38 protein-coding genes and 3 pseudogenes (1 of these 41 running past the window's edge) are annotated in these 57,671 nt (G+C 70.2%); 13 read left to right on the plus strand and 28 right to left on the minus strand.

Annotation, left to right across the window (positions count from 1 at the left end):
* The 3 genes and pseudogenes from A5787_RS27830 to A5787_RS19740 all read left to right on the plus strand — a co-directional run.
* Positions 1 to 2,863: pseudogene (locus A5787_RS27830) on the plus strand (hypothetical protein); the annotation flags it as partial.
* A gap of 339 nt (positions 2,864 to 3,202) precedes the next feature.
* Positions 3,203 to 3,997, plus strand: coding sequence for an alpha/beta hydrolase (locus tag A5787_RS19735; protein WP_066970037.1), 795 nt, complete (start codon positions 3,203 to 3,205; stop codon positions 3,995 to 3,997).
* Between the two features lie 32 nt (positions 3,998 to 4,029).
* A complete protein-coding gene (locus A5787_RS19740; RefSeq protein WP_156764041.1) occupies positions 4,030 to 5,826 on the plus strand; it encodes a DEAD/DEAH box helicase in 1,797 nt (598 codons plus the stop codon).
* On the opposite strand, the gene A5787_RS19745 is transcribed toward A5787_RS19740, so the two are convergent.
* The 7 genes from A5787_RS19745 to A5787_RS19775 form a co-directional block, all read right to left on the minus strand.
* Positions 5,823 to 8,267 (minus strand): [protein-PII] uridylyltransferase, encoded by a 2,445-nt coding sequence (locus tag A5787_RS19745; protein ID WP_082977333.1) that lies wholly within the window; start codon positions 8,265 to 8,267, stop codon positions 5,823 to 5,825. The two genes, A5787_RS19740 and A5787_RS19745, sit on opposite strands and share 4 nt — an antisense overlap.
* Positions 8,268 to 8,312: 45 nt before the next feature.
* Complete coding sequence (glnB, locus tag A5787_RS19750; RefSeq protein WP_066909426.1) at positions 8,313 to 8,651, minus strand: nitrogen regulatory protein P-II; 339 nt, start codon at positions 8,649 to 8,651, stop codon at positions 8,313 to 8,315.
* Entirely contained in the window at positions 8,648 to 10,036 is a 1,389-nt protein-coding gene (locus A5787_RS19755; protein WP_066970138.1) for an ammonium transporter, read from the minus strand. The genes glnB and A5787_RS19755 overlap by 4 nt, the downstream gene beginning before the upstream one ends.
* 187 nt (positions 10,037 to 10,223) lie before the next feature.
* Positions 10,224 to 11,522: a signal recognition particle-docking protein FtsY gene (gene ftsY, locus A5787_RS19760; protein ID WP_066970041.1), complete on the minus strand. Its 1,299-nt coding sequence runs from the start codon at positions 11,520 to 11,522 to the stop codon at positions 10,224 to 10,226.
* Positions 11,523 to 11,696: 174 nt separating this feature from the next.
* On the minus strand, positions 11,697 to 15,296 hold the full coding sequence (smc, locus tag A5787_RS19765) for a chromosome segregation protein SMC (RefSeq protein ID WP_066970052.1): 3,600 nt from the start codon (positions 15,294 to 15,296) through the stop codon (positions 11,697 to 11,699).
* Between the two features lie 121 nt (positions 15,297 to 15,417).
* On the minus strand, positions 15,418 to 15,711 hold the full coding sequence (locus A5787_RS19770) for an acylphosphatase (RefSeq protein WP_066970054.1): 294 nt from the start codon (positions 15,709 to 15,711) through the stop codon (positions 15,418 to 15,420).
* Entirely contained in the window at positions 15,698 to 16,111 is a 414-nt protein-coding gene (locus tag A5787_RS19775) for an OsmC family protein (RefSeq protein WP_066970056.1), read from the minus strand. Before A5787_RS19775 ends, A5787_RS19770 begins: the two co-directional genes overlap by 14 nt.
* 165 nt (positions 16,112 to 16,276) lie before the next feature.
* On the opposite strand from A5787_RS19775, the gene A5787_RS19780 reads away from it, so the two are divergent.
* A complete protein-coding gene (locus tag A5787_RS19780) occupies positions 16,277 to 17,053 on the plus strand; it encodes a PIG-L deacetylase family protein (protein ID WP_066970058.1) in 777 nt (258 codons plus the stop codon).
* Position 17,054: 1 nt separating this feature from the next.
* On the opposite strand, the gene mutM is transcribed toward A5787_RS19780, so the two are convergent.
* From mutM to sepIVA, 4 genes are read right to left on the minus strand one after another with little or no spacing between them, the layout of a single operon-like run.
* Positions 17,055 to 17,915 carry a DNA-formamidopyrimidine glycosylase gene (gene mutM, locus A5787_RS19785; RefSeq protein ID WP_066970059.1) on the minus strand — a complete coding sequence of 287 codons (861 nt, stop codon included), beginning with the start codon at positions 17,913 to 17,915 and terminating at the stop codon, positions 17,055 to 17,057.
* 3 nt (positions 17,916 to 17,918) lie between these two features.
* Positions 17,919 to 18,632 (minus strand): ribonuclease III, encoded by a 714-nt coding sequence (gene rnc, locus A5787_RS19790; protein ID WP_066970060.1) that lies wholly within the window; start codon positions 18,630 to 18,632, stop codon positions 17,919 to 17,921.
* Positions 18,629 to 19,216 (minus strand): DUF177 domain-containing protein, encoded by a 588-nt coding sequence (locus A5787_RS19795; RefSeq protein ID WP_156764042.1) that lies wholly within the window; start codon positions 19,214 to 19,216, stop codon positions 18,629 to 18,631. The genes rnc and A5787_RS19795 overlap by 4 nt, the downstream gene beginning before the upstream one ends.
* Positions 19,217 to 19,276: 60 nt before the next feature.
* Entirely contained in the window at positions 19,277 to 20,014 is a 738-nt protein-coding gene (sepIVA, locus tag A5787_RS19800; RefSeq protein WP_066970141.1) for a cell division protein SepIVA, read from the minus strand.
* A gap of 338 nt (positions 20,015 to 20,352) precedes the next feature.
* On the opposite strand from sepIVA, the gene A5787_RS19805 reads away from it, so the two are divergent.
* Positions 20,353 to 21,534, plus strand: a complete 1,182-nt coding sequence (locus tag A5787_RS19805) for a permease (protein ID WP_066970062.1) — start codon at positions 20,353 to 20,355, stop codon at positions 21,532 to 21,534.
* On the opposite strand, the gene A5787_RS19810 is transcribed toward A5787_RS19805, so the two are convergent.
* From A5787_RS19810 to A5787_RS19820, 3 genes are all read right to left on the minus strand, one after another.
* Complete coding sequence (locus A5787_RS19810) at positions 21,522 to 28,838, minus strand: beta-ketoacyl synthase N-terminal-like domain-containing protein (RefSeq protein WP_066970063.1); 7,317 nt, start codon at positions 28,836 to 28,838, stop codon at positions 21,522 to 21,524. The genes A5787_RS19805 and A5787_RS19810 overlap by 13 nt on opposite strands.
* Before the next feature lie 23 nt (positions 28,839 to 28,861).
* Positions 28,862 to 35,671 (minus strand): type I polyketide synthase, encoded by a 6,810-nt coding sequence (locus A5787_RS19815; RefSeq protein WP_082977334.1) that lies wholly within the window; start codon positions 35,669 to 35,671, stop codon positions 28,862 to 28,864.
* 344 nt (positions 35,672 to 36,015) lie between these two features.
* Positions 36,016 to 37,695, minus strand: coding sequence for a PfaD family polyunsaturated fatty acid/polyketide biosynthesis protein (locus A5787_RS19820; protein WP_231994079.1), 1,680 nt, complete (start codon positions 37,693 to 37,695; stop codon positions 36,016 to 36,018).
* Between the two features lie 244 nt (positions 37,696 to 37,939).
* Between A5787_RS19820 and purU the strand changes: the two are divergent.
* Positions 37,940 to 38,762 (plus strand): annotated as a pseudogene (purU, locus tag A5787_RS26940) (formyltetrahydrofolate deformylase); the annotation flags it as partial.
* Positions 38,763 to 38,793: 31 nt separating this feature from the next.
* On the opposite strand, the gene coaD reads toward purU, so the two are convergent.
* The 5 genes from coaD to A5787_RS19850 form a co-directional block, all read right to left on the minus strand.
* Entirely contained in the window at positions 38,794 to 39,276 is a 483-nt protein-coding gene (gene coaD / locus A5787_RS19830; RefSeq protein ID WP_066970067.1) for a pantetheine-phosphate adenylyltransferase, read from the minus strand.
* Between the two features lie 23 nt (positions 39,277 to 39,299).
* Positions 39,300 to 39,854, minus strand: a complete 555-nt coding sequence (rsmD, locus tag A5787_RS19835) for a 16S rRNA (guanine(966)-N(2))-methyltransferase RsmD (RefSeq protein ID WP_066970068.1) — start codon at positions 39,852 to 39,854, stop codon at positions 39,300 to 39,302.
* Between the two features lie 4 nt (positions 39,855 to 39,858).
* Entirely contained in the window at positions 39,859 to 40,497 is a 639-nt protein-coding gene (locus tag A5787_RS19840; RefSeq protein ID WP_066970069.1) for a vitamin K epoxide reductase family protein, read from the minus strand.
* Entirely contained in the window at positions 40,497 to 41,258 is a 762-nt protein-coding gene (locus A5787_RS19845; RefSeq protein WP_066970071.1) for a DsbA family protein, read from the minus strand. Before A5787_RS19845 ends, A5787_RS19840 begins: the two co-directional genes overlap by 1 nt.
* Before the next feature lie 80 nt (positions 41,259 to 41,338).
* Positions 41,339 to 42,451: an alpha/beta hydrolase gene (locus A5787_RS19850; protein ID WP_066970072.1), complete on the minus strand. Its 1,113-nt coding sequence runs from the start codon at positions 42,449 to 42,451 to the stop codon at positions 41,339 to 41,341.
* Between the two features lie 40 nt (positions 42,452 to 42,491).
* On the opposite strand from A5787_RS19850, the pseudogene A5787_RS28815 reads away from it, so the two are divergent.
* A pseudogene (locus A5787_RS28815) lies at positions 42,492 to 42,721 on the plus strand (hypothetical protein); the annotation flags it as partial.
* Between the two features lie 2 nt (positions 42,722 to 42,723).
* Positions 42,724 to 43,569: an aldo/keto reductase gene (locus A5787_RS19855; RefSeq protein WP_197507294.1), complete on the plus strand. Its 846-nt coding sequence runs from the start codon at positions 42,724 to 42,726 to the stop codon at positions 43,567 to 43,569.
* Between the two features lie 10 nt (positions 43,570 to 43,579).
* On the opposite strand, the gene A5787_RS19860 is transcribed toward A5787_RS19855, so the two are convergent.
* Genes A5787_RS19860 through A5787_RS19870 form a run of 3 tightly spaced genes read right to left on the minus strand, consistent with a single transcriptional unit; the run spans position 43,580 to position 48,179 of the window.
* Positions 43,580 to 44,290, minus strand: coding sequence for an HNH endonuclease family protein (locus tag A5787_RS19860; protein WP_066970076.1), 711 nt, complete (start codon positions 44,288 to 44,290; stop codon positions 43,580 to 43,582).
* Positions 44,287 to 46,506 (minus strand): ATP-dependent DNA helicase RecG, encoded by a 2,220-nt coding sequence (recG, locus tag A5787_RS19865; protein WP_066970083.1) that lies wholly within the window; start codon positions 46,504 to 46,506, stop codon positions 44,287 to 44,289. The genes A5787_RS19860 and recG overlap by 4 nt, the downstream gene beginning before the upstream one ends.
* A gap of 2 nt (positions 46,507 to 46,508) precedes the next feature.
* Positions 46,509 to 48,179 carry a DAK2 domain-containing protein gene (locus tag A5787_RS19870; protein ID WP_066970084.1) on the minus strand — a complete coding sequence of 557 codons (1,671 nt, stop codon included), beginning with the start codon at positions 48,177 to 48,179 and terminating at the stop codon, positions 46,509 to 46,511.
* 286 nt (positions 48,180 to 48,465) lie between these two features.
* Between A5787_RS19870 and rpmB the strand changes: the two genes are divergently transcribed.
* Positions 48,466 to 48,660 carry a 50S ribosomal protein L28 gene (gene rpmB, locus A5787_RS19875; protein WP_007171345.1) on the plus strand — a complete coding sequence of 65 codons (195 nt, stop codon included), beginning with the start codon at positions 48,466 to 48,468 and terminating at the stop codon, positions 48,658 to 48,660.
* A gap of 20 nt (positions 48,661 to 48,680) precedes the next feature.
* Here the strand turns inward: rpmB and A5787_RS19880 are convergent, their stop codons facing one another.
* The 4 genes from A5787_RS19880 to A5787_RS19895 are packed head-to-tail and all read right to left on the minus strand — an operon-like array spanning position 48,681 to position 51,549.
* Positions 48,681 to 49,598: an NADP-dependent oxidoreductase gene (locus tag A5787_RS19880; RefSeq protein ID WP_066970146.1), complete on the minus strand. Its 918-nt coding sequence runs from the start codon at positions 49,596 to 49,598 to the stop codon at positions 48,681 to 48,683.
* A 5-nt stretch (positions 49,599 to 49,603) separates the two neighbouring features.
* Positions 49,604 to 50,287: a uracil-DNA glycosylase gene (locus tag A5787_RS19885; RefSeq protein WP_066970085.1), complete on the minus strand. Its 684-nt coding sequence runs from the start codon at positions 50,285 to 50,287 to the stop codon at positions 49,604 to 49,606.
* On the minus strand, positions 50,284 to 50,574 hold the full coding sequence (locus A5787_RS19890; protein ID WP_066970086.1) for a DUF1330 domain-containing protein: 291 nt from the start codon (positions 50,572 to 50,574) through the stop codon (positions 50,284 to 50,286). The genes A5787_RS19885 and A5787_RS19890 overlap by 4 nt, the downstream gene beginning before the upstream one ends.
* Positions 50,575 to 50,583: 9 nt before the next feature.
* The gene (locus tag A5787_RS19895) at positions 50,584 to 51,549 is read right to left on the minus strand and encodes a thiamine-phosphate kinase (RefSeq protein WP_066970087.1); all 966 of its coding nucleotides are present in this window, start codon (positions 51,547 to 51,549) and stop codon (positions 50,584 to 50,586) included.
* Between the two features lie 93 nt (positions 51,550 to 51,642).
* On the opposite strand from A5787_RS19895, the gene A5787_RS19900 reads away from it, so the two are divergent.
* Positions 51,643 to 52,215, plus strand: coding sequence for a DUF3515 domain-containing protein (locus A5787_RS19900; protein WP_066970089.1), 573 nt, complete (start codon positions 51,643 to 51,645; stop codon positions 52,213 to 52,215).
* Here A5787_RS19900 and A5787_RS19905 read toward each other — a convergent pair whose 3' ends face one another.
* The gene (locus A5787_RS19905; RefSeq protein ID WP_066970090.1) at positions 52,216 to 53,325 is read right to left on the minus strand and encodes a D-alanine--D-alanine ligase family protein; all 1,110 of its coding nucleotides are present in this window, start codon (positions 53,323 to 53,325) and stop codon (positions 52,216 to 52,218) included.
* Between the two features lie 79 nt (positions 53,326 to 53,404).
* Positions 53,405 to 54,415, minus strand: coding sequence for an NAD(P)H-dependent glycerol-3-phosphate dehydrogenase (locus tag A5787_RS19910; RefSeq protein ID WP_066970091.1), 1,011 nt, complete (start codon positions 54,413 to 54,415; stop codon positions 53,405 to 53,407).
* 90 nt (positions 54,416 to 54,505) lie between these two features.
* On the opposite strand from A5787_RS19910, the gene cofC reads away from it, so the two are divergent.
* The 3 genes from cofC to A5787_RS19925 form a co-directional block, all read left to right on the plus strand.
* Positions 54,506 to 55,168 carry a 2-phospho-L-lactate guanylyltransferase gene (gene cofC, locus A5787_RS19915; RefSeq protein WP_066970096.1) on the plus strand — a complete coding sequence of 221 codons (663 nt, stop codon included), beginning with the start codon at positions 54,506 to 54,508 and terminating at the stop codon, positions 55,166 to 55,168.
* A gap of 35 nt (positions 55,169 to 55,203) precedes the next feature.
* A complete protein-coding gene (locus A5787_RS19920; protein ID WP_066970098.1) occupies positions 55,204 to 57,435 on the plus strand; it encodes an RNA degradosome polyphosphate kinase in 2,232 nt (743 codons plus the stop codon).
* A 72-nt stretch (positions 57,436 to 57,507) separates the two neighbouring features.
* A protein-coding gene (locus tag A5787_RS19925; RefSeq protein WP_066970100.1) for an NUDIX hydrolase crosses the window boundary here: on the plus strand, positions 57,508 to 57,671 show its beginning. The gene runs 778 nt beyond the window's last position; the window shows 164 of its 942 coding nt (coding positions 1–164); its start codon is at positions 57,508 to 57,510; its stop codon lies off the right edge, out of view.

A 57,671-nucleotide genomic window follows, 5' to 3' on the forward strand; every position in this document is an offset into this window, starting at 1 on the left:
CTGCGGTGCCGCCGACACCGCCGGTTCCGGCCGCACCGGCGGCGCCGCCGGCGCGGCCCACGCCACCGGCGGCGCCGGTGTCGCGGGACCGGCTGGCAGCGCCGGTGGTCAGGGCGGTCAGGGCGGGGCCGGTGCTGTCGGTGGCAATGCCGTCGCCGGCGCCGTCAACGGCGACGGCGGTAGCGGCGGCCAAGGCGGCCAAGGCGGCGGCGGCGGGACCGGTAGCACGGACACCAGCGACGGCGCTACCGGAGGTAATGGTGGCCTCGGTGGCACTGGCGGCGGCGGCGGCACGGGCGGCGCGGTCGGTAGCGGCGGGGCCGGTGGAACCGCGGGTAGCGGCGGTCAAGGCGGCCGAGGTGGCACCGGCGGTAGCGGCGGCGACGGCGGCTTGGACGGCACCGGCGGCAAGGCAGGTAACGGCGGCGACGGCGGGACCGCGGGTGACGGCGGCGCTGCCACCGGGTCCGGCGGCGTTGCCGGCACAGGAGGCCTGGGCGGCGACGGCGGCGTGGGCGGCACCGGCGGCAAGGCAAGTGGAACCGACGGCATGGCCGGCGCGGGCGGCACCGGCGGCCACGCCGGCAATGGCGGTACCGGCGGCGCCGGACCCGCCGGCGGCGTCGCCGGCAAGGGCGGCACGGGCGGCGTCGGCGGCGAAGGCGGCACGGGCGGCGACTCGCCCATCGGCTCGGACGGCTACGCCGGCTACGCGGGCAAGGGCGGCACCGGTGGTGTCGGCGGCACCGGCGGTACCGGCGGGGCCGCAGGCATCGGCGGCACGGGTGGCGCGGGCGGCGACGCGGGCGACGGTGGCGACGGCGGTGCGGCAGGCTCCGCGCCCGGTTCCAGCGCGCCCGGCATTGGCACCATCCCCGGCGGCGCCGGCGGGGCCGGCGGCACTGGGGGCAAGGGCGGTTCCGGAGGCAACGCCGCCGACCCCACCGCGACCAACGGCACCGGCGGTGCCGGCGGTAAAGGTGGCAACGGCGGCACCGGCGGCCTGGGCTCCACGGACACCGTGGACGGCGGCTTCGGTGGCTGGGGTGGTAAGGGCGGCGCCGGCGGAACCGGCGGCGCCGGCGGCGCGGCCGGTACCGGAGGTGTCACGGGTACCGCCGGCAACGGGGGCCAAGGTGGAGACGCCGGTGTTGGCGGGGCCGGCGGCGATGGCAGCTTCGATACCGCCGGCGGTCACGGCGGTAGCGGCGGCACGGGTGGCGCGGGTGGCGCGGGTGGTGCCAACCCCGCGTCCGGCGGCATCGCCGGCGCTGGCGGCAACGCTGGAGCCGGCGGCGCTGGTGGCGCCGGTGGCGCCGCCAGCGGATTCAACGGCATCGGCCTTACCGGCGGCAGCGGCGGCACGGGTGGCGTAGGCGGTGCTGGCGGGGCCGCTACCGGGACCGGCGGGGTGGCCGGCGCCGGCGGCAGCGGCGGCGTGGGCGGTTCGGGTGGCGCCGGCGGCGATTCGCCGATCGGCCCCGACGGCGACAGCGGCACCGGCGGCAACGGCGGTCCCGGAGGTACCGGAGGCGCCGGAGGCGCCGGCGGTGCGGCCGGCACCGCGGGCACCGGCGGCGTGGGCGGCGATGCCGGCGACGGTGGCGCCGGCGGCGCGAGCGGCAAGGCGCCCGGGCCCGGCGGGGTGCCCATCAGCGGCGGAGACGGCGGTAAGGGTGGCATCGGCGGTAAGGGCGGCGCCGCCGGCGCCGGCGGGACCAACGGCAACGGCGGCGCCGGAGGCGACGGCGGCATCGGCGGCCTGGGTCACGATGCCGGGCCTGGCAACAACGACTACGTCGGTGGCGGCGCCAACGGCGGCGGCGGCGGCAACGGAGGCAAAGGCGGGTCGCCCGGCACCGGCGCGGGTGCCGCGGGCATGGGCGGCGACGGTGGCGACGGCGGCGACGGCGGCCAGGCGGGCCAGGGTGCGAACAGCATCGACGGCACCGGCCTCGGCGGAGGCTACGGCGGCGTGGGCGGTGACGGCGGCACCGGGGGCAACGCCGGGAGCGCCTCCGCGACCAACGGCAGCGGCGGTGACGGCGGGCTGGGCGGCACCGGTGGCAGCGGCGGCTCGGGCGCCCCGGACACCGGTGCGGGCGGCGGTGACGGCGGCGCCGGTGGCGTGGGCCTCGACGGCGGCGCCGGCGGTGCGGCCGGAACCGGCGGTGTCGGCGGCACCGCAGGAAACGGCGGCCAGGGAGGTGACGGCGGTACCGGCGGCAACGGCGCCGACGGTGCGGCCGGCAGCGGGGACACTGCCGGCCATGGCGGTAAGGGCGGCGTGGCCGGCGTTGGCGGCAACGCCGGCGACGTCACCGGAACCAACGGCAGCGGCGGGACTGGCGGGAATGGCGGCCAGGGCGGCGTAGGCGGTTCTGGCGTCACGGGCATCAGCAGCGACGGAGGCACCGGCGGCCAGGGTGGTGACGGGGGCGGTGGCGGCACCGGCGGCGCGGCAGGCACCGTGGCCGGTGCCGCCGCGGGTACCGGTGGCTCCGGCGGCCAGGGCGGTCTCGGCGGCGGCGGCGGCACCGGCGGCGACGGCGACCCCGGTGGCGACTTCAACGGCGGCACCGGCGGCCAAGGCGGCCTCGGTGGCAACGGCGGTGGCGGCGGCGTCACCAGCGGTGCGGGCGGCAATGCCGGCGATGGCGGCAGCGGTGGCACCGGTGGCGCGGCCAGCGGCAGTGGTGACGGTGGCAACGGTGGCAATGGTGGTAACGGTGGCGGCGGCGGTGACGGCATCGGCGCGCCAGGCGGCAGCGGCGGCCGCGGCGGCACCGCCGGTGCGGGCGCGGCGCCCGGTGGTCTCAACGGCAGCGATGGCAGTCGCGGCAGCGGCGGCAGCAACACTTAACGGGGGGCCGGACCTGCGGGCCGTGCCGCCACCTTCCACCTCGGGGCAGCGCACCGCGCGTGGTGTCGAGTCGGCCACCGTCGTTGCGCGACTGGGCCTAGTGCAGCGGATCGGGCGTCGTTCGTCGTGGCGGCACCCGAGTTATCGGCGGCGGGTTCGCCTGTGCCACGACCGGCACCGCGGCCGCGGGCCAGGGCACAGGCGGCGCCGCCGGCTTGCCCGGCACGGCGGGAGCCGGCGGCAGCCCCCGCACACCCGGCACACCGTAATCAGTGGGGTAATGAGTGCACTCGGGGCTATCCTCAGGGTCGTCGCAGCCAACCCGAGGGATCAAGGCCCATGCTCGAGGTGATCGACAAGGGCTCGCGCAGCCCAACGCATCCGGTGCCGCTGCTGTTCGTCCATGGCGGTTGGCACGCCGCGTGGTGCTGGGAGAACTTCCTCGACTATTTCGCCGACGCCGGCTATCGCGCCGTCGCCCTGAGCCTGCGCGGCCATGGCACCAGCCCCACGGACGAGCCGTTGCAGAAGGTTTCCCTCGCCGACTACGTCGACGACGTCCGGTCGGTGGCCGACGACCTGGGCGGCTCGCCGGTGCTCATCGGCCACTCCCTGGGCGGCTACACGATCCAGCGCTACCTCGAAGACCGCTCCGCCCCGGCCGCCGTGCTCGTCGGCTCCCTGCCGCCGTCGGGCGTACTCGGGGCGGCGCTGCGGGTGTGGCGGCGCCGCCCGTGGATGACCGTGCATTCGTTCAACGACCCCACCCTGGTCAAGTTCCTCCGGACGTCGGCGCTGGCCCGCGAATACCTCTTCTGCGCCGACACGCCCGAGGACATCGTCCAATCGTGCTGGCACCGCGCCGGGCCCGAGAGCATCCGCGCGGCGATGACCGAACCCATGTTTCGCCGGGTCGACACCGAGCGGGTGACGACGCCGATGCTGGTGCTCGGCGCCGTGCACGACGGCTTCGTCAGCGTCCGCGCGGTGCGCGCCACGGCGCGCGCCTACCGGACCGAGCCGGAGTTCTTCGACATGGGCCACAACATGATGCTCGAACCGGGATGGGCCGACGTCGCCGAACGAATCCACACGTGGCTTCAGTCCCGCGATCTGGCGGGCCACGCCGGCTAGCTCGCGTCGCTGCTGCGCCGAAAAGCGTTGGCATGCTACATTTCACAGCCGCCGCCGAACCGAGCCGGCCGCGCCGACCACGCAACTTTTGGGGGACCTGCTTGCAACCGGTCAGCACGAACGGCAGCGACACCGGCCTGCCGTTGCGCGGCTGGCAGCGCAGGGCGCTGGTCCGCTACCTCGCCGCCCAGCCGCGCGATTTCCTGGCCGTCGCCACCCCCGGCTCCGGCAAGACGACGTTCGCGCTTCGGGTCGCCGCCGAACTGCTCGCCCAGCGCGCCGTCGAGCAGCTCACCGTCGTCGTGCCCACCGAGCACCTCAAGGTCCAGTGGGCGCTGGCCGCGCAGCGGCACGGCCTGGCCCTGGACCCCAAATTCTCCAACACCAACCCCCAGACCTCGCCGGAGTTTCACGGCGTGATGGTGACCTACGCCCAGGTCGCCGCGCACCCGACGCTGCACCGGGTTCGCACCGAGCAGCGCAAGACGCTGGTCATCTTCGACGAGATCCATCACGGCGGTGACGCGAAGACCTGGGGCGAGGCCATCCGCGAGGCGTTCGGCGATGCCACCCGCCGACTCGCCTTGACGGGCACGCCCTTTCGCAGCGACGACAGCCCGATCCCGTTCGTCGATTACACGTCGGGCGCGGACGGGGTGCTGCGGTCGCGGGCCGACCACACCTACGGCTACGCCGAGGCGCTGGCCGACGGGGTGGTCCGGCCGGTGGTGTTCCTCGCCTATTCGGGGGAGGCGCGCTGGCGGGACAGCGCCGGCGAGGAGCACGCCGCCCGACTGGGCGAGCCGTTGACGGCCGAACACACCGCGCGGGCGTGGCGCACCGCGCTCGACCCGGCTGGCGAGTGGATGCCGGCGGTGATCGCGGCCGCCGACGAGCGGCTGCGCCAAAAGCGGGCCCACGTGCCCGACGCGGGCGGCATGATCATCGCCTCCGACCGCACCGCGGCCCGCGCGTACGCCGCGCTGCTGACGAGGCTCACCGGGGAGGTGCCCGCGGTCGTGCTGTCCGACGATCCGGGATCGTCGGCCCGGATCAGCGAATTCGCCGAGAGCACCAGCCGGTGGCTCGTCGCGGTGCGCATGGTCTCCGAGGGCGTCGACGTGCCCCGGCTGTCAGTCGGGATCTATGCCACCAGCGCCTCGACGCCGCTGTTCTTCGCGCAAGCCATCGGCCGGTTCGTGCGCTCCCGGCGGGTGGGCGAAACCGCGAGCATCTTCCTGCCGTCGGTGCCCAACCTGCTGCAGCTCGCCAGCGAGCTGGAGGCCCAGCGCAACCACGTGCTCGGCCAACCGCATCGCGCAGCGACCGATGACGATCCCCTCGACGGCGATCCCGCGACCAGGAAGCGGACCGAAAAGGCCGAAACAGACAACGGTTTCACCTCGCTGGGCGCCGACGCCGAGCTGGATCAGGTCATCTTCGACGGATCCTCCTTCGGCACCGCGGCGCCGGCGGGCAGCGACGAGGAGGCCGACTACCTCGGCATCCCGGGGCTGCTCGACGCCGAGCAGATGCGCGCGCTGCTGCACCAGCGCCAGGACGAGCAACTCAAGAGGCGGGCTGCTTCAGGCGACGAAGCGCCGACGGCGCGGGTCTCCATGCACGGGCAGCTCCGCGACCTGCGCCGCGAGCTCAACACCCTCGTCTCGGCGACCCACCACCGCACCGGCAAACCGCACGGGTGGATTCACAACGAGCTTCGCCGCCGCTGCGGTGGACCCCCGATCGCCGCGGCGACCCGCGAGCAGATCCAGGCCCGCATAGAGGCCCTGCGCCAACTGAACTCCGAGCAGTCCAGGCCGGGTTAGCCGAACGCTATCTCCGCCTGCCCGCCAAACACGTCGAGCAGGTGCTTTTCCACCGCGGCGCGCGCATCCTCGGCGGCCTCCACGCAGAACACGTCGGCCGCCGTCGACCCGAACGTGTTGACCTTCGCCCACCCGATGTCGACCCCGGCGCGCTCGAGCGCGCGGGCCACCAGCGCGAGCAGGCCCGGCCGGTCCGTGGCGCGCACCTCGACGACCAGATGGCCGTCGGCGGCGGGGTCGAGCCACACGATCCGGGGCGGGGCGGTCGAACGCGTCACGGGGACCCCGGCCTGCACCTCCCCCGCCCGCGCGGAACCCGGGGCTGCGGCCTCGCTGTCCCGCTTTTCCAGCGCGGCCATCACGTCGATGTCGCCCGCCAGGGCGCCGACGAACTGCTGGCGCAACAGTTCGGGGGCGGCCGGGGAACCGAAGTGCGGTGACACCACGAACTCGGTGATCGCGACGCCCTCGTCGCTGTTCACCGTCGCCGAGTGGACCCCCAGCGAGTTCAGCGCCAGCACGGCCGCGGCCTTCGACACCAAGCCCCGCTGATCCGGGGCGACCATGACGACGTGATACATGCGCGCGCTGTCGCCCGGCGTGATCTCCACGTGGACCCCGTGGTCGGCGGCCAGCGAAAGATAGTGCGGCGTTGCCGGACCCGCCTGCGGCAGCGGCTCACCGGCCATCACCATGCGGCAGCGGCGCACCAGGTCCTCGATCAGGGACGCTTTCCAGTCGCTCCACACGCCGGGGCCGGTCGCCTTCGAGTCCGCCTCGGTCAGCGCGCGCAGCACCTCGAGCAAGAGCGGGTCCCCGCCCAGGGCCTCCGACACACCCTCGATGGTCTTTTGGTCGTTCAGGTCGCTCCGGGTGGCCACCACCGGCAGCAGCAGGTGGTGGCGGACCAGCTTCGACAGGAACTCGGCGTCCTTGGTCGCAACCCCGAGCCTGGCTCCCATCTCGATGGCCATCTCGGCGCCGAGCACGCTGTGGTCGACTCCCCTGCCCTTGCCGATGTCGTGCAGCAGCGCGCCCAGCGCCAGCAGGTCGGGTCGGGCCACGCGGGTGGCCAGCGGGGCCGCGTTGACGGCGGTCTCGACGACGTGGCGGTCCACCGTCCACTTGTGCGCGACGTCGCGGGGCGGAAGGTCGCGGATCGCGGCCCATTCCGGCAACAACCGCTCCCACAGCCCGGTGTGGTCGAGCGCTTCGACGGTCGCCACCGCATTGGGCCCGGCGGAAAGCACGACCAGCAAGTCGTCCAGTGCCTCGCGCGGCCAGGGGATGGGCATCTCGGGTGCGCCGGCGGCCAGGCGACTCAGCGTGGCGGCGCCGATGGGCACCCCGGTGTCGGCCGAGGCGGCGGCCACCCGCAACACCAGCCCGGCGTCGGTTTCGGGCGAGGCGTCGCGGGCAAGCACGATTTCCCCGGCGTACTCGACCACGCCCTCGTCCAGGGGTCGCCGCCGGGGCCGCCGAACCAGCGCCGACACGCCGCGCCGCGGCAGGGCGTTTTCGGCGGTCCGCAACCCGGTTTCGGCGTGGTAGGCGATGGTGCGGCCGGACCCGGAGAGCTTGCGCGCCAAATCGAATCGGTCACCGATGTGCAAGTGGGCGCTGATCTCGTCGGCGTACTGGGCCAGCAGCTGATCGCGGCCGCGGCCGGACACCCGGTGCAGCTCGGTGCGCACGTCGAGCAGCGTCAGATAGGCATCGTCGAGCGAACCCCCCGGCGTTTCCGGGCGGGCCATGCCGTGGCGGTCGATCAGCTGGGCCACCCCCAGCGCGTTGAGCAGTTGCACGTCGCGAAGGCCGCCGCGACCCGACTTGAGGTCCGGCTCGGCGCGCTGCGCGATCCGGCCGCAGCGCTCCCAGCGGGCCTGCGTGATGTCGATCAGCTCGCCCATTCGAGAACGAATTGCGCTGCGCCACTGCCTTCTTGCGCCGGCGATCAATTCCTCGGACAGCCGCGCGTCGCCGGCGATGTGGCGGGCGTCCAGCATGCCCAGCGCGGCGATCATGTCGGCATTGGCGACGCCGAGCGCGCCGGCGACCGTTCGCACGCTGTGGTCAATCCGAACGTTGGCGTCCCACAACGGATACCACAGCTTGTCGGCGACCCCCTGCAGCACGTCGGCGGGCTTGTCGTCGTGCAGCAACATGAGGTCCAGATCGGAATACGGCAGCAGCTCGTGGCGGCCCAGCCCGCCGATGCCGACGATCGCGAAGCCACTGCCGTCGGTGATCCCGATCTCATCGGCCTTCGCGGTCAGCCACGACTCGTGCAGATCCAGCCACGCGTGCCGCAGCTCGGCCGCGTGCAGCCCGGCGCCCTCCGACAGCAGCTGACGCCGCGCGCCAGCCAAATCGCTTGCCGCGCAGGCGTTTTCTGTTCCCGCTCCAGATGACCCGGACGGGTCGGGTGGGTCCTGTCTCATACCCTCCCGGCCCGTCCGGCCTGGATCAACAATGTACGGCTGGGGTCAGAGGGCATCGGTTCCGCGTTCACCCGTGCGCACCCGCACAATGGTTTCCACGGGGCTCACCCAGACCTTGCCGTCACCGATCTTGCCGGTGCGGGCCGCCCGGACGATGCTGTCCACCACCTTGTCGACGATGGAGTCGTCGACGACGACCTCGATGCGCACCTTCGGCACGAAGTCGACCGAGTACTCGGCACCGCGGTAAACCTCGGTGTGGCCCTTCTGGCGGCCATAGCCCTGGATTTCGCTGACCGTCATCCCCAGGACCCCGGCCTCCTCGAGGCTGGTCTTGACGTCATCGAGGGTGAATGGCTTCACGATCGCCGTGACTAGCTTCATGACTGCTCTGCCTCCACTTTGTCGGCCGTCCGGTCGTCGAGACCGTTACGGTCATCCACGGGAATCCGCGCCGCCGGAAGAACCGACCCCTGCCCGCCGATCACACCAAAATCGTATCCGCTCTCGGCGTGTTCGGACTCATCGATGCCCGAGGATTCGGCCTCGGGGTTCAGGCGCAGCCCGATCGTGTACTTCAGAATCAGGGCCAGGATCAGGGTGACGATGCCGGAGTAGAACAGGACGGAGAACGCACCGACCGCCTGCCGTTCCAGCTGCGCCCAGCCGCCGCCGTAGAACAACCCCTTCGACACCCCGGTCACGCCGTTGATCGCCGTGCTCTCCGGCGCGGCGAGCAGTCCCACGAGCAGGGTGCCCGCCAGGCCGCCGACCAGGTGCACCCCGACCACGTCGAGCGAGTCGTCGAAGCCGAGCTTGAACTTCAGGCCGACCGCCAGCGCGCACACCACGCCGGCCACCGCGCCGACCACGATCGCGCCCAGGATGTTGACCGACGAGCACGACGGCGTGATGGCCACCAGGCCGGCGACGATGCCCGACGCCGCTCCCAGCGTCGTGGGCTTGCCGTCGCGGATGCGCTCGGTCAGTAACCAGGCCAGCATGCCCGTGGCCGTGGCGACCGTGGTGGTCATGAACGTCGACCCCGCCGAGCCGTTGGAGCTCGTCGCCGATCCGGCGTTGAACCCGAACCAGCCGAACCACAGCAGGCCGGCGCCGAGCATCACGAACGGGATGTTGTGCGGGCGGAACAGGGTGGTCGGCCAACCCTTGCGCTTGCCCAGCACGATCGCCAGCATCAGGCCGGCCACACCGGAGTTGATATGGACCGCCGTTCCACCTGCGAAGTCGATCGCGTGCAGCTTGTTGTTGATCCAGCCGCCGTGCTCGGACGCGAACCCGTCGGCCGCGAAGACCCAGTGCGCGACCGGGAAGTAGACCAGCGTGGCCCACAGCCCCGCGAACACCAGCCAGGCGGTGAACTTCAGCCGGTCCGCCACGGCGCCGGAGATCAGGGCGACGGTGATGATCGCGAACATCAGCTGGAAGGCCACGAAGACCGTCGCCGGCATCGTGCCGGCGAGCGGAATATCCACCTGCGCGGTGCCCTTGGACGGATCGGCCTTGACGGCATTCCCGCCGATGAGCTTCGCCAGGCCCCAGTAGTCGGTCGGGTTGCCGACGACGCCACCCTTGCTGTCGCCGAACGACATCGAGTAGCCGTACAGCACCCACAGCACGGTGACAACGCCCATCGCACTGATGCTCATCATGATCATGTTGAGCACGCTTCTGGTCCGGACCATACCGCCGTAGAAGAAGGCAAGGCCCGGCGTCATCAACAGCACGAGCGCGGAACTCGCCAACATCCAGGCGGTATCGCCGGTATCGGGTTGGCCCAATTGCGGGAAACTCACTCGCTTTCACCTCCGGTCGGCATCAGCAGGCTGACAGGCAGCTGCCTGTAGCCTGCGAGAACCATGCGCAATGGTTGTTTCGGCAATGGGGCCGCGATGTTTCGGCGTTATTAACGTCGCGCGCGGCGTGTAAGGGGTTTCAGCCGAGCAGGGCGTCGACGAAAGCGGCGGGTTCGAAGGGCGCGAGATCGTCGGGGCCCTCGCCGAGCCCGACCAGCTTCACCGGCACCCCGAGCTCCTGCTGCACGCGGAAAACGATGCCGCCCTTGGCCGTTCCGTCCAACTTGGTGAGCACCGCGCCGGTGATGTCGACGACGTCGGCGAACACCCGGGCCTGGGCCAGCCCGTTCTGCCCGATGGTGGCGTCGAGCACCAGCAACACCTCGTCGACTTCCGCGCGCCGGGTTATCACGCGCTTAACCTTGTCGAGCTCGTCCATCAGCCCGACTTTGGTGTGCAGGCGCCCCGCGGTGTCGACGACGACGACGTCGGCGCCGGCGGCGATGCCCTTGTCGACGGCGTCGAATGCCACCGACGCCGGGTCGGCGCCCTCCGCGCCGCGCACCACCTCCGCGCCCACCCGTGCGGCCCAGGTCTGCAGCTGATCGGCCGCCGCGGCCCGGAAGGTGTCGGCCGCGCCGAGCACGACGCGCCGCCCGTCGGCCACCAGCACCCGCGCCAGCTTGCCGACGGTGGTGGTTTTCCCGGTGCCGTTCACGCCGACGATCAGCAGCACCGACGGGTGGTCGGCGTGCGGCAGCGCGCGGATCGAGCGGTCCATGTCGGGGTGCAGCTCGTTGATCAGGACGTCGCGCAGCACGGCCTTGGCGTCGGCCTCGGTGCGCACGTTGCCGCTGGCCAGCCGGCTGCGCAGCTGCGAGATCACCGACTCGGTGACCACCGGGCCCAGGTCGGCGACCAGCAGGGTGTCCTCGACGTCCTGCCAGGAGTCCTCGTCGAGGTCGCCGCCGCCGATCAGGCCCAGCACGCTGCGCCCGAGCGCGTTCTGGGACCGGGCGAGCCGGCCGCGCAGCCGTTCCAGCCGGCCCTCGGGCGGCGCGATGGCCTCGATCTCGGCGGTGACGGGGGTCTCGGGCGGGGCCTCCCGGGCCGGCGGGGTAGGCGGGGTCGGCGGCTCGGCCTCGAGCGTCTCGGGTTCCGGCAACTCGACGTCGGAGATCGTGAGCCTGGGGGCGTCGCGGGGAACGGTGGCGTCGTCGCCTACCGCGGGCGGCCCGCCGGTGTCGATCGTCGGTGCGGACTGGCTGAAGGTGATGCCCGACGACGCGGTGTACCCCCCGGAGCGGTCGAGCGCGCCGGGCTCGGGCCGGGCCAGGCTGATCCTTCGGCGGCGGTATCGCACCAGGCCTGCGACCAGCGCGGCGATGACCAGCAGGGCTGCGACGACCGCGACGGCGATCCAAAGACCTTGTGACACGCTGACAATCCTTCCAGCCGCGGGTCACCCGGCGCTCACGGGGCATTGGTGGGTGTCCGGTGCGCCGGGTGTGTCGCCCGGGCGTCGGGTGTGCTTCCTGGGCGGAGAAATCGCCGAAATCCCGCCCTCAGTACACGCCGAAAACCGTCAGTTCACACGCGAGCGGGACCGGCCCTAGGAGGAACTCGAGACCAGCTGCTCCACCTGCTGGCCGCGCATCCGCTGGGAGATCACCGCGGTGATGCCGTCGCCCTGCATGGTCACGCCGTACAGCGCGTCGGCGACCTCCATCGTGGGCTTCTGGTGGGTGATGATGATGATCTGCGACCGGGCCCGCAGCAGTTCGAACAGGCCGATCAGGCGGCGCAGGTTCGTGTCGTCGAGCGCGGCCTCCACCTCGTCCATGATGTAGAAGGGCGACGGGCGGGCGCGGAAGATGGCCACCAGCATCGCCACCGCCGTCAGCGCCTTCTCGCCGCCGGACAGCAAAGACAGCCGGGTGATCTTCTTGCCGGGCGGACGCGCCTCGACCTCGATGCCGGTGGTGAGCATGTCGTTGGGGTCGGTCAGCCGCAGCCGGCCCTCGCCGCCCGGGAACAGCACGGTGAAGACTTCCCGGAATTCGCGCTCGACGTCGGTGAAGGCGTCGTTGAACACCTGCAGGATGCGGGCGTCGACGTCGGCGATGACGTCGAGCAGGTCCTTGCGGGCGGCCCTGACGTCCTCGAGCTGCGTGGACAGGAAGTTGTAGCGCTCCTCGAGCGCGGCAAACTCCTCCAGCGCCAGCGGATTCACCCTGCCCAGCTCGGCCAGCTCGCGCTCGGCCCGCTTGGCCCGACGCTCCTGGGTGGGCCGGTCGTAGGGGATCGGGGCGGGCGCGAACACCTGCTCGCCGCGCTCCCGGGCCTGCTCGAACTCGGCCATCTCGAGCTCGGTCGGGGGCAGGGCGACCTCCGGGCCGTACTCGGCGATCAGGTCGGTCGGGGCCATCCCGAACTGCTCGAGCACCATCTGCTCGAGCTGCTCGATGCGCATCGCCGCCTGGGCGTTGGCCACCTCGTCGCGGTGCAGCGAATCGGTGAGCTGGGCCACCCGCGCGCCCAGCGCGTGCACCTCGTCGCGCACCGCCGCCATAGCCGCAGCACGCTCCTGGCGTTCGGCGACCAGCGCGGCGCGGATCCCCGATGCCGCGGCGACCACCCGCTCCAACCGCGCCGCCAGCAGCCGCCCGGCGTCGGCCACCGCCGCGGCCACGGCGGCCGCGCGCAGCCGCGCCTCGCGCGCCTGCTGGGCCCGCAGCCGCGCCTCCCGCTCGGCGGCGGCCGCCCGGCGCAGCGAATCCGCCCGCCCGCGCACCGCGTTGGCGCGCTCCTCGGCGGTCCGCACCGCCAGCCGGGCCTCCACCTCCACGCCGCGGGCGTGTTCGGCGGCCGCGGCGATCTGGTGCCGGTTGACGGGTTCCGCCGCGTGCACGTCCTGGGTCTCCTGGGCGTTGCGCAGCCGGGTCTCCAGCCCGGTGACCTCGTCGACGGTCTGCGCGCGCCCGGCTTCGAGCTCCGCGCGCTGGCGCAGCAACCCGCTCCACTCCTCCTCGGCGGCGCGTGCCTCCTGCCCGAGGCGGCCCAGCTGCTCGTACATCGCCGAGATCGCGGTGTCGGATTCGTTGAGGGCGGCCAGCGCCTGCTCGGCGGAATCCTGGCGGGCGATCTGTTCGGTCAGCGCGCCGGACAGCGCCGCGGTCAGCTGCGCCACCTGCGCCTCGGCGGCGGCCAGCTCGGCGCCGGCCTTGTCGATTTCCGACGTGAGCTCCAGCGTGGACAGCTTGCGGTCGGAGCCACCGCTCACCCAGCCGGCGCCCACCAGGTCGCCGTCGAGCGTCACGGCGCGCAGCTGCGGGTGGGCCGCCACCAGGTCCAGTGCGTCGCCGAGTGCGTTGACCACCGCGACGCCCGACAACATGGCGGTCATCGCCCCGCGCAGCCGCGCCGGCGCCTCGACCAGGTCGAGCGCCCAGACCGCGCCGTCGGGCAGCGGGGCGGTGTGCCCGGGCGGCTCGGCCGGCCAGTCGCCCAGCACCAGGGCCGCTCGGCCGGCGTCGGCCTGCTTGAGGGCGGCGACCGCCGATCGGGCCGCTCCGAAGCTTTCGGCGGCCAGGGCGTCGGCCGCCGAGCCGAGCACCGCGGCCAGGGCCGCCTCGTAGCCGGACCGGACCCTGACCAGCTTGGCGATCGGCCCGAAAATCCCTGTGCCGGAGAGGTTTTGGGTGAGCCATGCCGCGCCGTCCTTGCGCTCCAGCCCCACCGAGAGCGCGTCGATGCGCGCCCGCAGCGACGCCACCTCCCGTTCGGCGCCGCGCTCGGCGGCCTGCAGTTCGGCGACGCGTTCGTCGGCCAGCCGCAGCGCGGCGACGGTCCGCTCGTGGTGCTCGTCGAGGCCCACCTCGCCCTGGTCGAGTTCGCCGACGCGGGCCTGCACGGTCTCGAATTCGGCCCGGGTCTGCTGGGCGCGGTTGGCGGCCTGTTCGATGCGCTCGGACAGCCGCGCGACGCTGTCGTCGATCGATTCGACGCGCGCCCGCATGGTCTCCACTTGGCCGGCCAGCCGCGCCAGGCCCTCGCGCCGGTCCGCCTCGGCCCGCACCGCCGCCAGGTGGGCCCGGTCGGCCTCGGCGGCCGCGCGCTCGCGCTCGGCCAATTCGGCGCGCGCGGCGTCCAGGCGGGTGCGCGCGCCGGCCAGCTCGGCCAGCAGCCGCTGCTCGGTCACCTCGATCTGCTGGGCCTCGGCGTCCAGCGCGTCCGGGTCGGTGTCGCCCGTCGCCACCGGCTCGACGTCCAGGTGCTGGGCGCGTTCGCTGGCGATGCGCACCGTGGCGCCCACCCGCTCGGCCAGCGCGGACAGCCCGAACCAGGTGTGCTGGACCGATTCGGCCCGCACCGACAGCTCGGCGAGCGCGGTCTCATGCGCCGTGAGCTCCTCGGATGCCAGCGCGAGGCGGGCGGCGGCCTCGTCGTGCTCGCGGCGCATGGTGGCCTCGGCCTCGAAGATCGCGTCGCGCTCCACCTGCCGGCTGACCAGGTCGTCGGCGGCCAGGCGCAACTTCGCGTCGCGCAGGTCGGCCTGGATGGTCTGGGCGCGGCGGGCCACCTCGGCTTGGCGGCCCAGGGGTTTGAGCTGGCGGCGCAGTTCGGTGGTCAGGTCGGACAGCCGGGCCAGGTTCGCCTGCATCGCGTCGAGCTTGCGCAGCGCCTTCTCCTTGCGCTTGCGGTGCTTGAGCACGCCCGCGGCCTCTTCGATGAACGCGCGGCGATCCTCGGGCCGCGACTGCAGGATCTCGTCGAGCTTGCCCTGCCCGACGATGACGTGCATCTCGCGGCCGATCCCGGAGTCGCTCAGCAGCTCCTGGACGTCCATCAAACGGCAACTGCTGCCGTTGATTTCGTATTCGCTCGCACCGTCGCGGAACATCCGCCGCGTGATCGAGACCTCGGAGTACTCGATGGGCAGCGCGTTGTCGGAGTTGTCGATGGTGACCGTGACCTCGGCGCGGCCCAGCGGCGCCCGCGACGAGGTGCCGGCGAAGATGACGTCCTCCATCTTCCCGCCGCGCAGCGTCTTGGCCCCCTGCTCCCCCATCACCCACGCCAGGGCGTCGACGACGTTGGACTTGCCCGAGCCGTTGGGGCCGACGACCGCGGTGATGCCCGGTTCGAAGCGCAGAGTCGTCGGCGAAGCGAAGGACTTGAAGCCCTTCAGCGTCAGACTCTTGAGGTACACGGCGAGCCAGACTACCGCTCAAATTGGCGGCGTCGGCCCTCCCCGAGGGGTGTCGGGGCGCCTCAAATTTGCCTGGCGTTCACACTCTGACGCACTGGCCTCAGTGGCCACATCCGTCACGTCAGCGCTCGACGAAGCCTTCGAACCGCTCTTGCGGTTCCGACCAGTCGGCGAGCACCTTGTCGACGCGACCCGGCCTGGCAGGCCTCGCGGCGCCGCCCTGCAGCAGCTGCAGCAATTTCTCGCCGGCCGCGCGTGGACCCTGGGCCACCACCAGCACCCGGCCGTCGGCCTGGTTGGCCGCGTAGCCGGTCAGCCCCAGCTCGAGCGCGCGGCACCGCGTCCACCAGCGGAAGCCGACCCCCTGGACGCTGCCGTGCACCCAGGCGGTGAGGCGGACGTCAGGATCCGACATCGGCGATCTCGAAGTTCACGGTCGTGCCGGACTTGAGCGTGCGCCCGACGGTGCAGACCAGGTCGACCGCCCGGTTGGCGACGACGAGCACGCGCTGCCTCTCGTCGTCGGAGAGGCCGGACAGGTCAAGTTCGAGCGTCTCCTCGAGCAGCGGATAGCGTTCCTGGTCGCGGTCGGCCGGCCCGGAAACCCTGATCACCGCCTTGTAGTCGTCGCCCAGGCGGCGGGCCAGCGGCTCGTCGGCGGACATGCCGCTGCACGCGGCCAGCGCGATCTTGAGCAGCTCGCCCGGGGTGAACACGCCCTCGACGCCCTCGGAGCCCACGAGCACCTGGGCGCCGCGCGAGCTGTACCCGGTGTAGCGGCGCGATCCGGTGCGTTCGACCCACAGTTCCGTCATGGCTTCTTTTCTACCGGGCGCCCCTTGCGGCTACCGACTCGCCGTTGAGTGTGTTCCCAGGGCGACGCCGCTCGGCGTGTCGCCGCCCTGGGCTCACACTCGAAAGCCCACGCGCACACTCACCGCCGGGGCCGCGCGGCTGGCCCAGCGGGCATACTGCGTTCCATGGCGACCGTCGTCGCATTCCACGCCCATCCGGACGACGAGGTGATCCTCACCGGCGGCACGCTCGCGCGGGCGGTGGCGGCCGGGCATCGCGTTGTCCTCGTCACCGCGACCGACGGGCGCGTACACAATGACGACGGTGATCTCCGGTTGGACGAATTGCGGGCGAGCGCAAGCATTCTCGGTGTACATCGGGTCGAATGCCTCGGCTATGCCGACAGCGGCTACGGCCCCGTTTTCTACCCCGACCCACCCGGACGCGTCAGATTCGGGCGGGCCGACGTCGACGAGGCGGCGGGCCGGCTCGCGGAGATACTGCGCGATGAAGGCGCGGACGTGCTGCTCAGCTATGAGCGCAACGGCGGCTACGGCCACCGCGATCACGTCCAGGTGCACCACGTCGGCGAGCGGGCCGCCGAACTCGCGGCGACGCCGCGAGTGCTCGAGGCGACGATGCCGCGCGAATTGCTGGTGCGCATCGGCAATCTCGCCCGTCGGTTGCGACTACCGGCGCCCTATGAACCGGAAGTGGCCCGCACGGCCTACGCGCCGACGGCGACCATCACCCACCGGATCAACGTTTTCGGCTTCGCGCGGCACAAGCGCGACGCGTTTGCGGCCCATCGCTCCCAAATCGGCGACACCGGTCTCGGTGCGCGCGCATTCGACGTGCTGCTTGCGCTGCCGCCCCAGGTGTTTGGCCTGCTCATGCCGCGCGAATGGTTCGTCGACCCCGCGCTACCCGCAGGATCCATCTGCCGCGACATCTTCGACTGACTCACCGGCGCGGTCGCGGCTGGCATCTCGGGCAGTAGAACGACGAGCGGTTCATGAACTTCTCCCGGCGCATCACCGCGCCGCAGCGCCGGCAGGGTTCGCCTTCCCGGCCATAGGCGTCCAGGGACCGGTCGAAGTATCCCGACTCGCCGTTGACGTTGACGTAGAGCGAGTCGAACGAGGTCCCGCCCTGCGCCAGCGCATCGCGCATCACGGCGGCGGCGGCGTCCAGCACGGCGGCCAGTTGGCGCCGGCTCAACGTGTCGGCGGTCCGCGCGCCGTGCACCTTGGCCCGCCACAGCGCCTCGTCGGCGTAGATATTGCCGATGCCCGACACCACCTGCTGGTCGAGTAGCTGCCGCTTGATCTCGGAATGCTTGCGCCGCAACACCTTTACCACCGCGTCGGCATCGAATTCGGGGTCCAGCGGGTCGCGCGCCAGATGGGCCACCGGCGCCGGCACCACGCTGCCGTCCACGCTCACCAGGTCGGCGAGCATCCAGCCGCCGAAGGTGCGCTGGTCGGCGAAGCTCAGCACGGTCCCGTCGTCGAGCAACGCGGAGATGCGGACGTGGTCGGCGCGCGGCACCTCCCCCAGCAGCATCTGACCGCTCATGCCGAGGTGCACCACGAGCGCCGTGTCCGGGTCAGCCGGACCCTCCAGCAGCAGCCAAAGGTACTTGCCGCGCCGATCGGTTCCGGCGATCCGCGCCTCGAGCAGCCGGGCGGTGAGATCGGCGGGCCCTGCCTCGTGGCGGCGCACGGCGCGCGGATGATGCACCCGGACCGCGCTGATCGTCCTGCCCACCACGCGGGCCTGCAAGCCGCGGCGGACCACCTCGACTTCGGGCAGTTCGGGCATCGGCTACGCGGACGTTTTTCCCGCGGTGTCCAGCGTTTCCAGCACTTTCCAGGTCGCCGCCGCGGCCTTCTGCTCGGCCTCCTTCTTCGAGCGGCCGACCCCGGACCCGTATTCGGTTTCCATCACGACGACGACCGCCGTGAATTCCTTGTCGTGGTCGGGTCCGGTGGAGGTCACCAGGTAGGACGGTGCGCCCATGCCACGCGCCGCGGTCAGCTCCTGCAGGCTGGTCTTCCAGTCCAGCCCGGCCCCCAGCGTGGGCGCGGCGTCCAGCAGCGGGCCGAACAGCCGCAGGATCACCTCACGCGCGGTGTCGATCCCGTGCTGCAGGTAGATGGCGCCCAGCAGCGACTCCATGCCGTCGGCCAGGATGCTCGACTTGTCGGCCCCGCCGGTGTTCGACTCGCCGCGCCCCAGCAGCAGGTGGACACCGAGTCCCTGGTCGGAGAGCTTTCGGGCGACGTCGGCCAGCGCCTGGGTGTTGACCACGCTGGCCCGCAGCTTGGCCAAATCGCCCTCCGACCGGTCGGGATGACGATGGTAGAGCTCGTCGGTGATGGTCAGGCCCAGGACCGCGTCACCGAGAAACTCCAGGCGTTCGTTGGTCGGCAGCCCCCCGTGTTCGTAGGCGTAACTGCGGTGCGTCAACGCGAGCGACAGCAGTTCCTCGGGCAGGTCCACGCCGAGCGCGTCCAGCAGGGCTTGCCGCGACGTCACCGGTCGTCCCGCTTGGTATCCGGCTGGGGCGGCAACTTGTCAGCCAACTTGGCCCAGCGCGGGTCGATGCGGTCGTGGTGATGGCCGGGCTCGGCCGCCAGGGCAACACCGCAGTCGGGGCACAACCCCGGGCAGTCCGGGCTGCACACCGGAGAAAACGGCAGCTCCAGCCCGACGGCGTCGATGATCGGCTGCTCGAGGTCGATGGTGTCGTCGACGATGTGACCGACCTCGTCCGGTTCGGTGGTCGCCTCGGTCGCGCTGTCCGGATACGCGAAAAGTTCGGTCAACCTGACCTCGACGCGCCCGTTGACCGGCGTCAGGCAACGGGCGCATTCGCCGACGGTCGGCGCGGCGACCGTTCCGGTCACCAACACGCCCTCGGACACCGACTGGATTTGCAGGTCCATCTCCAACGGGGCGCCCTCGTCGATCGCGATCATCGGCAGTCCGATGCGCAACGGGCTGGGCACGGTGTTGCGCAGGGTGACCATCGCTCCCGGGCGCCGGCCGAGTCGGATGATGTCCACCCTCATCGGCGAGGTCGAATGGCGCCGCGCCGTGCTGCTGTGCTGCCGCGTCATAGAGGAAATCCTACGGCGCGGCGCGCGTAAGGAAAGGGCGCGGACCCGTTCGCTGTCCCCCTAGCGCGTCGCGTAGTCGTGGGTGCCGGCGGCCGTCCGGAGCTGGTGACGGCCGCGGCCGACGGACCGCAGGGTGCCGTTGAGGAACTCCTCGAACTCGGCCAGCTTGTTGTCGACGTAGATGTCGCACTCGCCGCGCAGCCGGTCGGCCTCGGCGTGCGCCGTGTCGATGAGGCGGGTCGCCTCGGCGTTGGCCGCCTCCACCACGCTGTTCTGCGACACCAGCCGCTGCTGCTCCTTGATGCCCTCTTGCACGGCCTTCTCGTAGGAGATGTTGCCGTTCTCGATCAGCCGGTCCGCTTCGGCCTGGGCCCGGCTGACGCTGGCCTCGTACTCGCGTTTGGCCGCCGTGGCGATGCGGATCGACTCCTCGCGGGCCTCCCCGACCATCCGCTCGCTGTGCTGGCGGGCCTCGCTCACCATCCGATCGGCCTGCGATTTGGCGTCGGACAACAGCCGGTCCGCCTCCGCGCGGGCGTGGTTGAGCATCGATTCGGACTCCGTCGTCGCCGAGGAGACCATCGATTCGGCGTGCGACTTGGCGTCCTGCAGCATCGAATCGCGGGCGTCGAGCACGTCCTGGGCGTCGTCCAGCTCGCCGGGGATCGCGTCCTTGATGTCGTCGATCAGTTCCAGCACGTCACCGCGGGGCACGACACAGCCGGCCGTCATCGGCACACCGCGCGCCTCTTCCACGATGGCGCCCAATTCGTCCAGCGCCTCAAAAACTCGGTACACGGCCATGCCCTCCTGGCGTCGTTGTTGTTACCAGTGTGCCTGCTGTTGCCTCTGTGACAGCGGTGGCGACGCCGGTGTGTCGAAGATTTGCCCGGTAAACCCGCCCGTCGCGAGTGAAATCCATAGATTTTGCCCGTTCACGCAATGCCGCGGGCCCAGCCGCCGCGCGGGGTTCGTCAGTCCATATTCTTTTGCCCGGTCCCCGCACCGATTGTGGAGCCATTCTAGGGACAACGGCGGCCCAACCCCGGAAAACGGCCCTCTCCACCCTTGACGCATACCCCATGGGGGTATAGTTTACTGACGGCGCGGCCCGAGCAACCGAAGGGGAGGACTCAATGAGGGCGCTGGCAGCGGTCGGCCATGCCTTGGGGCTGGCGGGGTCGATGACGTGGGAAATCCTGTGGGCGCTGATACTCGGCTTCGCCCTGTCGGCGGTGGTGCAGGCCGTGGTGCGGCGCTCGACGATCGTGTCCCTGCTGGGCGACGACCGGCCGCGCACGCTGGCGGTGGCGGCCGGGCTGGGAGCGGCCTCGTCGTCGTGCTCGTACGCCGCGGTCGCCCTGGCGCGTTCACTGTTCCGCAAAGGCGCCAACTTCACCGCCGCGATGGCGTTCGAGATCGGCTCCACCAACCTCGTGGTGGAGTTGGGCATCATCCTGGCCCTGCTGATGGGCTGGCAGTTCACGGCCGCGGAATTCGTGGGCGGCCCGCTGATGATCGTGGTGCTCGCCGTCCTGTTCCGGCTGTTCGTGCGGTCCCGGCTGGTCGACGCCGCCCGCGAGCAGGCCGAGCGCGGCATCGCCGGCTCCATGGAAGGCCATGCCGCCATGGACATGTCGATCCATAAAGAGGGCTCGTTTTGGCGGCGGCTGCTGTCCCCGCAGGGTTTCACCTCGGTCTCGCACGTGTTCGTGATGGAATGGTTGGCGATTCTGCGCGACCTCGTCCTGGGCCTGCTGATCGCGGGTGCCATCGCGGCGTGGGTGCCCGAAAGCTTTTGGCGGATCTTCTTTTTGACCGATCATCCGGTCTGGTCGGCGTTGTGGGGTCCGCTCGTGGGACCGATCGTCGCGATCGTGTCGTTCGTCTGCTCGATCGGCAACGTGCCGCTGGCCGCGGTGCTGTGGAACGGGGGCATCAGCTTCGGCGGCGTCATCGCCTTCATCTACGCCGACCTGCTGATCCTGCCGATCCTGAACATCTACCGCAAGTACTACGGCACCAGGATGATGCTGACGCTGCTCGGCACCTTCTACGCCGCGATGGTCGCCGCCGGCTATCTCGTCGAATTGCTCTTCGGCACAATGGGTCTCATACCAACACAGCGCAACGCCACGGTGATGGAGGCGTCGATCTCCTGGAACTACACCACTTGGCTCAATATCGCCTTCCTGGTCGTCGCGGCGATACTCATCGTGCGATTCGTCACCTCGGGCGGCGTCCCGATGCTACGGATGATGGGCGGCTCGCCCGCCCCGGCCGATGGCGATCATGATCACAGCCATCAATGCGACTGACCGCTGTGGCGCAGGGTTGACCGGGCCGCCATCCATTCGTCATTGCTGATCGTGCTTCGCCAGTCCGCCGGCAGGGCATCCAGGGCGTCCTCGATGCAATCCCAGATCGACTCGAGGGGGGACGCGCCCGGGGCGGCAGCGGCAATCCGGTCCTCCACAGCGTAATTCGGCTCATGTGGCACGTCGCTGAACGGGGCGAGCGCGTTGATCGCGTCCATGACGCGGCGTCGGCGTTCGGCGTACGGCCACGCCGCCAACTCGTCGGGCATGATGGGCCGGCCGAAGATATAGTCCTGCGCGGCGTGCCGGTAGGGAACCTCAAGCTTTCCCTGCACCGGTTCCTCCGGCAGACCCCCCGCGAAGTACAGCGGCACGATGGGCAGTGCCGCGTCGATCGCCAGGTCCAGCAGCGTCGAGGTGAGCTTCTCGACGCGCTGGCCGGAGCGCAGGTACCGGGTTCCGTCGGCGTGCACCATGGTCGACGCGCCGTGGGCGGCGACGTCGCGCTTGATCTCTTCGACCAGGCTCAGGAACTGCTCGGGGTTTCGCTGGTCGAAGTATCGGTTGCTGGTCGGCTTTCCGTTGGCCGTGGCGTCCGCCAGCCGCGTGAGGGCGCCGACCCAGCGGGTTTCGTGCTTGGCGTGCGCGATCGTCACGACCTTCGTGTCGGTCAGCCACGACGCGATCGACGTGCCCAGAATCGACTCGACCTGGACCTGGTGGTTGGCCAGCAGCAACACCGGCCTGCCCCGAACCGCCGCCGTCGCAGCGGGATCGGTGACGATGACGTGCCTGACGTAGCGCGACAGCAAGGCCCAGTGCAGCAGGTCGGCGAACCCGCCCGGCTGCAGCCCCTGCCAGTCCGTCGACCAGCTGCGCACCGGTTGCCAGTCCGTCTGCAGCGACGCGCTCACCCGACACGCGCCGGGCGTTTGCTCGACCTCGACCGAGATGCGCTCGAGTGGCAGCGCCGGGCAACTCACCTGCCCGCCGACGACGCGGACCTGCGATGGGTGTATCGCGCCGTGGGCGGCGTCTGCGACGGCTTCTTTGATCGCGATGTCGGCGATCAGCGAATCACCTTGGCTCTGCGAGTCATACACCGCACGCAACGTGCCCTTGAACCAGTCCTGGGTCGCGGCCCGTGCGGAATCGAGGGTGACCACCCCGCGGCCCAGCCGGTCGCTCAAGACCATCCCGGGCACCGCGCGCCGCTCCGCCATGAAAGCGTGTCGCTCCCGGCCGCCGACCTGGACGAGATGCCCCTTCTCCAAGAGGAATTCGACGACGCGGAGGTAGGCCCACGGCTTGCCCGCGGCGTTGAGCCACAGATCGACGATCGGCATGCGGGCGCCGGCGTCGGTGTCGTCGTCGAACCCGACGAAGCGGGCCTCGACGTCCACCGTCCCCTGCGTCGGGGGGTCGCTGTAGAACCGCGCCCACATCACGCGACGGGGAAAGCCGACCAGCCGGTCCGCCGCGTCCACGTGCGAGGCGACATCCGTTTTGTCCGTGGTCCATACGTTCATCGCGGTGTGGGGAACGATGTGGAACGCACCGTCGAGCAGTCCCGGGTGCTGCTGACCCACCGGAACCTTGCACCGCTCGACCGCGAGCGTCCCGGACGAGCCGTTGCGGCCTATCCGGGCGCCGTCCATCAGGGTTGCGAACGCGGGTCCGTGGAACACGGTGCCGTCGTAGGGATTGGCGTAGGGAACCGCGTCGCGCAACGGGGCGGGAGTTGACGGTTCGCCCGCGTAGCGGTCCGCGGTGGCGACCACGGCCTGCGCATGCGTCTCCCAGCGCGACAGTTCGGCTCTGGGCGCGTCTCGCCATACCTCCAGGCGGCCCGTGAAGCGGTCCGGCGCAACGGGTTCAAGCACCACCCGCACGCGCGTCGGCGAATCGACGACGACCCAGCGAACCAGCTGCAGGTCGGTGATTTCGACCACCTTGGCCGCGCCGGCCGCCTGGCTGGCCGCCTGCGCGAACAGGTCCAGCACCGACATCATCGGCAGCGAGGGGATGACATACGTCGGGCAGTGGTCGGCGACCCAGGTGTCCCGGGCGGGATCGATGGTTGTCTCCACCGTGGTCGCCGAGGCCTCGACGGGTGTCGTGTCCGGTGCGGCACCTGTGATGCGCATGCCCAGGTCGGTTGCGCTGTAGATCCGTATTCCGTCGCACCACAGGGAGGCATCGGCCACGGCCAACGTGCCGCCGTCCTCGCGCGCGACGCGGGTGAGCTCCACCTCCGCGGTGATCTGCTTGTTCGTGGGCACGATCTGGCCGCGATACCGCCACGTGATCGCGTGGTCGAGCGCGACCGGCTCGAAGCGCGCCGACGGCCCCGCCGCTTCGCCGAACCCGAGATCGAGCATCGCGAATTGTAGAAGCTGCAAGAGCATTTCGATGCCCAGCGATCCGGGTTGCACCGGATCGCGGTAGAAGTGCGCCTTGAAATACCATTCGGCGGGGTTGATGTCCTTGACGGCCCGCCACCGGCCCAGGCCGGCGCCGCCGGCGGTCGGCCACCGGCCGGTGACCCGGTCGATCATCAACAGCATCGGGTCGGCCAGCCGGGCGCCCGGACCAAAGAACTTGTCCGGGCGGGTGCCCAGGTCGATGACCGGCGCGTCGCACCCGAGCTCCAACTGGGCACGCTGTTCCGCGCTGACGGGAAGCCCCACCTGCTGCTGCAGCGCTTCGAGCCGAAAGTATCCGAACACCGTGTCGAACGTGTAGACGATTCCGTCGTCCGCGCAGATTTCGCCGTCGAAGCTGACGATGATGGTTCCGCCGGCCTGGGCGACGCTCTTCAGCACGGCCTTGATGCGCAACGTCCCGGTCGCCGGCGTGATCTCGCGGTGCTGTGTCCCCGTCCCGTCGAGGTTGCGGAAGAACAGGTCCACGTCGAAGTCCAGTGGGCAACCGGCATAGGCGCCCAGCCACCCGCAGGGCTGCAGCGCGATCTCCATGAGGACCGCGTTGGGCATCGTCTGCTTCGCGTTCGATCCCTTGTTCTCCGCGAAATACCAAGCGTCGCTGGGAACGTCGTACTCGGCCACCACTTGCGCGCCGGGCTTGGCCACGCCGAGCTCACCCACCACCTCGGTGACCCGCGACATGAAGTGGTAGGGCGGACCAGGCAGCCTGGCAACCCTGCGGTCCGTGTCGAACTTCTGATAGAGGGGGCCGACCGCCAGGGAAGGCTTGGCGATTGCGCAGGCGAGCATCGCGGTGTAGTCGAACTTGACGCCGTGCCCTTCGTCGACAGGCTTGGGTTCGACGTAACCGTCCAGCTCTTTGACACCCATATCCATCGGGCAGCCGGGCGAAAGCCGCAGTCCCATCCGGCGGCAGTGGAAGGCCGGCAGTCCGTCGACCGTACACAGCAGGTCCGCGAACACCGTGGGCTCCGGTCCGGCGATGACCTCCCGCACGAACACCTCGTAAACCAGCTCGCGTGACTGCGGCGTCACCTGACCGCGGCACACCAGCTTGTAGGTCTCGAACGGCACGGGTTCAAAACGCCACCCGTCGCAATCCAGGGTCATGCCCAGACCGGTCATGTAGACGGCCATCGTCTGCATCGTCGCCTCGTACATGAGTGTGCCCGGCATGCAGGGATCGTTCTTGAAATGACCGTTGAAGAACCACGTGTCGGGGCTCACGTGGGCAACCGCGCGCAAATAGCCCCTGCCCCAAGGCCCGCCGGAGAAATCCAGGTGGGTCACCTCATCGACGAACAGCATGTCGCCGCCCGCGATGCTCGGCGTGCGGGTGTGGCTGGCCGCGCGCTCGAAGCCGTCGCCGAACGTGTGCCAGATGTCGCCGGACGCCATCGCCTCGAGGTCGGCGCGCCGCAAAGAGGTACGCGCCGTTCGTGCCCGCGTCGACTCCATCGGCCCGCTGACAGTCTCGTCCTCGGGGCGCCAGAGGATCCCGCCCGACGCCGCCAGCTCCTCCTCGGAGAAGAACCCGGCCTGGCCGTTGCGCATGGACATCCGCTCGACGCCGTCGATCGTGCAGTCGTAGTGGAAGAAGAACATCCGGATGTCGCCCTGGCTGGCGTGGCCGTCGACATGGATGTCGAAGCGCAGCGTGTCGCCGATCTCGGGCAGGCCACCCAGGTAGGTCACCTCGCAGCCCAGCAGGCGATAGACCCGCTCCCCTTTATTCGCGAAGTCGGCGCCCATCCAGGAGATGAGCATGAGGTCGGCCTGCCCGGCTTCGATCATGATTCCGGCCGGCATCCGACCTCGATGCAGCCACCACGCGTCGGCGGTGACATCGGTTTCGGTCCAAAGGGTTCCGGTACCGTGCTTGCCCGGCTCGGCGTCGATGCCCAGCAGGCGATCCGCCAGCAACAGCGGAGGTTCCGGCATCCGCACCTGCCGTGCGTAGTTGTCTTGCACCGCGAACGCCGGTCCGTAGATGTCGGAGATCTTGCCCGAGGCGTGCACGCGCAGGCCGTGCTTGTCCAGGGCGAGGCCCACCGGCGTGCGCTTGATCGTCGGCGTGGGCAGCGGTTTGTCGGCGGGCCGGGCGGGCTGCGTCGCCCGGTAGGCGCCGCCGCCGGGCAGATAGTCAACGTCGGTGTGGCTCTGCGCTTTGAGGCCGTTCGTCGGCGGGGTCGGCGGCTGCGCCGCGTGCGTCCCGGCCGCGCCGTCACCGTTGCGGACCTCGAGCGCATGACCGATCGACAGCGGCTGCGGCGGCGTCTGGCCGAGCAGGGCTGAGCCCAGGGGGACCCGCGCCAACGCGTCGGTGGTTTTGGGCAGAGCCGGCGGAACGGGCAGGTGGGTTGGCATGGGCTGCTCCAGTCGGGGGGTGTCGCCATTGGTAGCCGCGGCCACAACGTGACTCGGCAGCCGAACGGCGGGCGGGTGAGCCGGAAAGTGCAACCGGGCGGGTTTCCCCGTACGGGGTGCGGGCCGCAACACAGCGTCGAGCGCATCGGCGTCGCGGCGTTCGGGCGCCGTAGGCGCGAGGACGATTTGCTGTTGCTGGCCACCGAGCGCGGTGAGCGAGACGACGACGGAACGCTTTTCGGACGCCCACGGCGCGCCATCGGGAGATATGCCCAAGAAGCCGTACAGCGCGCCGGCGGCGACGTGCAGCAGTCCCGATGCGGCGTGGGCGTGGCCCAGTAGCGGCGTGAGGTTCAACGCGCCGGGTGCGGTTCCCACGTGCAGGCACTCCCCGCGCGGCTCGTGATCGGCCGGCAGGGTGGCCAGAATCGTGTCGCCGTCACGGCGTGCGTCGGCGGCGCGTTTGAGCACAACCACGACGGCGGCGTCGCCGGGTGTCTGCTCGCCCGGTCCGAGCAACGCGCGCGCCGACGCTTCGTGCACCGGTTCGCAGCTGAGATCCACCGCACCGACCACGGCGGCGTCGACTTCGCCGCGCCGCAGTTCACGGGCGGCCATCTCCAGCGCGGTGGTGCCGGAGAGCTCTTCCCGCGATACCGTGAAACTTGGCCCCCGCAGGTCGAATTGCCTGTTCAGTCTGTTGGCGAGGATGTTCGGCATCGCTCCGACGACGCCGGCGGGCGTCCACGGTGGCGCGACCTCGTCGCGCGCCGCCGCCAGTTGGACCGGGTCATCGATGTCGTCGGCCAACCGCCACCGCAATCCCAGCCGGGTGATCTCGGTGTCACACCCCATCCCGACGATGACGCTCGTTCTGTCCGGCGGCAGGCGGCCGATCACCGTTTCGATGTTGACGGCCGCCCCCAGCAGGGCCAGTTGCTGGGGCAGCGTCTGTTTGAGATCGGTTGGGGGAAAGCGCGTTTGCGTGACGTCGAGGCAGATCTCGGTCATCCGCGCCCTGCGGGTGCCGTCGGGGTGGCGGCTCGGGATCGGTTCGGAGCTTTTCAGATGCTCTGCGACCGAGGCGGTGTCGTCGTCGCCCACCAGCAGGCTGAGACCCACGATGGCAATGTCGTCCTCGCCGATGCGCCCGGTGGCCGGGAATTTCGGCGGGGTGTGGCGCTCGGCGGCGGGGTCGATCCACTCTTCGAGGAGCAGGTGAGCGTTGTTGCCGCCGAAACCGAAGTTGTTGATCGCAGCGCGGCGGGGTCCGACGCACGCCCAGGATTCGGCCTCGGTGAGCAGGCGGAACGGGGAGTCGGCGAGGAAGGGCAACGGATCATCGGCGTGCAGCGTCGGGGGACGGATGCCCGCGCGCATCGCCGCGAGCACCTTGATCGCTCCCGCGGCGCCGGATGCCGTGATCGAGTGCCCCAGATTGGATTTCAGTGATCCGATGGGTATGTTCGCCATCCCATCGAAGATGCACGCCATGCTCATCAGCTCGGTCAGGTCGCCGCGCGAAGTTCCCGTCGCATGGCACTCGATGAGTGAGACGTCCTGCGGCTCCAGCTCGGCCATCTCATAGGCGAGCCGCATCGCCCGCTCCTGGCCCTGCTGCGAGGGCACCAGCGGCCCCTGGCCCCGGCCGTCGTTGCTGAGGCCGACCGCCCGGATCACGCCCAGTATCGCGTCGGCGTCGGCGATCGCGTCTTCGAGCCTCCTGAGCACCAGAATCGCCGCGCCCTCGGCGGGCACCAATCCGTCCGCGCCACGGTGGAAGGGTCGCGACCGTCCGCTGCGGCTCAAGGCCTGTAGCGCGCTGAAGCCGACGTGCAGGAGTAGGTCGCTGGCGCCGTTCACGCCTCCCGCCACCATCACATCCGCGGTGCCGTCGTGCAACCGGTCGCACGCCAGCTTGATCGCGTACAGCGAGGAGGCGCACGCGGCGTCCAGCGCGGTGGCACCCCCGGTCAACCCGAGCGCGTTGGCCACGACATGGGCCGGGAGCCCGGACATGAAGCGGTTACGCCAATCGAACCCGTGTTCGGCACCGCGCCAGACGTTTTGGGCCACGTCGGTCATCGATTTCGTCGGGTAGCTCAAGTTGCCGAGCACGACCCCGGCCGAGCCCGGGACTTCACCGGGGCGCCAGCCCGCGCTCTCCAGCGCTTGCCGGGCCGCCTCGACGGCCCACAGGCACAGCGGATCGAGACCCTGGAACTGATCGGCGCTCAGCAGGAAGCAGGCGGGATCGAAGATCTCGTGGAAGCCGCGGACGTATCCGCCGCGGTCCGACCAGGCGTGGTCGAGGAACGAGTCGTTGGTCTGGTCCCCGATGATGTGCGCTGCCGACACACCCCAGTAGCCGGGTTGCGGTGAGCCGAGCACATCTCGGCCGTCGTGCACGGTCTGCCATAACTCGCCGGGGCTCAGGCCGCCGGGCAGGACGCAGCCCTGGCCGACGATCGCAATGGGCTCAAACTTCACGGGGGCTCCGCGGCATCGTCGAATCAGCCGCCGTAGGGGTACAACTCGAGTCGCTTGAGGCTGGCGACCACGCGGTTTTCGGCGTCCACCAGGTCCAGGTCGCACACGGCCCGGTTGGTCGTGGCATCGCCGTTGCTGAGCACGCACCGCAATCCGTCGCCCAGTGCCCCGGGTCGGTACCGCACGACCTCGCCCACCCGCAGCGGCAGCACGGTGCGGCCGAGCTGTTCGAAGCCCCACACGAGTGCCGCCTGCAGGCAGCCGTCGAGCGCCGCCGGATCCGTCGCCCAGCCTTCGCCGCGCCAGCCCGCCGTTGTCAGGCCGTGCAGGGCTGCCGTCGCGGAGCTGGCCGCGCACTCCACGCCCCCGAGGACCTGGAACGCCGGGCCGTGGAAGAGCGCGTCGCCGAAGTAGCAGGCGTCCCGGTCCAGCCGGCGGCCGCCGGGCGGCGCCGTCGGGGCGGCCGGCGCAACCCTTGCGGCCCAGCCCATTTCGACCGTCGCGCAGTAGTATGCCGTCGATCCCGAGCCGTTGGACAATGTGCAGGTCAGCCGGTGCGGCTGCTCCTGGACCGGCGCGCAGCGCACCAGCAGCGGGTCACCATGTTCTTCGAAGTCCTGCAGCGTGACGCCGCGAAGCACCTTGAGGTCGACAACCCGATCCACGCGGTGCCCGGGCCGGCAGGCTTCGGCCATTCGCACGAACCACTCCAGGACCTGCACGAGGGGTAGCACGACCTTGCCCTGGACGCGGTGATCGAGCAAGTAAGCCTGCCGGGTCGCCTGCGCCACCACACGAGCGGTCCGGCCCTCGGCGGGCACCGGATGTGTTGGGAGGCCGGCCAATACGCCGTCGCCGAGGGTCACCTCGGGAGTCGGGGTTCCCGCGTCCAGTACGTCGGAGACGAACGCCCTCGCGCCCTGCCCGAGCGGGATCAACGAGATGCCCCGCGACTCGAACATCGCCTTCAGGCCCGGCGTGACCATGCCGGAATCCCACGGCCCCCAACCCAAGGCCCGCACCAGGCAGGCCGGGCCGCGGCGGGCCTGCTCGGCCAGGGCGACCTTGTTGAGGATCTCGTTGGCCATGGCGTAGTCGCTTTGGCCGACGTTGCCGCTGCGCGCGGCCACCGACGAGAACAGGCAGATCACCTTCAGCGGATCGGCGGCCGTCGCGTCCAGCAACGCGCCGAGCCCGCCCACCTTCGTCTCGAAGACGCGGTCGAATCCGTCCAGAGTCTTCTTGTGCAGCGGCGCGTCGGCCAAAACACCGGCGCCGTGCACCAATCCGGTGATGGGCCCGAATTCGGTTCGCACATCCTCGAGTAGCGCGCCGAGCGCGGCCGCGTCGCGGACGTCGGTGGCGGCGTAGCGAACCCGTGAACCGGTGGCGGTCACGGCGGCGAGCGTCGCGCGCACCTCGCGATCGGCGAGGATGCGCTGCACCTGCTGCTCCAGCTGTTTGGGTGTGGGCTTGAGCCCCTGTGCCGCAGCGCTACCGAGTAGCGCACGCTTGAGCTCGGCGTCGGTGGTCAGGCCGCGCGCCTCGGGCGGTTCGTCGGACAGTTCGGTGCGCCCCAGCAGGACGAAGCTCGCCTGCGTCTTTTCCGCCAGGGCGATCACCGACGCGGCGGTGACGCCGCGAGCCCCGCCCGACACGACGATGACGTCGCCGCGATCGACGCGACGCGTGTGGGTGGTCACCTGCCTCGCGTCGGCGACGACCGTGATCCGGCCGTGCGCGCTACCCAGACCGACCTCTAATTCCGCGCCGCCGGCCACTAACTCCTGAGCGAGGTGCTCGGCGACGGTGGCCGGGGACTGCTGGTCAACCGCGATGTCGATCGCTTTGATCTGCGCCTGGGGCCACTCCTGGGCGGCCGTCTTGGCCAGTGCCGCGATGCCGCCGGCCCAGGCGCGCGGCCCGGGGTCGGTGAGCAGGCCGAAGGTGCCGCCGGTGTCCTGGACGGTGACGAAGACACCGCCGTGTTCGGCGAATTTCGCCGCGACGCGGTGCGCGTGGGCGAAAGCCGTTCGGTTCACGGCCACCGTGTCGTCGCGGGTAGCCGTGCGCCGCAGGCCACCGAGGTGGATCACCGCCTGGGCATCCGCGCTCGGCTCGGTCGTGATCGTGGCGCTGACGCCGTGCGTGCGCAGGATTGCCGCCAGCGCGTCGGCCGTCGCGTGCTGGTCGTCCTGCGTTGTGACGATCTCCACGACGTTGGCGGTGTGCAGACCCGGCATCCCCATCCCGCTGGCCGGAGCGGGGATCGCACGCACCGCATAGCGCGCGATCCCCGCTCCGGCTACGTCAAAAGGGAGGCGATCACCTGCCCCGGCCGGGCGGCTGGTCAGGCCGTGCAAGTAGTCGATGATCTCCTGCAGCGTGCCCAGGGTCGCCATGGTCGAGGTCTCCACCTCGGGCAGGGCCGGGATCCGTTGCTGGACTGCGGAAAGGATCTCGACCCGCTTGATCGAATCGATCCCCAGATCGGCCTCCAGCGCCATCGACAGATCCAGCATCTCCACCGGATAGCCGGTCTTTTCGGCGACCACCTCGAGCAGCTGCGTCACCAGCTCGCCGCCGGCCACCGCGCCCGGCGGCGCCGCGGTCCCGTTGTGGCGCAGCACGGTGCCGTTGTGCGCGGCAGCGCCGTTATGGGCCGTGGCGCCGGTCAGGCCCTGCAGGTAATCGATGATCTCCTGCAGCGTGCCCAGGGTCGCCATCGTCGAGGTCTCCACCTCGGGCAGGCTCGGGATTCGCTGCTGCACCGCGGAGAGGATCTCGACCCGCTTGATCGAGTCGATACCCAGATCGGCCTCCAACGCCATCGACAGATCCAGCATCTCCACCGGATAGCCGGTCTTCTCGGCGACCACCTCGAGCAGCTGCGTCACCAACTCACCGCCGGCAACCGTCCCGTCAAGGGTGGCTGCCGCGCCATTGTGTGTCGCGGGGGCGCTCAGGCCCTGCAGGTAATCGGTGATCTCCCGTAGCGTGCCCAGGGCTGCCATGGTCGAGGTCTCCACCTCGGGCAGGCTCGGGATCCGCTGCTGCACCGCGGAGAGGATCTCGACCCGCTTGATCGAATCGATACCCAGATCGGCCTCCAACGCCATCGACAGATCCAGCATCTCCACGGGGTAGCCGGTTTTATCGGCAACCACCTCGAGCATCTCGGTCACCAACTGCGTGCCGGCGACCGAAACCGCCGCCGGCGCAGGCGCATTGACGGGAGCCGCCGGCACCACCGGTGCCGCGGTCCCGTTGTGGGCCGGTGCGGTTCCGTTGTGTCTCGCCGGGCCGGTCAGGCCCTGCAGGTAATCGATGATCTCCTGCAGCGTGCCCAGGGTCGCCATCGTCGAGGTCTCCACCTCGGGCAGGCTCGGGATCCGCTGCTGCACCGCGGAGAGGATCTCGACCCGCTTGATCGAGTCGATACCCAGGTCGGCCTCCAGCGCCATCGACAGATCCAGCATCTCGACCGGGTAGCCGGTCTTGTCCGCGACCACCTCGAGCATCCCGGTCACCAAGTGCGTGTCGGCGAGCGAAACGGCCACCGGCGCAACCACGGCGTGCGCCGTGCCGTTATGACCGGCCGCGGCGCCGTTGGGGACGGCCGGGGCCGCCGGCGGTGTGGGCAGCAACGGTTTTCCGTTGGGGATCACCGACGGCGCTGCGGGCGGCGCAGCCACCGCGGCCCTCGACACGAGACCTTCTAACAGTCCTTGCAAATGGTCGACGGTTTCCCGCAACGTTGTGACCGCTGCGACCATCTCGGCTATCACGTCGGCACCCACCTCGGGCGCGGCCGAGGACGTCACGGGGGCGGGCGGCGCGGCGATCACCGCGGTGATAGACGTACCGTGCTGGGCGCCATCACCATTGAGCGCCGCCGGCGCCGGGGGCTCGACGGGCGGTGTCGCCGCGTTCACGTGGGCGACGGGCCTGATTGGTTCTGCTGGCGCCAATGTGGGCTCCGATTCGAAGGTGGGGCGAACGGGTTGGTCGCTTGCCGGTGGGCGTCCGTAGTTGGATCCGTTGATCTTGAGGGTCAGCTTTGGCTGGCGACGAGTACGAGGATCGTCACCGGGGCGGTAATCGGCCCAGAGTCGCTCGAAATTCATCGGGACACCGGCGGCCACCAGTTGGGCCAGGCCATTCCACAGCGATCGAATACCGTTCGTGTGCTTGGCATCCAGGGCCACCGCGGAGTGCTCCTGGTCCGCCAGGCACTTGCCGACGAGGTTTGTCAGCACGCCGCCGGGGCCCACCTCGACGAACGTGCGTGCGCCGGCCTGCCACATCGCCTGAATCTGTTCGGCGAACCGCACGGGCTGAGCGATCTGGTTGGCAAGCGTGGCCCGCATCTGGCCAGCGTCGGAGGCGTAGGGCTGCGCTGTCGCGTTGGCGTAGACCGGCACCTCGGGCGTGCGGAACGGGATGCCCGCCAGGAACGACGCGAACGGGACCGCCGCCGGGCTGACGATGTCGGAATGAAAGGCGGTGGCGACGCCGAGGCGCCGCGCGGTGATGCCCGCGTCGCTAAATCGTTGTGCAGCATCGTCGATGGCCGCGCTCTCGCCCGAGAGCACGAACTGATCGGGGGCGTTGTGATTGGCGACCGACACCGCAAGCCCGCCCTCCGCAATCAGCTTGCGGACCCATTCCAACGGTGCGGCCACCGCGCACATCGCGCCGTCGCTGTTGACCGCCGCCTCGGCCATTAGCGCACCACGTGCGCGTGCGATCAGCAGGGTCACCTCTTCGCTGAAAACACCAGCGGCACACAGCGCGCTGACTTCACCGAAGCTGTGCCCGCCGACGGCGACCGGCGCGACGCCAAGAGCACGGATCACCGCCAGCAGACTCAGGCTGTGCGCGCCGATACCCGGCTGCGCCCACTCGGTCCTCGTCAATTCGGCCGCCTGCTGCGCGCGCTCGTCGTCGGTGAACGCCGAGCGCGGCCAAACCACCTGGTGCAGGTCGCGATCGGCGTTCAAGAGCTCGGCGGAGGCAACTTCCCACGGCGCCAGCGCCGGCTCGTAGAGCTGCGGCAGGTCGGCGCCCATGCCGGGGTACTGGCTACCCTGTCCCGGAAACAGCAGGGCGACCGGCCCGGGCCGTCGTGCCGAATAGTGGTAGCCCCGTGGTGAACTGAACGACACCGCCAAATCGGGTGCTGTCAGCTTCGCCGCGAGTTCGTCAAGCTTGGCGCGCAAGTCCGAGACGCCGTCGGCGACGACCGCAAGGCGGTGCGGCTGCGCGGCGTCGTAGGCGGATTGCGTGCTCCGTGCGATGAAGCTCAGCATGTCGTCGCTGTCGACGAGTGACGCGGCGAGACGAGCGGCCTGTTCGGAGAGCGCCGCGGCGGAGGGGGCGCCGAGCACTACCAGTTCGGAGTCCCAGGACCGGTATCGCCACGCTCGCTTTCCGGTACCCGTGTACTCCTCGACGGTGACGTGAAAGTTGGTGCCGCCGAAGCCGAACGAGCTGACCGAGGCGCGCCGCGGGACGCCGTTGGCGGCGACCCACGGCTTCGCCTGCGTCGGGAGGTAGAACGGTGACTTCTCTATGTCGAGGGCGGGGTTGGGCCGATCGACCTTGATGGTTGGTGGCAACGTCTTGTGGTGCAGCGCCAGCACGGTCTTGAACAGGCCGCAGGCACCCGCGGCGCCTTTGGTGTGGCCGACCTGGGATTTGACCGAGCCGAGCGCGCACCACTGCCGGTCCGGACGACCCGAGGAGTCGAACACCTCTCGCAGCGCGGTGAACTCGGCGGCATCGCCGGCCTTGGTTCCGGTGCCATGGGCTTCCACCAGCCCAACGGTTTCGGGGCCGTAGCCGGCCGCGGCGTAGGCGCGGCGAAGGGCTTTGGCCTGGCCGGCCGGACTTGGCGCATAGATGCTCTTGGCGCGGCCATCCGAGGACGTACCGATGCCGCGGATGACGGCGTAGATCCGGTCACCATCGCGCTCGGCGTCGTCGAGGCGCTTGAGCGCGAGCATCGCCAGCCCCTCGCCCAGCATGGTGCCGTCCGATTGGTCGGAGAAGGGGCGGCAGTCGCCGGTGGGTGACAGCGCGGTGACTTTGGCGAAGCACATGAACATCAAGATGTCGTTGAAGGCATCGACTCCGCCCGCGATCACCATGTCCGCTTCACCGAGATACAGCTCGTGCAGCCCGACCTCGAGCGCGGCCAGGGAGCTCGCACAGGCCGCGTCGATGACACAGTTCGTACCGCCCAGGTCGAAGCGGTTGGCGATTCGCCCGGCGATCACGTTGCCGAGAAGTCCGGGAAACGTGTTCTCCTGCCACGGCGTATAGCCGGACGCGACGCTCTCACTGAATGCCGCGACCTCGCGTTCGGAGAGACCGGCGGCGCGAAGCCCCCGCTCCCACACCGGCCGGTGCAGGCTGCCGCCCATGTAGTTGGTCATCTCGGTGCCGCCGGATGCGCCCAAAACCACGCTGACGCGCTCGCGATCGATATGTGAGAAATCGCCGCCCGCCATGTCCTCCAAAACTTGCTGCGCGACTCTGAGCCCAAGCAATTGTGCGGTGTCGGTCGCCGGCAAAATATTCGGTGGAATTCCGAAATCCATCGGCGAGAAGTCGATATCGGGCAAGAATCCGCCGCGGCGGGCATAAACCTTGTCTTGGGCGCCGGGAGCGGGATCGTAGTAGTCGTCAATGCTCCAGTGCGACGCGGGAATGTCGGAGAACAGGTCGACGCCCCCGACGATGTTGCGCCAGAAGCGCTCGGCTTCGGGAGAACCGGGAAAGAGCGCGCTCACGCCGACAACGGCAACAGGAGGATGCTTGGATACCACCAGTCTCCTTCGCGTCGCTTACACGTACCGCACGGCGTGTCAACCCGGGTCGCGAAGACTGACCGTTACGATTTATCGGATTGATCAGCCAAGACGGGTCGAACGCTCGCCGGACGATACCAGAGCATAGGCGGTCGTATTGACGGATTGTCAATAACCCTCGACTGGTCTTAGGGCGACCTTAGGGACCGGCAGGCAGTCGCCCACCGGCGGTGCGTCAATTGTGCGTTAGCAGGACAGCGCGCAAGCAGCAATAACTACCGGCAGGTAATATTTGCCGCGCGGCCACCATTCGGCACCCGCACATTATTGCGGGGCGAACGCGAGTCGAGTGAGTCGGGCGGTCAGGGGGCCGGCGCACCGTCGGGCGCTATCGATAACGGGCGCGGGATATAGCGGAATGCGCTTACCGGAACGGGAACCCCGCAGGTGCGCGCCTGGTGGGCCCGGCTGATCTGGGCGGCCCCTTCCAGCAAATTGAGCGCCACCTGGTCGACGTTGCGGTGCCCGCATTGCTCTAGATAGCTACCCGCCACCCAGCCGTTGAAGGCTCCCATCGACGGGCCACACCAGATCTGGTAGTCCAGCACCCGGTCGGGATCCCCGTCGATCGCCCACCGGCTTGATTTGCCCAGATACCAGCGGAACACCAGCGCCATTTGATACTTCGGGTCCCGGGCCGCGAGTTCGAGCACCGCCGGCTCCCGCTGCTCCCAGTACTGCCGCGTCTCAGCCCAAACCTCGTCGACGGTCTTGCCCAGGATCTTTTCCAGTTCGGCGCGATGTTCGCCCAGGACGGTGGCCAGGTCCGGGTTGCCGGCGTACCAGCCGTAGAGCTTCCTCGCCCGCGGGCCGAACATCGAGCCACGCTTGAGCACCTGGAGATTCACGCCCATCTCGAACATGTCGGACGCCGGGGCCATCATCACGTCCGCAACGGATGCCTTGGCGAGCATTTCGCGTGCCCGCAGCGACAACCCGGACTCGACGCACGACTGGTTGACGGAGCCGGTGACGACGTACGCCGCCCCCATCGCGAACGCGCCGGCTACGGACTGCGGCGTGCTGATGCCGCCGCCCGCGCCCACCCGCACCCGGGCTTTCAGGCCGTGCTGTTGCGCCAGTTCGTCGCGGAGCAGCGCGATTTCCGAGAAAAGCGCGGACAGCGGGCGGTTGTCGGTGTGCCCTCCGCTGTCGGCCTCGACCGTGATGTCTTCTGCCACGGGAACGTGTCGCGACAGCTCGGCTTCCCGCGCGGTGAGCTTGCCGGACGATTCGAGCGCCGAGACCAACGCCGCCGGCGCGGGTTCCATGAACATGCGTGCGACCTCGGGCCGCGAGACCTTCGCCATCACATGGTTCTTGCGAACGATGGCGCCGGCCGGATCGGTCGACAGACCGGACAACGCGTAGTGGACGACCGCGGGGGTCAGTTTCATGAACGCCGACGCCTCGACGACGCGGACGTCGAGAGCGATGAACAGCTCGGCCACCCGCGCCTCGAGCGCGGGCTCGTGGGGCGAGTGGATCAGGTTTGCGCCCCACGCGAGTCCGGTTCTGCCCGCGAGCCTCCCCCGGATGTCGGCCAGTCCCTGTTCCACCCCGGCGTACGAGAGGCCACCGGCGCCGAAGAAGCCCAACATGCCGGCCTCGGCGATCGCCACCACCAGCGCCGGCGTCGCAATGCCGTTTGCCATGGCCCCCGTGACATAAGGAAACCGGGTCCCGTGCGCCTCGCAGAACTCGCGGTCACCCAGCCACTCCGGGTAGATCGGGGGCAACGTCGCCACCAGCGATATCTCGGCGGCGCCGGCGCCCACCAGCTCGCCCCCCATGGCAAGCCCGAGCTGCCCCGTGGCCTCCTCGCGGACGACGTGCACCGGGTGACGAACGTATTGCACGATGCGAGCGATGTCCGGCGGTGCGAATGCCGGCGACGCGGTGGTCGGGCGCCATCCACCCAAGACCGGGGTCACACCGGTCTGGGTGCGATGCTCCACTACGACGGCAGGTCGCTCATTCACCGCCAATTCCCTTCGATCGTCTCGCGCGTATTGCTTCGTCGGCCGAATGCGTTCACCGAGAAAAGCCAGCATGAAGTTTCGCACGGTTGCCCGTGCTGAGCGTCAAAACTCCCGAGTTGTCGGGTCCGCCGCAATTGAGAGGTCGGTCTTGCTCGATTTGAGGCGCGGCGCCCCATGGGCAGTATCCTGGGCCTGCGGCTTTCTCGATCTGACCATCCCGCTACCGGGAGGCGCAGAACCCAAGATGGCGGACTCCGGGACACCAACGCCGGCCGGGGCCGGGGACTATCCGCCGCCGCCCTGCGGTCCACCGCCGCCGGGCGATATCGTCCGGCTGTTGCTGCGCTGCCACGACCGACCGGGGCTGATCGCGGCGGTGAGCAACTTCCTGGCTCAGGCCGGCGCCAACATCATTTCGCTGGACCAGCACTCCACCGCGCCGGAGGACGGAATGTTCTTGCAGCGCGCCATCTTTCACCTACCCGGCCTGACCGCCGCCAGGGACGAGCTGGAGCGCGAATTCGTCCGCACCGTCGCCGACCGATTCAATATCGACTACCGGTTCACCGAGGCGGCCAAGCCCAAGCGAGTCGCGATCATGGCGTCCAAACAGGACCACTGCCTGTTGGACCTGTTGTGGCGCAATCGTCGCGGCGAACTTCAGATGTCGGTTGCCATGGTGATTGCCAACCACCCGGACCTGGCCGACCACGTGCGCCCCTTCGGCGTGCCGTTCGTCCACATCCCCCGCCACCCGCGACACCCGGGCCGAGGCCGAACAGCGCCAGCTTCAATTGCTCAGCGGCAACGTGGATTTGGTGGTGCTTGCCCGCTACATGCAGATACTGAGCCCGACGTTCCTCGACGGGCTCGGCTGCCCGCTGATCAACATCCACCACTCGTTCCTGCCCGCCTTCACCGGCGCGTCGCCGTATCGGCGCGCGCGCGAACGGGGTGTCAAGCTGGTCGGCGCCACCGCCCACTACGTCACCGAGGCGCTCGACGAGGGGCCGATCATCGAACAGGACGTCGTGCGCGTCAACCACACCCACACGGTCGACGACCTGACAACCAAACCGTCGTTTTCTGACCGACGCCTCAGCGGCGAGCCGACAGCTTCTCGTGCAACCGGCGGTTCACCGGTTCGGGCAGCAGCTCCGACACGTTGCCGCCCAGCAGCGCGACCTCCTTGGCCAGCGAGGACGACACGAACGAATAGCGCGGCGTGGTGGCGACGAAAAACGTGTCCACACCGGCGATGTGCTTGTTCATCTGCGCCATCTGCAGCTCGTATTCGAAGTCGGTGCCGGTGCGCAGACCCTTCACGATGGCGGTCATTCCCAGCGACCTGACGAAGTCGACCACCAGGCCCTGGCCGGACTCCACCCGCAGGTTGGCCAGGTGCGTCGTCGACTCCTCGATCATCGCGATCCGCTCGTCGAGCTCGAACATGCCCTTCTTGGCGGGGTTGACCAGGATCGCCACCACCACCTCGTCGAACTGGGCCGAGGCGCGCTCGAAGACGTCGATGTGGCCCAATGTCACCGGGTCAAACGACCCCGGGCAAACCGCGCCGCTCATAGGCGATGACGCTACACGCCTGGCTACGCATGTTCGGCCAGCTCCAGACGGGTGTCGCCGTACACGCGCTCGGGCCACACGGACCAGCCCGCCGGCCAGCTCAGCGACGCGCCGGCGACCGGACGCTCCACGGCCGCAACGGTTCCCTCGCGCACCCAGCCGTGTGTGGTCAGAGCGGCCAGCACGGCGCCCAGCTCCGCGGCGTCGATGTCGTAGGGCGGGTCGGCCAGCACCAGGTCCACCGCGGACGAGGTCCCGGCCGCCAGCACCGTCGCCACCGCGCCCCGGCGCAGGGTCGCGCCGGGCAGTCCCAGGGCCTCGATGTTGCGCGCGATGACGGCCGCGGTGCGCGGGTCGGACTCCACGAACAGCGCCGAGGCGGCCCCGCGCGACAGTGCCTCCAGCCCCAGCGCGCCCGAACCGGCGTACAGGTCCAGCACCGCCAGGCCGGCCAGGTCCCGGCGCGCGGCGACGATGTTGAAGAGCGATTCGCGCACCCGGTCGGTGGTGGGCCTGGTGCCCCGCGGGGGGACGGTGATGCGCCGGCCGCCGGCGGCGCCGCCGATGATCCGGGTCACGCGTTCACAACAGCGTCGACCAGTAGTCCCAGAACCGCACCATGATCAGCAGGAACACCGCGGTGAACCACAGCGCGGCGATCGACCAGCGCCACTGGTAGGCCACCCGCAGCGGACCGGTCTGCAGCGCCGGGCGAAACGCGATCGACGCGACCACCACCAGCAGCGAGATGGTGACCGCCCAGACCACCATGCAGTAGGGGCACAACGCCCCGATGCGGTACAGGCTCTGGAAGATCAGCCAGTGCACGAACGCCGAACCGGCCAGCACACCGACCGTCAGGCCGACCCAATACCATTGCGGCAGAGAAACTTTCGCCACCGCCAAGACGCCGGTGACGACCACCACGGCGAAGCCCACCAGTCCGAGCAGCGGATTGGGGAAGCCCAGCACCGACGCCTGCGGGGTGATCATCACCGAGCCGCACGACAGGACCGGGTTGATGTTGCACGACGGCACGTACGACGGGTTGAGCAGGAGGTCGATTTTCTCCACCGTCAGCGTCATCGACGCGACCAGCCCGATCACGCCGGCGGTCAGCACCCACCACGCGCTGGGCGCGGGCACGCTCGGGCGGTGCGGCGCATCCGGTGTCTCGCCGCCGGCGTCCTCGGCGGGTTGCGCCGACACCGGGGTCGTCATCAGGCCGCGGGAGAGACGGCGGTATCTATGCCCGGCACGTCGCCCACGATCGACTTGATCTTGCTGACCAGCGCATCCGGCGTCGACGGTTCGTAATCCTGGCCGTTGATCTTGATGGTCGGCGTCGCGTTGATGTTCGCTTTCGCGGCCTCCCCGGCCACCCTGGACACGTACTTGCCGCTGTTGATGCAGTCGGGAACCTTGCCGACGACGCCGTCGACGCGGGCGATCTCGATCAGCCGCGCGTTGTCGGGGAAGCTGGTGCCGCGTTCGTCGGGCTGGATGGCGGCGCTGAACAGCGCGCTGTGGAAACGGCGGAACGCGTCGATGGATTCGTCGGCGACGCAGAGGGCCGCCGCGCCGGCCCGAGACGAATAGTTCTGGTTCTTCTGGCTGTCGAGGATCGCCACCATGGAGTAATCGGCCGCGACGGCGCCGATGTCGATGAGCTTGGAAACCGTCGGCCCGAAAGTGCGCTCGAAGTTACCGCAGGCCGGGCAGAGGAAATCCTCGTAGAACGTCACGACGGCTTTGGGATTGCTGGTGCCCGGCTGGTTGACCACCTTGCTCGACGTCACCCGCACCGTGTCGCCCTCTCCGGTGGCGCCGCCCTTCTTGTGGTGTGACGTCACGATGTAGAAGACGAGCGCGACCGCGAAAATCACGATGAAGGCGGTGCCGCCGATCTGGACGAGTCGGCCGGATTTGCCGGTGGCGGACTTCACATCGAATTGCGGGGGACGCTTGGGTTTGTCGGCCACAGGTTCGCTGATCCTTCGGTGCTGGCCCGTCCGGCCCTCGGACGGAGGCGCCTCTAGAGTACCGGCGTTTGCCCGACGGCTCAGGCGCGGCTCAGGTGGGCACGCAGGGCCGAGACCAGCTCGCTCGTCCCCACGGCGCTGTCGCCGCCCAGCTGAAACAGGTTCGCGAAGCCGTGGGTCAGCGAGCCCATGTAGCGCAGGTCCACCGGGGTACCGGCGGCCTGCAGCGCCGCCGCGTAGGCCTCGCCCTCGTCGCGCAGCGGGTCGAAGCCCCCGACCGCGATCAACGCGGGCGCCAGCCCCGCCAGCGACTCGGCGTGCAGCGGCGACACCCGCGGATCCGTCGGGTCGAACGCCTTCAGGTACTGGGCGGTGAACCAGTCCATGTCCCGCCTGGTCAGCAAGAAGCCGCGGGCGAACAGGCTCATCGACCGGGTTTGGGCGGTGAAGTCGGTCCGCGGGTAGAGCAGCCACTGCAGCACCGGGGCGGGACCCCCCTCGTCGCGCGCCGCCTGGGCGACCACCGCGGCCAGATTCCCGCCGGCGCTGTCGCCGCCGACCGCGACCCGCCCGGGGGTCGCGCCGAGCTCACCGGCGTGGTCGTGCGCCCACCTGAAGGCCGCAATGGCGTCCTCGACGGCGGCCGGGGCGGGGTGCTCGGGGGCCAGCCGGTAGTCGATCGACAACACGTGGATGCCGGCGTCGCGGCACGTCAGCCTGCACAGGGTGTCGTGGGTGTCCAGATCGCCGATCACCCAGCCACCGCCGTGGTAGAAGACCAGCAGGGGCGCCGCGGCACCGCCGGCCGGACGATAGTGCCGCGCGCGGATCTCGCCGGCCGGTCCGGGCAGCGAGAGGTCCTCCACCTCGACGTGAATCTGCGGCCCGGGCAATCCCACGAGCGTCTCCCGCATCTGGGCGCGGGACGCGGCCGGTTCGTCGTCGACGACGAGGCCGTCGATGCCGACGGCGCGCAGCCCCGACAGCATCAGCTGAAGCGTGGGATCGAGCGTATTGCCGTCGATGATGACCGAGCGGCCGTGGAACAGCACCCGCTTGGCGGCGGTCGGTATCCACGGAATGACCTTGACACCGGCGGTGGTGATGGCGCCCTGGACGCGACTGAGCCAGCTCATTGGTGCGCGTTTGGCGCCGAGATCGAGGTCCGGCGTCCCCGGCAGGCTTCTGGTCATGGCTGCTCCTGCTCCCCCTGCAAATTCATCGACACGCTGAGCGACGGAAAGTGAATACCCACTCTGGCGTGCCGCGCGACCAACTCTACGTCGTCACCCAATCGCGCCCGAGCAGGTATTGATTAGGTGCATATCCGGCTGGGTAATATCGTGGTCCCCAAGTCGGTGAACCCCAAACGGATTGCGAGCAACTTCGACGTGTTCGATCCCGGATCAAGCACCGACCGGGTCGGAGATCTACGAACCTTCAATTCACAGGTAGGTGAATGACATTGGCTGGCGAGTCGGGCTCCGCCATACCGTCGATAGCTCTTAACGACGAAAACACCATGCCGGTGCTCGGCCTGGGGGTCGCAGACCTATCGGAGGACGAAGCCGAGCGCGCCGTCGCGGCCGCGCTTCAGATCGGGTGCCGGCTCATCGACACCGCCGCCGCCTACGGCAACGAGGCAGGTGTCGGCCGCGCGATCGCGGCTTCGGGCATCCCGCGCGCGGAGCTGTTCGTCACCACCAAGCTCGCCACGGCGGACCACGGATTCAGCAAGGCCCCGGTGGCCTGCAGCGCCAGCCTGGAGCGACTCGGCCTCGACTACGTCGACCTCTACCTCATTCATTGGCCGGCGCCGGCGCAGGGCACATACGTCGACGCATTCGGCGGCATGATCCAGTCCCGCGGGGAAGGCCATGCCCGCTCGATCGGGGTGTCCAACTTCACCGAGGATCACCTCTCGACGGTCATCGACCTGACGTTCGTCACCCCCGCGGTCAACCAGGTCGAGCTGCACCCGCTGCTCAACCAGGCCGATCTGCGCAAAGCGAATGCGCAGCACAACGTCGTCACGCAGTCCTACACCCCGCTGGTTCTCGGCAAGCTGATGGACAACCCGACGCTGAACTCGGTCGCCGCCGAATACGGCAAGACGCCCGCGCAAGTTCTGCTGCGGTGGAACGTGCAATTGGGCAATTCGGTGATCTTCCGCTCGAGCAAAGCCGAGCACATCGCCACCAACGTGGACATCTTCGATTTCGAATTGGCCGGCGAGCACATGGACGCGATCAACGGCCTCAACGACGGCACCCGGCTGCGCCCGGATCCGAACACGTACGAAGGCCCGTAATCCGTTCCGCTCACCCCGCCGGGCAGGTGGCCGCCGCCTGCCGCAGCACGCCCGCGGAGGCCTGGTCCACCGGTAACTGGTAACCGCGCAGCACGGTGATGAACTGCATGGCGTACTGACAGGCGAACGCGGTGTTCGGCGGCATCCAGAGGGCCGGCGGCGAGTCGCCCTTGTCCTGGTTGGCCTGGCCTTCCACGGCCAGCAGGTTGGCCGGGTCGTTGGCGAAGCGCAGGCGCTCCGGCGGCGGCCAGTCGTAGGCCCCCATGTCCCAGGCGTAGGCCAGCGGGACGATGTGGTCGATCTGCACCGCCTCGCCGACCTTGGCGCCGCGCGCAAACGCGATCGTGGTGTTGGTGTACGGGTCGTGCAGGGTGCCGGTGGCCACCGCGTCCGGGCAGCGCTTGATCGACACGTACGACTTGTCGACGAGATCGCGGTTGAGGATGTCGTCGCGGGTGTCACACCCGTTGTGCCCCAGCGGTGCGTCGTTGTTGTCGTCCCAGGCGTCGCCGAACGCCGGGCGCCGGTAGTCGTAGCGGTGGGCCCGCTCGGGAAGCACCGCGACACCGGCGAGCACGTCGGTGCCGGGTTGCACCGTGGGCACGTCGGCGCGAGCGGCCACTTCGGCGCGCTTGGCGGCGTCGGATCCCAGCGTCTGATAGGCCACCAGCACCGCCAACACCGCGATCGCCGACAACCACAGCAGCAGCTTGCGATTCATGACTTGTCCAGGTAGTCGATTCGGTCGGTGTCGGTGAAACGCGCGGCCAGCAAAGCCAATTCGGGGTTCGACGGGTCCCGCTCGTACGCCTGGACGGCGAAGTCGCGGGCGGCCTCGATGTACGCTCCATGGTCGGCCAGCGACAGCAACCGCAGGGTGACAGCCCTGCCGGATTGGTTGCGGCCCAGCACATCTCCCTCGCGGCGCTCCTTGAGGTCGAGGTCGGCGAGGGCGAACCCGTCCAGCGTCTCGGCGACGGCGCGCAGCCGCCGGCCGGCCTGCGCGTCCGGTGGGACCCAGGTGGCCAGCAGGCACAGGCTCGGATGCTCACCCCGGCCGATGCGCCCACGCAGCTGATGTAGCTGGCTGATGCCGAACCGGTCGGCGTCCATCACCAGCATGACCGTGGCATTGGGGACGTCCACTCCGACCTCGATCACCGTGGTGCACACCAGCACATCGACCTCACCCGCGCGAAACGCCGCCATCGCGGCGTCCTTCTCGTCGGCCGACAACCGCCCGTGCATCAGCGCCAGCCGCAGGTCCGCCAGCTCACCGGAGCGCAATCGGTCGAAGAGTCCCACCGCGGTCGCCGAAGGCCGGCGGCCCTCCTCGCTTTTTTCGGTGTCGTCGGTCTCGTCGATCCGGGGCGCCACCACGTACGCCTGGCGGCCCGCGGAGACCTCCTCGATGATGCGGTGCCAGGCACGATCGAGCCAGGTGGGTTTGTCGCCCACGAAGATGACGTTGGTGGCGATCGGCCGGCGCCCGCGCGGAAGTTCGCGCAGCGTCGAGGTCTCCAGGTCGCCGTACACCGTGAGCGCGACGGTGCGCGGTATCGGCGTGGCCGTCATCACCAGCAGGTGCGGCGTGATGCCGGCACGAGCCTTGGCGCGCAATTGATCTCGCTGTTCGACACCGAACCGGTGCTGTTCGTCGACCACCACCATGCCAAGGTTGTGGAAGTCCACCGCGTCCTGCAGCAGCGCGTGGGTGCCGACGACGATGCCGGCCTGACCGCCGGCGACCTCGTCGCGGACGTGCTTCTTGTGCGCGGCCGTCATCGAGCCGGTGAGCAGCGCTACCCGCGTCGCGTTGTCCGCGCCGCCCAGCTGGCCCGCCATCGCCAACTCGCCGAGGACGCCGTGGATCGACCGGAGATGTTGCGCGGCAAGCACTTCCGTTGGCGCGAGCAGCGCGCACTGGTAGCCGGCGTCGACCATCTGCAGCATCGCCAGCACCGCGACGATCGTCTTGCCGGAGCCGACCTCACCCTGCAGCAGGCGGTTCATCGGGCGGGTCGCCGCCAGCCCGTCGGAAAGCACGTCGAGCACCTCGCGCTGTCCCGCCGTCAGCTCGAAGGGCAATCGCCGCAACAATTCCGCCGCCAGACCGTCGTCCCGCCGGGGTGCCGGGGGTCCGGATTCCGACAGCTCGCCGTGCCGGCGGGCAACCAGCGCCCACTGCAAACCGACGGCCTCGTCGAACGTCAATCGGTCACGGGCCCTTCGCCGTTCGCGCTCGTCCTCGGAGAGATGAATCGCGCGCAGCGCCTCGTCCTCGCCGATCAGGCCGAGCCGCTCACGCAGCGGTGCGGGCAGCGGATCGGGCACCGGGTCGAGGACGTCGAGCACTTGGCGCACGGTGGCGAAGATGTTCCAGCTCTGCAGCTTGGCGCTGGCCGGATAGATCGGGAAGAAGTGATGTTGGAAGGCGTCCGCGAGCTCCTCGCCGGTGGTGGCATCTGAGACGTCGGCGATGCTCTTGAGCGACGCGGTGCCGCGGTTCTTCCCGTCCGGCGACTCAACGATGAGGAAGGCGGGGTGCGTCAGCTGCATCTCGTTCCTGAAGAACCCGACCTCCCCGGAGAGCATCACCTTGGTGCCCTTGGTGAGGTCCTTCATGATGTAGTTCGCGTTGAAGAACGTGGCGGTCACGGCACCGCGGCCGGAGCCCAGTGTGATGCGGTGACACATCTTCCTCGGGTTCTTCTTCATCGGAAACGACTTGGTGGCGGCAATCGTGTCGACGAGGGTGATGTGCTCGCCGGCCGGCGGCCGCTCCTCGTCGGTGCCCCAGCGGCTCGCCCCCTCGGTGTAGCTGCGCGGGTAGTGGCGCAGCAGGTCGTCGACCGTATGGATGCCGAAGAATTCGTCCAGGAGCGGCACGACTTTGCCGCCTACCACGTAGTCCAGCCGGTCGGACAGCGATGCCACGGCTACTCGACCCCGATCAGCAGAACGTCGCCCCGGTGGCCGGTGCGGTAGGTCATCAGCTCGGTGCCCGGGTGGTGGTCGTGCACGTGGTCCTGCAGGGTGGCGCCCACGGCGGTGGCCTCGGCCTCGTCGGCGATGCCCGCGCCGATCAACACGGTCACCAGGTCGCCCCCGGAGGCCAGCAGCAGATCGAGCAGGCCGATCGCCGCGCCGGCCGCATCGGCGGCCACGATGAGCACCTCGTCGCCGGCGATGCCCAGGCCGTCACCCGGCTGGCAGCGGCCGGCCCACGTCAGCGCGCTCCCGGTCGCGATGCGCACCGATCCGTGCCGGGACGCGCCGGCCGCGCGGGCCATGGTGAAGCCGTCGTCGACCGCCTGCCTTTCCGCCTCGTGCACGGCCAGGGCGGCCAGCCCCTGCACCATCGACCCGGTCGGGATCGGCACCACGTCGATCCCCCACCCGATGGCCGCGGTGCACCCGGCCACCAGCTCCTCGGCGGCCACATACCCGTTGGGCAGCACCATCACCTGCGCGGCGCCGGTGTCGACGACGGCCCGCACCAGCTGGTGCGCGCTGATGTTCGCGTCCGGGTCGGGCTGCAGCACGCAGGCGCCCTCGGCGGAGAACAACTCGGCGGCGCCGGCGCCGTCGACGACGGCCACCACGGCCCGTTCGCGGGTCCAGCCGCCCGCCGGCAGCCCGGCGGCTCCGGAGCTCAGGGCCGAGATGACGATCCGGCTGAGCCGCCCCACCGCCAGGCCCGCTTCGACGGCGGCCCCGGCGTCGTCGGTGTGCACGTGCACGGAGTAGCTGTCGATCCGGGCGGATTCCTCCGCGGCGGCCTGCGCCAGCGCCACCGATTCCCCGAGCTCCTCGAGCCGACTGCGCAGCAGGTCGGCGGCCGCGGTGCCGCAGCCGTCCAGCCGGTACATCACCTCGAACTGCGGCCCCGGGCGTTCGGCGGGGGCTTCGGGTTCCGTGGCGCGCGGCGACGGCTCGTAGACCGTGCGCGGGGGCGCCTGCCCGCCGATGGTGCAGCGCAGCGCGTCCAGCAGGACGAGCAGGCCGCGGCCGCCGGCGTCCACCGCGCCGGCGTCGGCCAGGACGTCGAGCTGCTCTGGGGTCTTTTCCAGCGCGACGACGGCTGCGTCGCCGGCGGCCGTGATCGCGTGGGGCAGCCCCTCGTCGGCGCATTTCTCGACGGCGTCGGCGGCGGCCCGCAGCACCGAGACGATGGTCCCGGGCACCTCGTCGCCGCCCATCGACGCGATGACCAGCTCGACGCCGCGCTGCAGCCCGGCCCCGAGGACCGCCGCGTTCATGTGGCGCAGCTCACCGCCGGCATCCGCCGCCGCGGCCGCGGTGACATCGGCGATCCCGCGCAGGATCTGCGACAAGATCACCCCGGAATTGCCGCGGGCGCCGTTCAGCGCACCGGAGGACAGGGCCGCCGCCACCCGGGCGACGCAGCCCTCGGCAGCGGCTCCCGCGTTCGCCTCCGCCAACGCGGAACGCATGGTGAACAGCATGTTGGCGCCGGTGTCGGAATCGGCGACCGGAAAGACGTTGAGCCGGTTGATTTCGTCGATGTGGGTGATCAAATCGCTGACGGCGGTGTGGGCCCAGTCCCGCAGGGTCGCGGCGTCCAGCAGCGCCTCTGACGTGCCCAAGCGACCCACCTCCCTCGGAGCCTCCCAGCGCCGGCACCCGGTGGGCGCCAGCGTAGCCCGGCGACGACGCGCGCGGCGGCCGGCCACGGCGGCGCACCCGCTGCCTGAGTGCACCGGCGCATTGAGCCTAGCCAGAGCGGGCGACAGTGCCGGGCGACGCCGCCGGGCGGGTGTTGATCGTTTTGGTGGTTGCCCATGTCGGTCGGTATCCTGGGCTGGCCCGGGTCATTCCGGGCTGTCCTGGCCACCTGCCGGACCCCCGAAGAACCTTTGAGGAGCTTGAACCATGGCCGCTGTGTGCGATATCTGCGGGAAAGGCCCCGGCTTCGGCAAGTCGGTGTCGCACTCCCACCGCCGCACCAGCCGCCGGTGGGACCCCAACGTCCAGACCGTGCACGTCGTGACCCGTCCCGGCGGCAACAGGCAGCGGCTGAACGTCTGCACGTCCTGCATCAAGGCCGGCAAGGTCGTCCGCGGCTAGCGATTCGCGCCTGTCGCTCGTCAGTCCCGCACCACGATGACGGTCTTGCCAGGCCGCCGGCCGGGCTGCCGACCGCTTTCGAACGCCTCCCGTCCCCGGTCGAGCGGAAACGTCCGCGCGATTTCCACCCGCAATCGCCCCTGGTCGACGCGCGCCGCGAGCTCGGCGAGCTGATCCCGATCGGGCCTGACGATAAAGAAGGTGGCCGTCACGCCGCATTCGTCGGCCTTACCCACCGGCGGTGGCGCGGACAGGGTGATCAGCCGTCCCCCCGGGTGCAGCACGCCGAACGACCGGTCCAGCGTCTCACCGCCGACCGTGTCGACGACGACGTCGTAGGCGGGGCCGTCCGCGTCGAACGCCTCGGCGCGCACGTCGATCACCCGCTGCGCGCCGAAGCGCCCCACCAGCTCGCGCGCGTCGCTGCGCACCGTGGCGGTGACCCGCGCGCCGAGCATCGCGGCCAGCTGGACCGTCAGGGCGCCGACCCCGCCCGCCCCGCCGAGTACCAGCACCGCCTCACCGGGACGGACCGCGGCGTGGTCGACCAGCGCCTGCCACGCGGTGAGCCCGGCCAGCGGGAGCGCGGCGGCGACAACGTGCGACGCCGTCGACGGCTTGGCGGCCAGGTCGGCCGCCGGGACCGCGACGAATTCGGCCGCGGCGCCGTCGCGGTCGAAATCGATCAGCCCATAGACCTCGTCGCCGGGTTCCAAACCGGTTACGCCCGGCCCGATTTCAGCGACCACGCCGGACGCCTCGTGGGACGGGATCACCGGCGTTCTGGCCCAGGTCTCGTCCCACGTCAGCTCGTCGAAGGTGATGGCCGCCGCGTGTACCTCGATCAGGACCTCACCGGGCGCGGGGACCGGGACGGGCGCGCGCTCGACGACCAGCACCTCGGGGCCGCCCCGGCGGTGCGCGCGCAGGGCCGTCATCTCGGTCATGGCAGCTTCCAATCGATCGGATCGGCGCCGAGCCCGGCGAGCAGCTCGTTGGCGCGGCTGAACGGGCGCGAGCCGAAGAACCCGCGGGAGGCCGATAGCGGTGACGGATGCGGCGATTCGATGGCCACGCAATTACCCTCGGCCAGAACCGGTTTGAGCGTTGAGGCGTCGCGGCCCCACAGGATGGCCACCATCGGCCGCGACCGGGCCGCCAGCGCGCGAATCGCGCACTCCGTCACCGCTTCCCAGCCCTTGCCCCGGTGCGACGCCGGATTGTTGGGGCGCACGGTGAGCACCCTGTTCAGCAACAGCACCCCGCGCTGGGCCCACGGCGTCAGGTCGCCGCACGAGGGCGGGGGATGACCGAGGTCGGCGCAATACTCGTCGAAGATGTTGGCCAGGCTGCGCGGCAGCGGACGCACCTCGGGCGCCACCGAGAAGCTCAGGCCCACGGCGTGCCCGGGCGTCGGGTACGGGTCCTGCCCGACGATCAGCACCCTGACGTTGTCGAAGGGATAGGTGAAGGCGCGCAACACGTTTGGCCCCGCCGGGAGGTACCCGCGCCCGGCCGCGACTTCGGCCCGCAGGAACTGCCCCATCAGGGCGACCTGCTCGGTCACCGGCGACAGCGCCGTCGCCCAGCCCGGCTCGACGAGCTCGCCCAGCGGGCGCGCGGTCACTGCAGCCCTTTGACGAGCAGCACCACCGTGTCGGCGCCCGCGCGCCGGTCCTTCGCGATGTCCTCGTATTCCGGCGATTGCACAAAGGCGCGGAACGCCGCCTCGTCGGGAAACGACATCAACACGAGCTTCTCCCGGTCCCACTGCCCCTCGACGACCTTCGGTGCTTCGTCGGCGGCCAGCAGCGTTCCGGGGTGACGGCGGAAGACCTCCATGAATCTCGCCTGGTACCGGTCGTAGGCTGCCCGGTCGGTGAATCTCAGCTGAGCGATCGCGTAGACGGTCACCGCGTCACACTAATACGACTGCCACCCCGCGTAGCCGCTCCACTCGGCTCCGTCGACGAGCACCCGGGCCGGCCCGTCGAGCACCGCGCCGATGACGCGCCACCCCGCCGGCGCGGGACCGGCGAAACAGGCCGCCAGGGCGTGGTCCTCGCCGCCCCCCAGCACCCAGGCCAGCGGGTCGGCTCCGACGGCGGCCGCGGCCTCCGCCACCGCGTCACGGTCCGCGGCCAGCGCCGCGGTGGACACATCGATGGCCACGCTTGACGCCTCGGCGACGTGCCGCAGGTCGGCGACCAGGCCGTCGGAGACGTCGATCATCGCCTGCGCCCCCGCCTTCGCGGCCGCCGCTCCCTGCCCGTAGGGCGGCTGCGGCACCAGGTGACGGCGCCGCAGTTCGTCGAACCCACCGATGCCCTTGTCCCACAACGCGTATCCGGCGGCGGAGCGGCCCAGTTCACCCGTGACGGCGAGCACCGACCCGGCGTTGGCCCCCGACCGCAGCACCGGCGCGCGACCGTCGAGGCCACCCAGCACCGTCACCGACAACACCCACTGCGGGCCGCTGACCAGGTCGCCGCCGGCGATGCCGGCGCCGATCCGCACCGCCTCGTCCCACATCCCGTCGACCAGCGCGTCCACCCGCGCGGCCGGCGTGTCAGCGGGTGCCGCGAAACCGGCCACGAAGGCCGTCGGCCGCCCGCCCATCGCCTCGATGTCGGCGGCGTTCTGGGCGATCGCCTTGCGGCCGACGTCGTGCGGTGTCGACCAGTCCAGCCGAAAGTGCCGGTCCTGCACCAGCACATCGGTCGAGACCAGGGTGCGGCCGTCGCCCGCGGCCACCAGCGCGGCGTCATCGCCGGGGCCCAGCAGCACCGCGCCGGGTTGTCGGCGGCCGCGCACCAACCGATCGATGACGGCGAACTCGCCGATCTGGTGCAGCGTGGGGAACTCCCCCGATGTGTCGTCGTCGCGCACGCCACCTCCTCCGGCGCCTCGCGGCCGGTAAGTTGGATTCCTGCCCGTGCGAGCGGACCGCGCCAGTCTACGAGATCAGGAGGTGCGCGGGCGGTGGAGACCGATCCCGATGCCGTCGCAGCCGCCGATGCAGGGCCGCCGCGCGCGGTACTCATCGCCGCGGTCACGCTGGCCGTCGTGGCGATCGGCGTGATCCTGGCCGTCGCGGCGACCCGGCAGGCACCTCCGCCGCCGGTTGCCGTCGCCGCCGCCCCGGCGCCGCACGCGTCCGACGCCGCGTGCCGGTCGCTGGCCGGCGCGCTGCCGCAGCGGCTCGGGGACTATCAACGCGCCACGCTGGCGCAGCCGGCCCCCGAGGGCGCGGCGGCCTGGCGCGCCGGGTCCGGTGGCGAGCCGGTGGTGTTGCGCTGCGGGCTGGACCGCCCGGCCGAGTTCGTGGTGGGATCGCCGATCCAGATCGTCGATCGGGTGCAGTGGTTCGAGGTTTCGGCCGATCGGCAATCCGCCGGCGACGCCGGCAGGTCCACCTGGTACGCGGTCGACCGGCCCGTGTACGTGGCCCTCACGCTGCCCGCGGGATCGGGGCCCACGCCCATCCAGCAGCTCTCCGACGTGATCGACCACACCATGCCGGCCGTACCGATCAACCCCGCGGCCGCCAGCTAGTCAACGGAGCCCTACGCCGCGAGCCAACGCCGTCTGCACCATGGTCGCCAGCAGGGTGGGATAGTCGACGCCGCTGGCCGCCCACATCCTCGGGTACATCGAGATGGTGGTGAACCCCGGCATCGTGTTGATCTCGTTGATGACGGGGCCGTCTTCGGTCAGGAAGAAGTCGACCCGGGCCAGCCCCTGGCAGTCGATGGCCTTGAACGCCCGGATCGCCAACTGGCGCACCGCATCCGCGACGTCGTCGTCGACCTTCGCGGGCACGTCCAGTTCGGCCGCGTCGTCGAGGTATTTCGTCGCGAAGTCGTAGAAGGAGTCCTCGCGCCCCCGCACCCCGACCACCCGGATCTCGCCCAGCGTGCTGGCTTCCACTGTGCCGTCCGGCATTTCGAGCACGCCGCACTCCAGCTCGCGACCGTTGATCGCCGCCTCGACGATCACCTTCGGATCGTGCCGTCGCGCATTGGCCACCGCCGCGGCCAGTTCGTCCCAGCTCGAGACCCGGCTGACCCCGATCGACGAACCGCCCCGCGCGGGTTTGACGAACACCGGCAAACCCAGCCGCTCGCGCTCCTCGAGATCCAGCTCCGGCCGCGAGGGGCGCAGCACCGCGTGCCGACCGACCGGAAGTCCCTCGGCGACAAGGAGCTTCTTGGTGAATTCCTTGTCCATGCCCGCGGCGCTGGCCAGCACCCCGGCACCGACGTAGGGCACCCCGGCGAGTTCGAGCAGCCCCTGGATGGTGCCGTCCTCGCCGTAGGGCCCGTGCAGCACCGGGAACACCACATCGACCGACGCCAGGACATCACCCGCCCCGGGCTGAAGCGACACCAGCTGACCGCTGCGCCGCGGGTCGGCCGGCAGGGCCAGCTCGGTGCCCGATTCGGCGGTCACCTCGGGCAGCTGCCGGTTGCTGATCGCCAACGCGTCCGGGTCCCCGTCGGTGAGCACCCACGAGCCCTCCGGGGTGATGCCGACCGCGACCACCTCGAAGCGCTGCGGGTCGAGATTGCGCAGGATGCTGCCCGCCGACACGCAGGAGATGGCGTGCTCGTTGCTGCGTCCGCCGAAGACGACGGCGACGCGCACGCGCTCGCTGGGACTCACAACCTTCAGAGGCTACCGGTTGTGGCGTCCCCGGGTCGGATGCCGGACCGCTAGCTGGGGTTTGTCCGGCCCGGGCGCCTCATTCGGGCTTGGTGCTGCGACCCAGCAGCAGCGCCATCGCCTCGTCCACCGACAACCCCTTGTGACACACCCGGTGCACGGCGTCGGTGAGCGGCATTTCGACGTCGTAGCTGGACGCCAGCGCGAGGACCGCCTCGCAGGACGTCACCCCCTCGACGACGTGCCCGTGTCCCGCCTGCGTGGCCGACTCCATGGTCCCGCCGCGGCCCAGCCGTTCGCCGAAGGACCGGTTGCGCGAATGCGGCGAGGTGCACGTGGCGACCAGGTCACCCACGCCCGCCAGCCCCGCCAGCGTCGCGCCCTTGGCGCCGAGGGCGATCCCGAGCCGCATGATCTCCGCCAATCCCCGGGTGATGATCGCGGCCGCGGTGTTTTCGCCGAGCCCGACGCCGGCCGCCATCCCGCACGCGAGCGCGATGACGTTCTTGCAGGCCCCGCCGATCTCGGTGCCGACCACATCGCTGTTGGTATAGGGACGGAAATACCCGCTGTTGAGCATGCGCTGCACCGCGACCGCCCGGCCGGAGTCGCTGCACGCCACGACCGTCGCGGTGGGCTGGCATTCGGCGATCTCGCTGGCCAGGTTCGGGCCCGAGATGACCGCGACCTGCGCCGGGTCCACCCCGGTCACCGAGATGATCACCTGGCTCATGCGCATCAGCGTGCCCAGCTCGATGCCCTTGGCGAGGCTGACCAGGGTCGCGCCGTCGGCCACCAGCGGCGCCCACCGCTCGAGGTTGCCGCGCATCGTCTGCGCCGGGACTCCGAGCAGCACCGTCGTCGCGCCGGCCAGCGCATCACCGGCGTCCGCGGTGGCGCGGACGCCCTGCGGCAACGGGGTGCCGGGCAGATAGTCGGGGTTGTACCGGGTGGCATTGATTTCGTCGGCGACGTCGGATCGCCGGGCCCACAGCACAACCTCCTCGCCGGCGTCGGCCAGCACCTTGGCCAGCGCCGTGCCCCAGGCGCCGGCGCCCATCACCGCAATGGCGCCCACTGAACCGGCCATCTGCCATCCCCGTCTGTCTGCGTCGTCCTGTCGGTGTCGTCACGCTACCGTGGCGCCCGGCCGCCGCGGTCGCGCTGGCAGGATGGCCCCATGAGCGGCACACGGTCCGACGGGGCGGGCGACGGCGCCGGTGACGTGGCGTTGATCATCGCCGTCAAACGGTTGGCCGCCGCAAAGACCCGGCTGGCACCGGTGTTCTCGGCGCGGACCCGGGAGCGGGTGGTGCTGGCCATGCTGATCGACACGCTGACCGCCGCGTCCGGCGTTGCCGCGCTGGGCTCGATCACCGTCATCACGCCCGACGAGGCCGCGGCGGCGGCCGCCGCCGGGCTGGGCGCCGGCGTGCTCGCCGATCCGACGCCCGACGGCAACAGCGACCCGCTCAACAGCGCGATCGCCACCGCGGAACGCGCGGTATCCGAATCCTTCACCAATATCGTTGTGCTGCAAGGTGATTTGCCGGCATTGCAGACCCAGGAGCTGGCCGAGGCGATTGCCGCCGGGCGCCAGCACCGGCGCAGTTTCGTCGCCGACCGGTTGGCGACGGGAACCGCCGCGCTGTGCGCGTTCGGGGCCCCGCTGGATCCGCATTTCGGGCCGGATTCGTGCGCGCGGCACCGCCGTTCGGGTGCGATCGAGCTGACGGGCGCATGGCCGGGCCTGCGCTGCGACGTCGACACCCCCGCCGACCTCACGGCCGCCCGCCGCCTCGGGGTCGGGTCCGCGACGGCCCGGGCCGTCGCGCAGCACTAAACCTGTACGAGCGATGAACTGCGCGCCAACGCGCGATGGATGTCGATGGGGCGCTAGCAGCACCAGCGGGAATGAGCAATGATCGCAGGGTGACCGAAATCGAAGCCGAGGCGCGCCTCGAAGAATCCGCGTGGCACACCGGCGACTCGACCGCGGGCGCACCGGTTGCCGCAACGCAGGCCGCGATCGACGACGCGCTGCCGGAGGACCGTTACCTCAATCGGGAGCTGAGCTGGCTGGACTTCAACGCGCGCGTGCTCGCGCTGGCCGAAGACAACTCGCTGCCGCTGCTGGAGCGCGCGAAGTTCTTGGCGATCTTCGCTTCCAATCTCGACGAGTTCTACATGGTTCGGGTGGCCGGCCTCAAACGCCGCGACGAGATGGGGCTGTCCGTGCGCTCGGCCGACGGCCTGACGCCGCGCGAGCAACTGGCCCTCATCGGCGAGCACACGCAGCGGATCGCGACCCGGCACGCGCGCGCGTTCCTCGATTCGGTGGAGCCGGCGCTGGCCGCCGAAGGCATCCACATCGTCACGTGGGCCGATCTGGATCCGGATGAGCGCGACGAACTCTCGACGTACTTCAACGAGCAGGTCTTTCCGGTCCTGACGCCCTTGGCCGTCGACCCCGCCCACCCCTTCCCCTTCGTCAGCGGGCTGAGTTTGAACCTGGCCGTCATGGTGCGCCAGCCCGAGGACGGCGGCCAGCACTTCGCCCGCGTCAAGGTCCCGAACAACGTCGACCGCTTCGTCGAGCTCGAGAGCCGTCGCGATGCGGAGGGTGGCGGCGAAGGCCCCGCCATAATCCGCTACCTGCCAATGGAAGAGCTCATCGCGGCCTTCCTGCCGGTGCTCTTCCCCGGCATGGAAGTCGTGCAGCATCACGCGTTCCGCATCACCCGCAACGCCGACTACGAGGTCGAAGAGGACCGCGACGAAGACCTGCTGCAAGCGCTGGAGCGGGAGCTGGCGCGCCGCCGGTTCGGTTCGCCGGTCCGACTCGAGATCGCCGATGACATGACCGAAAGCATGCTGGAGTTGCTGCTGCGCGAACTCGACGTGAATCCCGGTGACGTCGTCGAGGTGCCCGGCCTGCTCGATCTGTCGTCGTTGTGGCAGGTCTACGGACTGGACCGGCCGGCGCTGAAAGACCCGGCGTTCGTTCCGGCCACCAGCCCCGCCTTCGTCGACCGCGAAACACCACGCAGCATTTTCGCGACGCTGCGCGAAGGCGATGTGCTGCTTCATCATCCGTATGAGTCGTTTTCCACCAGCGTGCAGCGATTCATCGAGCAGGCCGCCGCCGATCCCAACGTGCTGGCGATCAAGCAGACGCTGTACCGCACATCCGGTGACTCGCCGATCGTGCGGGCGCTCATCAACGCCGCCGAGGCCGGCAAGCAGGTGGTGGCGATGGTGGAGATCAAAGCGCGCTTCGACGAGCAGGCCAACATCCGCTGGGCGCGCGAACTGGAGCAGGCGGGCGTGCACGTGGTTTACGGGTACGTCGGACTCAAGACGCACTGCAAGACCTGCCTGGTGGTGCGCCGGGAGGGCCCAACGATCCGGCGGTACTGCCACATCGGGACCGGCAACTACAACGGCAAGACGGCTCGGCTGTACGAGGACGTCGGTCTGCTCACGGCGTCGCCGGAAATCGGGGCCGACCTGACGGACCTGTTCAATTCGCTCACCGGGTACTCGCGGAAGGTGTCCTACCGCAACCTGTTGGTGGCCCCGCACAGCATCCGCACCGGCATCATCGAGCGCGTCGAGCGCGAGATCGACGCGCACCGCGAAAGCGGCGGGGGACGGATCCGGATGAAGATGAACGCTCTGGTCGACGAGCAGGTCATCGACGCGCTGTATCGCGCCTCCCGCGCCGGCGTGCGCGTGGAGATCGTGGTGCGCGGCATCTGCGCGCTGCGCCCGGGCGCGGAAGGGTTTTCGGAGAACATTTCGGTCCGCTCGATCCTCGGCCGCTTCCTGGAGCACTCGCGGATCATCCATTTCGGCCGCATCAACGAGTTTTGGATCGGCAGCGCCGACATGATGCACCGCAACCTCGACCGGCGCGTCGAGGCGCTGGTTCAGGTCAAGGATCCCAGGCTCACCGCGTACCTGGACGACTTGTTCGAGTCCGCGTTGGACCCGTCCACCCGGTGCTGGGAGCTCGGCGCCGACGGGCAGTGGATCGCGTCGCCGCCGGCTGGCCACCCGGTGCGCGACCATCAGGAATCGCTGATGGAGCTGCACCGGAGCGCATGAAGACATGTGGTAGCTTTCCTGGTCGCGCCCACGGCCGTGCGTACCTCGCCGAATTGACCTGCAGGAGTTGAGTTGCCAGCCCAGAACTCGTCCGCCAATCGGCGCTCGGGGAGTCGGGTCGTGTACGCCGCGGGCGCTGTGCTGTGGCGGCCCGCGGATTCCGGCAACCCCGGCCTCGAGGTCGCCGTCATCCATCGCCCCCGATACGACGACTGGTCGCTGCCCAAGGGCAAGGT

The sequence above is a fragment of the Mycobacterium sp. 852002-50816_SCH5313054-b genome, assembly GCF_001667185.1.
GTDB lineage: Bacteria > Actinomycetota > Actinomycetes > Mycobacteriales > Mycobacteriaceae > Mycobacterium.

Bases quoted from the DNA above. Each gene is read 5' to 3' on its own strand.
- A5787_RS19735 (WP_066970037.1), top strand. From the start codon at position 3,203: ATGCTCGAGGTGATCGACAAGGGCTCGCGCAGCCCAACGCATCCGGTG.
- A5787_RS19740 (WP_156764041.1), top strand. From the start codon at position 4,030: ATGCTACATTTCACAGCCGCCGCCGAACCGAGCCGGCCGCGCCGACCA.
- A5787_RS19745 (WP_082977333.1), bottom strand. From the start codon at position 8,267: ATGAGACAGGACCCACCCGACCCGTCCGGGTCATCTGGAGCGGGAACA.
- glnB (WP_066909426.1), bottom strand. From the start codon at position 8,651: ATGAAGCTAGTCACGGCGATCGTGAAGCCATTCACCCTCGATGACGTC.
- A5787_RS19755 (WP_066970138.1), bottom strand. From the start codon at position 10,036: ATGTTGGCGAGTTCCGCGCTCGTGCTGTTGATGACGCCGGGCCTTGCC.
- A5787_RS19770 (WP_066970054.1), bottom strand. From the start codon at position 15,711: ATGTCGGATCCTGACGTCCGCCTCACCGCCTGGGTGCACGGCAGCGTC.
- A5787_RS19775 (WP_066970056.1), bottom strand. From the start codon at position 16,111: ATGACGGAACTGTGGGTCGAACGCACCGGATCGCGCCGCTACACCGGG.
- A5787_RS19780 (WP_066970058.1), top strand. From the start codon at position 16,277: ATGGCGACCGTCGTCGCATTCCACGCCCATCCGGACGACGAGGTGATC.
- mutM (WP_066970059.1), bottom strand. From the start codon at position 17,915: ATGCCCGAACTGCCCGAAGTCGAGGTGGTCCGCCGCGGCTTGCAGGCC.
- A5787_RS19795 (WP_156764042.1), bottom strand. From the start codon at position 19,216: ATGACGCGGCAGCACAGCAGCACGGCGCGGCGCCATTCGACCTCGCCG.
- A5787_RS19805 (WP_066970062.1), top strand. From the start codon at position 20,353: ATGAGGGCGCTGGCAGCGGTCGGCCATGCCTTGGGGCTGGCGGGGTCG.
- coaD (WP_066970067.1), bottom strand. From the start codon at position 39,276: ATGAGCGGCGCGGTTTGCCCGGGGTCGTTTGACCCGGTGACATTGGGC.
- A5787_RS19840 (WP_066970069.1), bottom strand. From the start codon at position 40,497: ATGACGACCCCGGTGTCGGCGCAACCCGCCGAGGACGCCGGCGGCGAG.
- A5787_RS19850 (WP_066970072.1), bottom strand. From the start codon at position 42,451: ATGACCAGAAGCCTGCCGGGGACGCCGGACCTCGATCTCGGCGCCAAA.
- A5787_RS19860 (WP_066970076.1), bottom strand. From the start codon at position 44,290: ATGAATCGCAAGCTGCTGCTGTGGTTGTCGGCGATCGCGGTGTTGGCG.
- rpmB (WP_007171345.1), top strand. From the start codon at position 48,466: ATGGCCGCTGTGTGCGATATCTGCGGGAAAGGCCCCGGCTTCGGCAAG.
- A5787_RS19880 (WP_066970146.1), bottom strand. From the start codon at position 49,598: ATGACGGCCCTGCGCGCGCACCGCCGGGGCGGCCCCGAGGTGCTGGTC.
- A5787_RS19910 (WP_066970091.1), bottom strand. From the start codon at position 54,415: ATGGCCGGTTCAGTGGGCGCCATTGCGGTGATGGGCGCCGGCGCCTGG.
- cofC (WP_066970096.1), top strand. From the start codon at position 54,506: ATGAGCGGCACACGGTCCGACGGGGCGGGCGACGGCGCCGGTGACGTG.
- A5787_RS19920 (WP_066970098.1), top strand. From the start codon at position 55,204: ATGGATGTCGATGGGGCGCTAGCAGCACCAGCGGGAATGAGCAATGAT.